43 protein-coding genes and 1 pseudogene (2 of these 44 running past the window's edge) are annotated in these 57,671 nt (G+C 71.6%); 14 read left to right on the top strand and 30 right to left on the bottom strand.

Annotated elements, in window-relative coordinates:
* The 4 genes from V6U88_RS18715 to V6U88_RS18700 form a co-directional block, all read left to right on the top strand.
* A protein-coding gene (locus V6U88_RS18715) for a putative baseplate assembly protein (protein WP_334454680.1) crosses the window boundary here: on the top strand, window positions 1-2,307 show its 3' portion. It extends 222 nt beyond the left edge of the window; 2,307 of the gene's 2,529 nt are visible here — the last part of the coding sequence; its start codon lies beyond the left edge, outside the window; the stop codon is at window positions 2,305-2,307.
* A 122-nt stretch (window positions 2,308-2,429) separates the two neighbouring features.
* Window positions 2,430-4,976 (top strand): baseplate J/gp47 family protein, encoded by a 2,547-nt coding sequence (locus tag V6U88_RS18710; RefSeq protein ID WP_334454679.1) that lies wholly within the window; start codon window positions 2,430-2,432, stop codon window positions 4,974-4,976.
* Window positions 4,973-7,456 carry a hypothetical protein gene (locus V6U88_RS18705; protein WP_334454678.1) on the top strand — a complete coding sequence of 828 codons (2,484 nt, stop codon included), beginning with the start codon at window positions 4,973-4,975 and terminating at the stop codon, window positions 7,454-7,456. Before V6U88_RS18710 ends, V6U88_RS18705 begins: the two co-directional genes overlap by 4 nt.
* Window positions 7,453-10,032 (top strand): DUF6519 domain-containing protein, encoded by a 2,580-nt coding sequence (locus V6U88_RS18700; protein ID WP_334454677.1) that lies wholly within the window; start codon window positions 7,453-7,455, stop codon window positions 10,030-10,032. Before V6U88_RS18705 ends, V6U88_RS18700 begins: the two co-directional genes overlap by 4 nt.
* A gap of 175 nt (window positions 10,033-10,207) precedes the next feature.
* On the opposite strand, the gene V6U88_RS18695 is transcribed toward V6U88_RS18700, so the two are convergent.
* The 5 genes from V6U88_RS18695 to V6U88_RS18675 form a co-directional block, all read right to left on the bottom strand.
* Window positions 10,208-11,731: a glucoamylase family protein gene (locus V6U88_RS18695; RefSeq protein ID WP_334454675.1), complete on the bottom strand. Its 1,524-nt coding sequence runs from the start codon at window positions 11,729-11,731 to the stop codon at window positions 10,208-10,210.
* A 52-nt stretch (window positions 11,732-11,783) separates the two neighbouring features.
* Window positions 11,784-12,671, bottom strand: a complete 888-nt coding sequence (locus V6U88_RS18690) for a carbohydrate ABC transporter permease (protein ID WP_334454674.1) — start codon at window positions 12,669-12,671, stop codon at window positions 11,784-11,786.
* A 10-nt stretch (window positions 12,672-12,681) separates the two neighbouring features.
* On the bottom strand, window positions 12,682-13,614 hold the full coding sequence (locus tag V6U88_RS18685; RefSeq protein ID WP_334454673.1) for a carbohydrate ABC transporter permease: 933 nt from the start codon (window positions 13,612-13,614) through the stop codon (window positions 12,682-12,684).
* A gap of 1 nt (window position 13,615) precedes the next feature.
* The gene (locus tag V6U88_RS18680; RefSeq protein WP_334454671.1) at window positions 13,616-14,887 is read right to left on the bottom strand and encodes a sugar ABC transporter substrate-binding protein; all 1,272 of its coding nucleotides are present in this window, start codon (window positions 14,885-14,887) and stop codon (window positions 13,616-13,618) included.
* An 81-nt stretch (window positions 14,888-14,968) separates the two neighbouring features.
* Entirely contained in the window at window positions 14,969-15,235 is a 267-nt protein-coding gene (locus V6U88_RS18675; RefSeq protein WP_334454669.1) for a hypothetical protein, read from the bottom strand.
* Between the two features lie 646 nt (window positions 15,236-15,881).
* Here V6U88_RS18675 and V6U88_RS18670 point away from each other — a divergent pair.
* The 3 genes from V6U88_RS18670 to V6U88_RS18660 are packed head-to-tail and all read left to right on the top strand — an operon-like array spanning window position 15,882 to window position 21,063.
* On the top strand, window positions 15,882-17,738 hold the full coding sequence (locus V6U88_RS18670; RefSeq protein WP_334454668.1) for a GH39 family glycosyl hydrolase: 1,857 nt from the start codon (window positions 15,882-15,884) through the stop codon (window positions 17,736-17,738).
* A 2-nt stretch (window positions 17,739-17,740) separates the two neighbouring features.
* On the top strand, window positions 17,741-19,528 hold the full coding sequence (locus V6U88_RS18665; protein ID WP_334454666.1) for a GH39 family glycosyl hydrolase: 1,788 nt from the start codon (window positions 17,741-17,743) through the stop codon (window positions 19,526-19,528).
* Complete coding sequence (locus tag V6U88_RS18660) at window positions 19,525-21,063, top strand: alpha-amylase family glycosyl hydrolase (RefSeq protein WP_334454664.1); 1,539 nt, start codon at window positions 19,525-19,527, stop codon at window positions 21,061-21,063. Before V6U88_RS18665 ends, V6U88_RS18660 begins: the two co-directional genes overlap by 4 nt.
* Window positions 21,064-21,185: 122 nt before the next feature.
* Here the strand turns inward: V6U88_RS18660 and V6U88_RS18655 are convergent, their stop codons facing one another.
* The 5 genes from V6U88_RS18655 to V6U88_RS18635 form a co-directional block, all read right to left on the bottom strand.
* Window positions 21,186-23,063, bottom strand: a complete 1,878-nt coding sequence (locus V6U88_RS18655; RefSeq protein ID WP_334454662.1) for an ABC transporter ATP-binding protein — start codon at window positions 23,061-23,063, stop codon at window positions 21,186-21,188.
* Between the two features lies 1 nt (window position 23,064).
* Window positions 23,065-23,994, bottom strand: coding sequence for an ABC transporter permease (locus V6U88_RS18650; protein WP_334454660.1), 930 nt, complete (start codon window positions 23,992-23,994; stop codon window positions 23,065-23,067).
* 22 nt (window positions 23,995-24,016) lie between these two features.
* Window positions 24,017-25,012 carry an ABC transporter permease gene (locus V6U88_RS18645; RefSeq protein ID WP_334454658.1) on the bottom strand — a complete coding sequence of 332 codons (996 nt, stop codon included), beginning with the start codon at window positions 25,010-25,012 and terminating at the stop codon, window positions 24,017-24,019.
* A gap of 66 nt (window positions 25,013-25,078) precedes the next feature.
* On the bottom strand, window positions 25,079-26,752 hold the full coding sequence (locus V6U88_RS18640; RefSeq protein WP_334454656.1) for an ABC transporter substrate-binding protein: 1,674 nt from the start codon (window positions 26,750-26,752) through the stop codon (window positions 25,079-25,081).
* Complete coding sequence (locus V6U88_RS18635; protein ID WP_334454654.1) at window positions 26,749-27,780, bottom strand: LacI family DNA-binding transcriptional regulator; 1,032 nt, start codon at window positions 27,778-27,780, stop codon at window positions 26,749-26,751. Before V6U88_RS18635 ends, V6U88_RS18640 begins: the two co-directional genes overlap by 4 nt.
* A gap of 118 nt (window positions 27,781-27,898) precedes the next feature.
* Between V6U88_RS18635 and V6U88_RS18630 the strand changes: the two genes are divergently transcribed.
* Window positions 27,899-30,307, top strand: a complete 2,409-nt coding sequence (locus V6U88_RS18630) for a beta-galactosidase (RefSeq protein WP_334454652.1) — start codon at window positions 27,899-27,901, stop codon at window positions 30,305-30,307.
* Window positions 30,308-30,502: 195 nt separating this feature from the next.
* Here the strand turns inward: V6U88_RS18630 and V6U88_RS18625 are convergent, their stop codons facing one another.
* Window positions 30,503-30,640, bottom strand: a complete 138-nt coding sequence (locus tag V6U88_RS18625; protein ID WP_334454728.1) for a hypothetical protein — start codon at window positions 30,638-30,640, stop codon at window positions 30,503-30,505.
* 262 nt (window positions 30,641-30,902) lie between these two features.
* Here V6U88_RS18625 and V6U88_RS18620 point away from each other — a divergent pair, with 262 nt between their 5' ends.
* A complete protein-coding gene (locus tag V6U88_RS18620; protein ID WP_334454651.1) occupies window positions 30,903-31,163 on the top strand; it encodes a hypothetical protein in 261 nt (86 codons plus the stop codon).
* 7 nt (window positions 31,164-31,170) lie between these two features.
* Here V6U88_RS18620 and V6U88_RS18615 read toward each other — a convergent pair.
* From V6U88_RS18615 to V6U88_RS18605, 3 genes and pseudogenes are all read right to left on the bottom strand, one after another.
* Window positions 31,171-31,602: pseudogene (locus tag V6U88_RS18615) on the bottom strand (amino acid ABC transporter ATP-binding protein); the annotation flags it as partial.
* Window positions 31,603-31,700: 98 nt separating this feature from the next.
* Window positions 31,701-33,026 (bottom strand): LVIVD repeat-containing protein, encoded by a 1,326-nt coding sequence (locus V6U88_RS18610; protein WP_334454649.1) that lies wholly within the window; start codon window positions 33,024-33,026, stop codon window positions 31,701-31,703.
* Window positions 33,027-33,415: 389 nt separating this feature from the next.
* Entirely contained in the window at window positions 33,416-33,949 is a 534-nt protein-coding gene (locus tag V6U88_RS18605) for a DUF2269 domain-containing protein (protein WP_334454647.1), read from the bottom strand.
* 369 nt (window positions 33,950-34,318) lie between these two features.
* Between V6U88_RS18605 and V6U88_RS18600 the strand changes: the two genes are divergently transcribed.
* Together V6U88_RS18600 and V6U88_RS18595 are read left to right on the top strand one after the other, a co-directional pair.
* A complete protein-coding gene (locus tag V6U88_RS18600) occupies window positions 34,319-34,900 on the top strand; it encodes a TetR/AcrR family transcriptional regulator (RefSeq protein ID WP_334454645.1) in 582 nt (193 codons plus the stop codon).
* 82 nt (window positions 34,901-34,982) lie between these two features.
* Window positions 34,983-35,129 carry a hypothetical protein gene (locus tag V6U88_RS18595; RefSeq protein WP_334454643.1) on the top strand — a complete coding sequence of 49 codons (147 nt, stop codon included), beginning with the start codon at window positions 34,983-34,985 and terminating at the stop codon, window positions 35,127-35,129.
* Between the two features lie 101 nt (window positions 35,130-35,230).
* On the opposite strand, the gene V6U88_RS18590 is transcribed toward V6U88_RS18595, so the two are convergent.
* From V6U88_RS18590 to V6U88_RS18530, 13 genes are all read right to left on the bottom strand, one after another.
* Complete coding sequence (locus V6U88_RS18590; RefSeq protein ID WP_334454724.1) at window positions 35,231-36,070, bottom strand: amino acid ABC transporter ATP-binding protein; 840 nt, start codon at window positions 36,068-36,070, stop codon at window positions 35,231-35,233.
* A gap of 5 nt (window positions 36,071-36,075) precedes the next feature.
* The gene (locus tag V6U88_RS18585; RefSeq protein ID WP_334454641.1) at window positions 36,076-36,870 is read right to left on the bottom strand and encodes an amino acid ABC transporter permease; all 795 of its coding nucleotides are present in this window, start codon (window positions 36,868-36,870) and stop codon (window positions 36,076-36,078) included.
* 82 nt (window positions 36,871-36,952) lie between these two features.
* The gene (locus tag V6U88_RS18580) at window positions 36,953-37,771 is read right to left on the bottom strand and encodes a basic amino acid ABC transporter substrate-binding protein (RefSeq protein ID WP_334454639.1); all 819 of its coding nucleotides are present in this window, start codon (window positions 37,769-37,771) and stop codon (window positions 36,953-36,955) included.
* Between the two features lie 277 nt (window positions 37,772-38,048).
* Window positions 38,049-38,870: an HpcH/HpaI aldolase/citrate lyase family protein gene (locus V6U88_RS18575; protein ID WP_334454638.1), complete on the bottom strand. Its 822-nt coding sequence runs from the start codon at window positions 38,868-38,870 to the stop codon at window positions 38,049-38,051.
* Window positions 38,870-40,057 carry a CaiB/BaiF CoA transferase family protein gene (locus tag V6U88_RS18570; RefSeq protein ID WP_334454636.1) on the bottom strand — a complete coding sequence of 396 codons (1,188 nt, stop codon included), beginning with the start codon at window positions 40,055-40,057 and terminating at the stop codon, window positions 38,870-38,872. Before V6U88_RS18570 ends, V6U88_RS18575 begins: the two co-directional genes overlap by 1 nt.
* Window positions 40,054-42,060, bottom strand: a complete 2,007-nt coding sequence (locus tag V6U88_RS18565; RefSeq protein WP_334454634.1) for an SUMF1/EgtB/PvdO family nonheme iron enzyme — start codon at window positions 42,058-42,060, stop codon at window positions 40,054-40,056. The genes V6U88_RS18570 and V6U88_RS18565 overlap by 4 nt, the downstream gene beginning before the upstream one ends.
* Window positions 42,057-42,995 (bottom strand): ribokinase, encoded by a 939-nt coding sequence (locus tag V6U88_RS18560; protein ID WP_334454632.1) that lies wholly within the window; start codon window positions 42,993-42,995, stop codon window positions 42,057-42,059. The genes V6U88_RS18565 and V6U88_RS18560 overlap by 4 nt, the downstream gene beginning before the upstream one ends.
* Window positions 42,992-44,401 (bottom strand): ADP-ribosylglycohydrolase family protein, encoded by a 1,410-nt coding sequence (locus V6U88_RS18555; protein ID WP_334454631.1) that lies wholly within the window; start codon window positions 44,399-44,401, stop codon window positions 42,992-42,994. Before V6U88_RS18555 ends, V6U88_RS18560 begins: the two co-directional genes overlap by 4 nt.
* Window positions 44,398-45,576: an ADP-ribosylglycohydrolase family protein gene (locus tag V6U88_RS18550; RefSeq protein ID WP_334454630.1), complete on the bottom strand. Its 1,179-nt coding sequence runs from the start codon at window positions 45,574-45,576 to the stop codon at window positions 44,398-44,400. The genes V6U88_RS18555 and V6U88_RS18550 overlap by 4 nt, the downstream gene beginning before the upstream one ends.
* A gap of 2 nt (window positions 45,577-45,578) precedes the next feature.
* Window positions 45,579-46,871: an ABC transporter substrate-binding protein gene (locus tag V6U88_RS18545; RefSeq protein WP_334454629.1), complete on the bottom strand. Its 1,293-nt coding sequence runs from the start codon at window positions 46,869-46,871 to the stop codon at window positions 45,579-45,581.
* A gap of 37 nt (window positions 46,872-46,908) precedes the next feature.
* On the bottom strand, window positions 46,909-47,748 hold the full coding sequence (locus tag V6U88_RS18540; RefSeq protein WP_334454628.1) for a carbohydrate ABC transporter permease: 840 nt from the start codon (window positions 47,746-47,748) through the stop codon (window positions 46,909-46,911).
* Between the two features lies 1 nt (window position 47,749).
* Window positions 47,750-48,685, bottom strand: a complete 936-nt coding sequence (locus tag V6U88_RS18535; RefSeq protein ID WP_334454626.1) for a carbohydrate ABC transporter permease — start codon at window positions 48,683-48,685, stop codon at window positions 47,750-47,752.
* Entirely contained in the window at window positions 48,682-49,749 is a 1,068-nt protein-coding gene (locus V6U88_RS18530) for a LacI family DNA-binding transcriptional regulator (RefSeq protein ID WP_334454624.1), read from the bottom strand. Before V6U88_RS18530 ends, V6U88_RS18535 begins: the two co-directional genes overlap by 4 nt.
* 379 nt (window positions 49,750-50,128) lie before the next feature.
* Between V6U88_RS18530 and V6U88_RS18525 the strand changes: the two genes are divergently transcribed.
* A complete protein-coding gene (locus tag V6U88_RS18525; protein WP_334454622.1) occupies window positions 50,129-52,081 on the top strand; it encodes a hypothetical protein in 1,953 nt (650 codons plus the stop codon).
* A 224-nt stretch (window positions 52,082-52,305) separates the two neighbouring features.
* A complete protein-coding gene (locus V6U88_RS18520; RefSeq protein WP_334454619.1) occupies window positions 52,306-53,952 on the top strand; it encodes a glycoside hydrolase family 27 protein in 1,647 nt (548 codons plus the stop codon).
* Between the two features lie 200 nt (window positions 53,953-54,152).
* Here V6U88_RS18520 and V6U88_RS18515 read toward each other — a convergent pair whose 3' ends face one another.
* Window positions 54,153-54,605: a DoxX family protein gene (locus V6U88_RS18515; protein WP_334454618.1), complete on the bottom strand. Its 453-nt coding sequence runs from the start codon at window positions 54,603-54,605 to the stop codon at window positions 54,153-54,155.
* Window positions 54,606-55,337: 732 nt separating this feature from the next.
* On the opposite strand from V6U88_RS18515, the gene V6U88_RS18510 reads away from it, so the two are divergent.
* Window positions 55,338-55,907, top strand: a complete 570-nt coding sequence (locus tag V6U88_RS18510) for a hypothetical protein (RefSeq protein ID WP_334454616.1) — start codon at window positions 55,338-55,340, stop codon at window positions 55,905-55,907.
* A gap of 87 nt (window positions 55,908-55,994) precedes the next feature.
* Here V6U88_RS18510 and V6U88_RS18505 read toward each other — a convergent pair whose 3' ends face one another.
* Together V6U88_RS18505 and V6U88_RS18500 are read right to left on the bottom strand one after the other, a co-directional pair.
* On the bottom strand, window positions 55,995-56,972 hold the full coding sequence (locus V6U88_RS18505; RefSeq protein WP_334454615.1) for an ATP-binding protein: 978 nt from the start codon (window positions 56,970-56,972) through the stop codon (window positions 55,995-55,997).
* Window positions 56,973-57,066: 94 nt separating this feature from the next.
* Window positions 57,067-57,671 carry the 3' portion of an LLM class flavin-dependent oxidoreductase gene (locus tag V6U88_RS18500; protein ID WP_334454613.1) on the bottom strand. 427 nt of this gene lie beyond the right edge of the window, so the window shows 605 of its 1,032 coding nt (coding positions 428-1,032); the start codon falls outside the window, past its right edge; its stop codon occupies window positions 57,067-57,069.

The raw sequence follows: 57,671 nt of genomic DNA, 5'->3' as shown, positions 1-57,671 counted from the left end.
CCCGCCCCGACCGTGGCGCCCTCGGTGCAGGAGATCCCGGGCGGCGGCACGGTCTCGACGTACCGGGTCACGATCCCGGGCGGGCAGGCCACCGACTTCTCCACCTACCGCCTGGCGATCGTCTCCGGTCCCGGCTCCGACGTCCCGCCACCCTTTCTCGACCCGCGCCTGTCCGCCGTGGACTTCTCGTTCAAGGTCGACTGCGGGTCCGACGGAGACTGCGCCCCCGACTGCCGAAGCATCCCCGAGCCTCCCCCGCCGGAACCCGTGTTCGACTACCGCGCCCGGGACTGGGACGGCTTCCGCCGATTGATGCTGGACCGGATGTCGGCGCTGGTGCCCGGCTTCACGTCCGACGACCCCGTCGACCTGACGACGACGATCGTCGAGGCCCTGGCGTACCGCGCCGACCAGCAGAGCTACCGGCTCGACTGGGTCGGCACCGAGTCGTTCCTCGACACGGCGCGCAGCCGTACCTCCGTGGCGCGGCACGCCCGGCTGGTGGACTACCGACCCGGCGAGGGGGCGAGCGCACGGGCGTACGTCACGTTCGCCTTCACGCCCGACGGCACGTTCGCTGACGGCTTCGTCCTCGCCGCCAACACCCCGGTCCTGCCCCGCTCCGAGGGTCTGCCCCCGGTGGTGTCGGCGACGGAGTACGCGGCCCTGCTCGCGGCCGCGAGGGCCCCGGTCGGGCCGGTGGTCTTCCAGACCATGGCCGATCGTCCATTGTGGCAATGGCAGTCGTCGATCGCCGTGCACACCTGGAGCGACGAGGAGTGCACGCTCGCCCGGGCGGCCACCGCGGTCACCCTGGTCGACGGCAGCTCGGGAGGCCCGGGCGGGCTCGCCGTCGGGGACCTGCTGCTCCTGGCCGAGGTCGCCGCGCCCGACACCGGCGCGGCCGCCGACGCGGACCCGGCCCGGCGCCACGTCGTACGCCTGACCCGGGTGATCCCGACGAGCGACGTGCTGGCCCCCGGACTCGCCCTGGTCGACGTTGAATGGGACGCCTCGGACGCCCTGCCGTTCGACCTCGCCGTCTCGGCCCTGGTGCCGGGACCGGCCGGTCCGGCGCGGCGGGTGGTCTGCGCCGCGGCTCAGGGCAACGTCGTGCTCGCCGAGCACGGGGCCACTCTTCCCCCTGCGGCGCACCTGGGCCTGCCGCCCGCCACGACGGCCGACCTGGCCCCCCGGCTGGACCCGCCCGCCCCCGAGGAGGGAGTCGCCTGGCGGCCGCGGCTGACCGGCGGGATCGGCCCGCTGGCGCGCGTCGCCCCGCACGGTCCCGCGGACACGCCGCCGCTGCCTGCGGGGCGGCTGGCCGCGGTCGACCCAGCCGCCTGCCTGCCCGCCGTGACCCTGCACGACGCGTTCGCGACCTGGCGGGTACGCGCGGACCTGCTGGCGAGCGGACGCTTCGCCCGGGACTTCGTCGTCGAGTCGGACGGCGCGGGAGCGCAGACCCTCCGCTTCGGCGACGGCGTCCACGGGCTGTCCCCCGTGACGGGGGCGACGCTGGGAGTGAGCGGGCGGTTCGGGTCGGGCGCCGTCGGCAACCTCGGCCTCGGCGCCCTGGGCCACGTCGTGGTGGCGGACACCCAACGCCAGGTCCGGATCAGCTCGGTCACCAACCCGCTGGCCGCCACCGGTGGCGCGGAGCCGGAGGGGATCGCCGCCGTCCGCGTGGCCGCCCCCCAGGCGTTCCGCGTGCAGGAGCGAGCGGTGACGGCGAAGGACTACGAGGCCGCCGCGCTGCGCTTCCCGGGGGTGGCCAACGCCGTGGCCGTGCCCCGCTGGACAGGCTCGTGGCAGACCGTGGTGATCCACCTGGACCGCCAGGGCGGCGCGGCCGTCGACGAGGCGTTCCGCGCCGGCCTCCTCGCCCACCTGGAGCGGTACCGCCTGGCCGGCTTCGACGTGGCCGTCCGGGCTGCCCGGGCGGTGCCCCTCGACGTCAAGCTCTCCGTCTGCGCCGCGCCCGACGAGATCCGCAGCCTCGTCGGCTCGCGCGTCCGCGCCGCCCTGTCGCCCTTCGGGTCCGACGGCACGCCCGGGTTCTTCGATCCCGACCGCTTCACCTTCGGCACGCCGCTGTACCTCTCGGCGCTGCTGGCCTCGGTGATGGCCGTGCCGGGGGTGCAGAGCGTGACGCCGGTGGTGTTCCAGCGCTTCGGTCGCACGGCCCAGGACGAGATCGCCCTGGGCGTCATCCGACCCGCCGCGACCGAGGTGCTCGAGCTGCGGGACGACCCGAACCTGCCCGAGCGGGGCCGGCTCAGGATCGCGATGAGAGGCGGACGATGAGCAGCGACGACATTCGGTGCCGGTGCGGGGATGCGACGTCCTGTGGCTGCCTCGACGGTGCCACCGCCGCGCGCGTACCAGGCGACCCGCCCCGTTTCCGGCACTCCGCGATCCTCGGGCGGATGCTCGACCGCATCGCGCGGGCCGAGGCCTTCGGTGCCCGTCCCCTGGCCGGGCTGAGCACGCGATCCACCGACGACCCGGCCATCGCGCTGCTCTCCGCGGCCGCGGGCGCCTTCCACGTGCTCGGCTGGACGCTGCACCGCCTCTACGCCGACGGCACCCTCACCGCCACCGAGGACCGCGCCGCGCTCGCCTCGCTGACGGCCCTGCTCGGGCACGAGCCGCGCCCGGCGATCTCGGCGTCGACTGTGCTGTCGTTCACCCTCGACGACCTCTCGGGCGCCCCGTCGACGGTCACCATCCCGAAGGGCACGAAGGTCGCCTCGATTCCGGCCGACGGGGAGAAGCCGCAGACGTTCGAGACCGACGCCGAGATCGAGGCGCGTACGGCGTGGAACGCCATAGGGCCGCTGCGGGCGCCGGACCCACCCCAGATCACCACCTCGACGGCCGAGATCACGGTGCACGGCGTGGACCTCGGGGCCCGCGTCGGCGACCGGGTGCTCGTGTGGGAAAGCGAGAGCTCCGGAAAGGTCACCTGGCTCCTGGCCCGGGTGATCGCCGTGAAGGTCGACTCCGTCGCCGCTGGCGCGACCGCGACCGGCTCCGCCGCGGCCGGCGCGGCGACGCCGCCGCGTACCGTCCTCGGGATCGCCGGCCAGCGCAAGGTCACCGCGCCCGCTGATCGGACGGCCCCCGCAGCGCAGGGCATCGTGATCGTGCTCGGCGGGCGGGCTCGGGCGTTCGGGGCGATGGCCCCCGACATCACGTTCATGCCCGAATCCGTCCGCAAGACGCGCGGCGAGAAACCACCCGATCCGAAGCCCGGCGAGACACCAACTGGAGACGGCCTGCCGGTCGAATGGAAGGACTTCGTCATGGGCCCGACGGACCAGAAGCCGTGGCCGGTGCACCTCGACGCTGTCCATCCCGAGGCCGCGCCCGGTCGGGCCGTCGTCGTCGAAACCAGCGGCGGCAAGCCGACACCCGCCATCGGCCGGATCGCCTCCGCCGTCGAGACATCCCGCTCCGACTTCGGACTGTCGGCGTCGTGCACGCTGGTCGGCGTCGAAATCGACGAGACAGCCGTCAGCGGCTTCAACAACCTCGTCCGCGAGACGACCATCCACCTGGAGACGGCCAGGACGACCCTCGTCGTCCCGCCCGCCGACCCGCTCCTGCCGCTCACCGACGCCGGGCCGGGAGCGGCCGCTCAGCACCCGGACCTCCCGGCGGCGAACCAACCGGACCGCCTGTACGTCGAGGGCGTCGTCCCCCTGCCCGCCGGCCGGCGCGTCGTGCTCACCGGCCGCGACGCCGACGACACGACGACGGTGGTCGAGGCCGCGACGGTCTCGTCCGCGACGACGGCGACCGGATCGGCGGAATCGGCCCCCACCGCCACCCTCCTCGTCTTCGACGCCCCGCTGACCGGACGGTGGCGTGCCGCCACCTTGACGATCCTCGGCAACTCGGTCGCCGCCTCCCAGGGCGAGACGCCGGTGATGGGAGCGGAGACGCTCGGCTCCGGCAATCCGGCGACGCCGCTGCCGCGCTTCGCCCTGAAGCAGCAGCCGCTGGCCCACGTCCCGGCGACCGGCCCGAGGGGGTACGCGCCGGCGATCGAGGTGCGGGTCGACGACCGGGCGTACGAGCGCGCCGACAGCCTCTTCGGAGCGGGGCCCGACAGCCGCCGCTTCCGCGTCCTGGCCCGCGGGGACGACGGCTCGGACGTGCAGTTCGCCGGCCGCCTGCCCAGCGGAACCGGAAACGTCGTCGCGCTGTACCGCACCGGCGGCGGCTCGGCCGGGAACCTGGCAGAGGGGCGGCTCATCCAGGTGATGACGCCGGTTCTGGGCGTACGGTCGGTCACCAACGCCGTGCTGGCCGAGGGCGGTAGCGACCCCGAGACGCTCGACGAGATCCGAACCGCCGCTCCGAAGGCGATCCGGACCCTGGACCGGGCCGTGTCGCTGGCCGACTACGAGGCCTTCGCCGAGGGGTACCGCGGGGTCGGCAAGGCCGCCGCGGTGGAGCTGCGCTCCGGCATGCGCCGAACCATCTGCGTGACGATCGCGACGACCACCCTGAGCCCGCCGCAGCCGGGGTCGGACCTGGTGAAGGGCCTGCGCGACGCGATCCTCGCGGCCGCGCCCCCCGGGACCCACGTACGGATCAAAGGATTCGACGACCTGCCGATGTCGTTGGAGATCTCGCTGGCGACCGATCCCGCGCTCCGCCGCGGCGATGTGGAGGCCGCGGTCCGGACGGCCCTGGCACGCGACCTCGGCCGGGCCGCCCGTCGCTTCGGCGAGGCGGTGCACCGCTCGCAGGTCCTGGCCACGGTGCAGGGGGTGCCCGGCGTGGTCGCGGCGCTGCTCACGAAGTTCTCGGCCACCGATGTGACGACGGGCGTCGAGGTCATCGAGGACGCCGAGGGTCGGTTGCGCTGCCCGGGCCCACGCCTCACGGACGGGTTATTCGCGAAGGCCGGTCTGCTCTCGGTGTCCGCCGAGGCGATCACGTTCACGGAGCTGACACCATGACCGCTCAGTCCGCCTCCGGGCGCACTCCCCCGGCCGTCCGGGTCGAGGCCGTCGCCGACGCGTTGTACCGGCTCCTGCCCGCCCACGTGCGCCAGGTCGACCTGGTCTCCGGCGGAGCGCTGCGGGCGCTGTTCGGCGTGCTGGCGCTCCCCAGCGCAGAGGTCGACGCGGAGACCGACGCGTTCTACGACGCCCTCTTCGTGGAGACGGCCGGCGAGTCCGCCCTGCCGGCGATCGCCTCCCTGGTCGGGGCCACCCCGCTGCGGCCCATGCCGGAGGGCTCCTCTCTCGGACAGCGGGCCTACCTCGCCAACACCGTCCGCTACCGCCGCGGCAAGGGCACCGCCCGGGTGCTCGAGGCGCTGGCCGGGGACGTGACCGGTCTCAGCGCCGTCGTCGTGGAGCACTTCCAGCGCCTGTCCCGGCTCAGCCACCTCGTCGACGTGCGCCCGGACCGCCCCGGCACGGCCACCCTGGTCGACGGCGAAACCGCGTCACGGGCGGGCAGTGCGTTCGACATGCTGCCGCGGCTGCTCGACGTACGCCCCGTCGGCCGGACGCGTCCCGGCCGACCCGCCGGGCGCCATGGCATCACCGCCGTCGGCATCCACGTCGTACGCCCCGTCGTGCCGCACTTCCCGGCCCCTGTCCCGGGGCCGGCGTCGGCGACCGTGCCGCCCGAGGCCATGTCCGGGGTGCCCGTGGCGCGGCCCTGGGTCGTCGGCGGCACCGCGCACCCGGGCTACTTCCAGGTCGCGCCACAGCCGGGGGCCGCGCTGCGGCTGTTCAGCCCCGACCGGCGCGCCGACGCGGCGGGCGGGCGGCTCCAGGCCCGCGACGTCGCGGACCGGCTGCAGCGGCTGCCCCTGCACCGCGAGACCGACGAACTCCGCCGCGCCGCGCTCGAGGAACGGCCGGCGCGGTTGCCCGCGCGCCGGTGGTTCGACGACCGCGGGCAGCCCTTCACCGTGTTCCTCCGGCCGGCCACCGAGACGGCCTTCCTCCGGGTGCCGCCCGCACAGGTCCGCATCGCGAACCTCGAGAAACCGCCCGCGACACCGGGCGCCAGGCCCGCGGCGACGCTGGAGTACGCCTGGTTCGACCCAGGCCCGACCGCCCCGGTGCCGCGGACGGGCACGCACGCCATCGCGTGCGCCGTCGACCCGGTGACCGGGCGGATCATCGTCGCTGAGCCGGCCTCCGGGAGCAGCGAGGTGGTGGAGGTGCGGGTGGCGTACGGTACCGGTCTCGGCCGCGCCATCGGCGCGGGACCCCAGGACCGCGGGGACGCGGACCAGCCGTTCGAGATCCGGGACTCCGGCGCGACGACCGACCTGGTCTGGGTCGTCGACCCGACGCAGCCGATCGCCGGGTCGGCGGAGACTGGGAGCCGTACCGTGCCCAGCCTGGCGGCCGCGCTCGCCGAGGCGGCCGCCCAGGGGGCGGCGCGGCGGAGTTTCGTCCTGCTGGCGCGCTGCGACCTGGAAGGCGCCACGGGAGCGATAGAGGTGACTCTGCCAGCCGAGTCGGAGATCCACCTCGTGGCGGCCGAGTGGCGCGCGCCGAAGCCTGTGCCCGGCGTGCCGGCCGACGCCGCGCTGCGGGGCTTCATCATCCGGCGCGACCGGCGGTTCACGGTGGACGCCCCGCTTCGCGTGGCGCGCGGATCGGGCGCCGCCACCGCGCAGGCGGGACGTCTCGTGCTCGACGGGCTCGAGCTCACGCAGGGTTTGCGGCTGAAGGCCGGCTCGGTGAGGGCGCTGGACCTCCGGTACGTGACGCTTCGATCGCCGGGTGAGTGCGCGCTGCGAGCCACCGGCGCCCTGAGCCCCGTGCAGATCTCCGTCGACAGTTCGATCTGCGGCCCGATCCGGCTCGGCACGGCCACGATCCAAGGGAGCGGGAAGCTCGACATCCGCGACAGCGTGATCACCGCCGACGGCGCGAAGGGGGACGCCATCGCCGCCCCGGGCCTCGACTGCGCCCTGTGCAACGTGACCGTGCTGGGCCCGTCCGCGATGCGCGCGCTCACGGCCACGAACACGATCTTCAGCGAGCCCGTCGCCGTGACCCGCCGACAGGCGGGCTGCGTACGTTACAGCTTCGTCCCCGCCGGGTCCGCCACCCCGCGTGCGTTCCGCTGCCAGCCCGCCCTCGCCCTGGCGGACGCCACCGCGGCCAAGGGCGCTCCGCTGACGCCGGACGAGGCCGCGACCCTGCGGCTGTCGGTCCAGCCCGTGCTGATGGACTACTCCACCGACGAGCCGACGCTGGCGATGCTGCACCCGCTCTGCCCGGACGCCGTCCGAACAGGCGGCGAGGGCGGATGCGAGATGGGCGCCTTCGCCCGGGCCGCCTCCGGCATCGCCACGGCGAACCTCGCCTCGCTCGTCGACGACTTCCTGCCCGTCGCACTCAAGGCCGGTGTCATCGACGACACCCGGTCCGCCGCCGTCGCAGCCCGGAGGAACCTGCCATGACGATTCGCAACGACGCCACCCGCCTGACGCTGCGGCCGGCGGACCAGCGACGCCCGCGCTCGGTCGTCCCCAGGCAGGGCCAGGTCCTGTTGGACGCCGACATCGACCAGCAGGCCACGCACCTGCTCGACCGGGTCGAGACGGGAGCGGAGGACACCTTCGGCAGCGGCGGCCGGCTCGTCGTGCCCGCCAGGTCCACCGGTTTCCTGATGACGCCCGCGGCAAAACCCTCCGACTGCGAGATCGGCCCCGGGCACGGCTACCTCGGAGGCTGGCTCGTGGAGAACGTGCCCGGCAAGTGCGCCCTCGCGAAGCAGCCCCACCCGCGTGACGACAGCACCCCGGCCGTCCCGTTCATCCTCGCGCTCAAGGCGCTCGTACGGCACGTCGACCCAGTCGAGGAGCCCGCGTTCGCCGACCCTGCCCTCGGCGACGCGCAGGCCTCCGGCCGGGCACTCGTCGACTGGCAGGTCTTCCCGTTCGCCCCGAAAGGCGGGTGGGCCAAGGACCCAGAGACCCCGAGCTGCGCCTCGGTAGCCGCGGAGCCCGAGTGGAAGAAACTGGTGGCCCCGTCGACGGGGACGCTCGCCGTCATCCCGGACAGCACTCCGCCCGAGGCCGACCCGTGCTCGCTGGCCTCCGCCGGCGGGTACTCCCGCTCGGAAAACCTCCTCTACCGCATCGAGGTCCACGGCGGCTCCGCCCGAACCGACTTCCCGACCGCGGAAGGGCCGCGGTACGGGCTCAAGGGCCTGAAGGTCAAGATGTCCCGGCGCAACGCCTCGGTCATGGCCCTGATCACGGGGGTCAGCGGCACCGAGGTCACGGTCGAACCGCCCTCCCTGGACCCGCTGAACTGGTTCGCGCCCGGAGCGTACGCCGAGGTCGTCTCCGTTCACGACGACATCGACCCACGCAGCGCCGATAAGGACGAGCGCCTATTCCGCGTCGCCCTGGCCACCGACACCGTCGTCACGCTGGAGTCCGCGGCCACCGCACTGTTGACGGCCGTCAACTCGAAGGAAGGCTGGTACCTCCGCCTCTGGGACGCCTTCCCTGACGGCGACGGCGTCGCAACCGTAAAGACAGACACCGACCCGAACCGCTCGCAGGCCATCGACCTCGGGGACGGGCTCAAGGTGCAGCTCGGCGCCGGCTCCGGCGGCGCCACCGCGGCGGTCTTCCGTCGCGGCGACTACTGGACCTTCGCGGCCCGCGCCGACGGCACGGTGGACTGGCCGAGTGGCAGTCCGGAGACGCCCCACGGGCCCGTGACGCGCTACGCACCCCTCGCCGTGCTAACCGGGTCCGCCACCGCGCTCCAAGCGGAGGACTGCCGCATCCCGCTCGCCACGCTGACCGACCGCGCGCTGCTGTACCGGGGCGGCGACGGCCAGGGCGTCCCCGCGCCACCGGAGGGCGGGTTCGTGCCGCTGCCCGCCCGACTGCGGGTCGCGGTGATGCGAGGGAAGACGCCGGTCGCGAGGGCCACGGTGCGCTGGAGCGTGCCGGACGCCACCGCCAACCCCGAGTGCCGCATCGACGGGCGACCGGTGGGTGGCAGGACCACCCTCTCCCTCACCACGGGGGCAGACGGGCTGTGCGACGTGAAGTGGGAGATCAACGCGGGGCATCCGTCAGCGCTCCACCAGGTGCAGGCCGAACTCCTCGCGGCGTCCGGCACAACCGAGGGCGAGCCGCTCGTGTTCACGGCGTCCTTCCGCACGGCCGCCGCGACGAGCTACGAGCCCGGAGCCTGCAAGGTCCTGGCAGAGGCCAAGACCGTGCAGGAGGCGCTCGACCAACTGTGCCTCAACCTCGGCGGAAGGGCGGAGCCGGAGACGCTCGAGATCACGTCGATCCGTCTGGTCGACCGTGAGAAGTCAGAAATCGACCTCGTACGCGACGAGTTCATCCTCAACGGGATCGAGGTGCCGTTCGACGCGTTCACGCAGGGAATCGGAATCGGCGTCACCGGCCTGGCGATCAAGGCCAGGCCGCAGGAGCACGACCCGATCGTCGAGGTCGAGCTCGACCTGCCGTACCCGACGACGGACTTCGACCGGCGCTACTGGGCGATGGCCTCGCGATCGGCCGAAGGCGGGCCCGGGATCACCGGCCCGTTCGGCTTCCGACGCGTACGCCTCGACGGGTCCGTGGGGGTCCTCACCAAGGGCCGCAAACCTTTCGAAGCCGGCCTCGTCTGGGCCCCGAGCCCCCCGGCGCGAATCTTCCTGGAGACGATCCCCAGCCATCGCTGCGGCTACACGCTGCTGCACGAGGAGGAGTTGAAGGAGCTGGGCTGGGAGGGCAACCACGAACCTCCCCGGGTCCTGTGTCGTGTGCGCATCCGCTCGGCGCACGTCTGGGCCACGGCGGGGAGGCGGGAGCGCGTCTACCTGAATGCCGAGCACCTCGGCATCGCGGACGGCGCGACTGGTCGCGAGCTGCTGCGCGCCGACCGTGACCCACAACGCGCCGCCGATCTGGACCTGTTCTTCTACCTGGCGATCGGTGACGCTGATGCCCGCAGCTCCTCCGGCCCCAGCCGGGCTGCGCCCCCGCCTCGAAGTTGAATGCGGTGCGCGGCTCGGCGACCTACGGCAACCAGGTGATCGGCTGCCCGTTGCGGTAACGCAGCAGCTACCAGAATGGCTGCTGACCTGCAGTTGTGCTGATTGTTGAATTCGGCCGGGCTGATCCTGCGGTGGAGGGGGCGCGACTCCACCGCAGGATCAGCCGGACCTGGAATCAGTCGTCCGCCGGCTGCGGCACGGAGAACTCTTCCATCCGCATCAGCGGGGCCAGGCGCTGCTTCATGGCACCGCGGCTGAACGGTTCACGAAGCACGTCGTTGGCGAGGGCGTTGCCCAGCGCCGCCATGATCATGCCCTGGTCCAGGGACAGGTAACGCTGCGACGCCTGCCCGGTGGTCACGTTGATGGCGTCATAGAAGCCGCCGGGGCCGTACGCGTCGAAGTCCCGCCGCAGGTTCGCCAGGTTCCGCAGGGCCTCGTCCTCGGCGTAGCGCAGCGCGAGGAACGAGGCGTGCGGGGTCACCACGCCCTGCCCGTACGCGGTGGGCGACGCCTGCGCCGGCCGGCACTCCCCGTACCCGTAGTCGACCGTGGTGCGCTCCTGGTCGGAGGTGTATCCGCCGGCGTCCATCCCGATCGGGTCCACCCCGTACTCCCGGTACCCTCCCGCCGGGTTGTTCGACGGCGAGAACCCCCAGTACCCGTAACCGGCCTCGCGCAGTCCGTGCTCGATCTGCGCCCGCACGTACGTCGGGTGGTTGATCGCCCAGCTGCGGGTGCCCCACTTCTCCTCCGGCACGAACAGCGGCACCATCAACGCCTCGAACATCGACCCGCCCCAGGTCGGCACGAGCTGCATGCCGCGGTAGCGGTAGGCGCCCTCGAACAGCCGCACTCCGAGGTAGGTGCGCCACTCGCCGACGGCCCGCTGCTCGGACCACGCCCAGTCACAGCCCTCCGGCGGGAAGGTCCGCCACGTCCCGAAGTAGTGCTCGCTAGGAATCTGACCTGCGGCGATACCGAGGTAACTGGCGATGCGCGGCTCGGTGTTGAAAGCGCCGTAGTGGTGGCAGGTGTAGTAGACGTCCGGGCCGCCCCGGTAGTTGCCCGCGACCGAGCACCCCGGCGGCGGGTCCACCCAGAAGCCACCGCGGATCTGGCGTTCGGTCGGGTTGTAGTAGTACCCGAAGTCCATCCGGTCCAGCAGCGTCTGGGCCGGCGCCACCAGCTCCGGCACCTTGACCTTGACGATCGTCAGGGCGGTGGCGAGCCATCCGTTGTCGACGCTGGACAGGAACGGGTGGACCGTGCTGCCGTCGGCCGGCCACGTGGTGAGTTTCGCTCCCGTCGACGGGTCGTACCAGTTGTAGTACATGCCCGACGCTTGGTGGATCTCCAGTCGGGCCAGCGTGTCCAGGGTCTTGGCGATGCGGGCGCGGGCCTCGCCGGCGGAGATGAGCCGGGTCTCCCTGGCGACCACGGTGCTCCACAGGTACGCGCCGATGTTGGTCGGCGAGGTGTACGCCGAGCGGCCGGCCTGGTCGAGGTCACCGCCGATGTTGTCGGCGACCAGACCGGTGGCCGGGTCCACCATGGCGACGAAGGATCGCCAGGTGTCGGCGGTGTACCGGTGCAGCTCGGCCTTGCGGCCCGCAGTGGAGTGCGGGGCCGGGCCGGTCGGGGACGGTGGTGCGGCTGTGGCCGAGGGGGCGGAGGCGACGACCAGTCCGAGAGACATGATCATTCCTGCCGCGACCGTGAGACGAGATCTGGATCGCACGGAACACTCCTCACTTGAGGCCGGTCATGGCGATGCCTTGCACGAAGTAGCGCTGCAGCAGCACGAAGATGAGCAGGATCGGCAGGATGGTCGCCACCGAGCCCGCCATCAGCAGGCCGTAGCGGGTGCTGTTCTCCCCGATGGCGTAGAGCGCCAGGGCCACGGGGAGGGTGTACTTCTCCTCGGACTGGGCGACGACCAGCGGCCAGAGGAAGTTGTTCCAGGTGGCGAGGAACTGCAGGATCCCCAGCGTGGCCAGGGCCGGCCCGCACAGCGGCAGGATCACCCTGGTGAAGATTCTGAACTCCCCGGCGCCATCCACCCGGGCCGCGTGGATGAGGTCGTCGGGCAGGCCGAGGATGAACTGGCGCATCAGGAAGACCCCGAACGGCTGGGCCAACCACGGCAGGATGAGTCCGGGATAGCTGTTCACCATGCCGAGCTGGCTGACGAGCATGAACAGCGGGACGAACGTGACCATGCCCGGCACCATCAGCATCCCGAGGACGAGCGCGAACACGACCCGCTTGCCGGGAAACTGGAGCTTCGCCAGGGCGTAGCCGAGCATCGAGCAGAAGACGAGGTTGCCCACGGTGATGGCCAGGGCCACCACGGTGCTGTTGAAGAAGAACTGCGGGAAGTCCAGCTGCGTGAACAGTTGGCGGTAGTTGTCCGTCGTCGGAGACGCGGGCAGCCAGGTGGGCGGTACTTGCCGAAGCTCGGCGTCGGGTTTGAACGAACCGAGCAGCATCCAGAGGAACGGACCGACGAGGAGTACGAGGCCACCGGCGAGGACGGCGTACACCCACAGGTGCCCACGGGCCTCCGGCGCCGAGGTGGCTGGCCGACGGTGTGCGGGGGTCGGCGCGGGCGCCGGCGTCTGTACGGGAGTCGTCATGACGGTCCCCCTACGTCTTCGACCGGAGCAGCCGGAACTGCACCAGCGTCAGGACGAGAATGGCGATGAACAGGACATAGCTGATGGCCGCGGCGTAGCTGTAGTTGCCGAAGCCGAACTGGTTGTAGATGTAGAAGGCCACCGACAGCGTCTTGTCCAGCGGGCCGCCCTGCGTCATCACAAACGGCTCCTCGAAGAACTGCAGGTAGCCGATGCCGGTGATGACGCCGCCGAAGAGCAGCGTGGGCCGCATCATCGGCAGCGTGACGTGGCGGAACCGCGACCATGCATTGCTGCCGTCCATGGCCGCCGCCTCGTACAGATCCCGCGGGATCGCCTGCAGCCCCGCCAGGAAGATGACCATCAGGAACCCCATGTTCCGCCAGGCTGCCATGACGATGAGCGCGGGCATGGCCGTCCTGGTGTCGGTGAGCCAGTTCGGCCCGTCGATGCCGAGGTAGCCGAGCAGCGTGTTGACGATGCCGCTCTCCGGCTCGAGCAGGAGGCGCCAGACGACGGCGATGGCCACGATGCTCGTGACCACCGGCAGGTAGTAGCCGACCCGGAAGAACGTCCGGAACCTGGTGATTCCGGCGTCCAAGCCGACCGCCGCCGCAAGCCCGAGGACCATCGTCAGTGGAATCCCGACCACCACGAAGTACGCCGTGTTGAGGGCGGCCTGCCGGAACGTGTCGTCACCGAACAGCTTGACGTAGTTGTCCAGGCCGATCGGGTTGACCCCGAGGGGGTCGCGCAGATCGGCGCTGCGCAGATCGGTGAAGCTCATGGCGAACGAGGCCAGCACCGGGCCCGCCATGAACACCGCGAAGACGAGCAGGAACGGAAGCGCGAAACCCCAACCCGCGATGCCCTCGCGGCGCCTGACCCGGGCCCCCCGGTTGCCGCCGGTGCGCGCGGGTCGCTGCGCGGTGGCGGAGGCCACCTCAGCTCCCGGTGCCGATGGAGGAAGCCTTGGCCTGCATCTCCTTGGTGGCGGTGGCGGGATCGGAGACGCCGCGGACCACGCGCTCGATGCCGTCGTCGATCACGTCGGCGACCTGTTCCCAGGTGGCGATCGCCGGTGCCGACTTCGCGTCCTTGAGCTGCTCGCCGAACGCCTGGAGGAACGGGTCGTCGGCCAGCTTGCCGGACTGCCAGGACTCCTGCACCGACGGGAGGCTGCCGACCAGGTCGTACAGCTTCTGCTGGGCTGCCGGGGTGGTGAGGAACTGCACGAACTTCCAGGCCGCGTCGCGGTTCTTGGAATCCTTGAAGACCACCAGGTCGGAGCCGCCGATGAAGGACGTGCCAGCCTTCTCGCGCGGCATCTGCGCGACGTCCCACTTGCCCTCGATCGCCGCGCCACCCTGCTCCCGGAGGATGCCCATGTGCCACGGGCCGGAGACGAAGGCGCCGATCTCACCCTTGACGAAGCCGGTCTCCATGGCGCCGGGCGCGAGCTGCGTCGGCGAGAGTCCCTGCTTGAAGAAGGAGGCGTAGTACTCCAGCGCCTTCTGCATCTCCGGGGTGTCGAGGGTGAACTTGCCGTCCTGCATGATGTCGGCGCCGGCCTGCCAGGCGAAGGGCATGAAGGACTGCCACGAGCCGGTCCCGCCCGGCTGCAGGTAGGCGCCCCACTTGGCGCCGCCCTTGTCCTTCATCCCGTTGGCGAACTCGGTGAAGTGCTGCCAGGTGGTCGGCTTCTGCAGGCCCGCCTTCGCGGCGAGGTCCTTGCGATGGAAGATCAGCCGCGTCTCGACGTACCACGGGACACCGTAGGAGGTCCCGTCGACGACGGTGGTGTTCCACGCACCCTCGAAGAACTTGCTCTTGTCGAAGAGCCCGGTGGGGGTGGAATCGATCGCGCCCGTCTTGGCGAACTCGCCCATCCAGGTCGTACCCATCATGCTGACGTCGGGTGTCTGCCGACCCGCGATGGCGGTCGCGATCTTGTCGTGCGCCGCGTCGAACGGGAACGCCGTGACGTTGACCTTGGCCTCCGGGTTCTCCTTGGAGAAATCGGCGGCCAGCTCGGTCAGCTTCTCCCCCTCGGCGCCCATGGCCCAGACGGTGATCTCGCCCTTAGCCTTTCCGGCCGCGATCTCCTTGCCGGCGGGTTGCCCGCCGGAACCCGAGCCGCCCTCGTCCCGGCCACAGCCGGTCACGCCCAGCGCCAGGGCGACCACCAGAGCTGTCGCATACCTCAAGTGCTTCATAGCCCCTCCTTCTCCATGTGGTGCCACCGGGCGCCCGGCTCGCGCCGCTGTGGCGCGACGTGGTCGGGTGGCGACGACCGGTCAAGTGGAATCGGTGCCTGTCGAGCAGCCGCGGCCGCCTCGGATAACGAGATCGGTCGGCAGCACCAGGCCGGTCTCGAGCCGGCGCAACTCGTGGTCGCCGAGCGGATGCCGGGTCAGCGCGGCCGTCGCGGCGGCGTTGTCCACCCGTACGGCCGGCGCCCCGGGGGGCCCGTCGCCGACGAGCACCACGACCGGGAGCCTGGCGGCCAATTCCTCGATCGTGTCGTGGGAGCCCGTGCCGCCGAGGACGGCCAGACCGTCCACCCGGTGCGCCGTCGCGATGACCGCGGCAGCGGAGTCGGCGCGCCAGGTGGGTACACAGGATGTGGACAGTGGTCCGGGCCTCCGACGCCTCGGACTCGAAGCCCTGCGGTTCAGAGAAGTACGGACCGGACAGCCCGGGGAAGGCCAGGCCGACCGCACCGTGCCGGCGCGCCGCCAGTGTCCGGCCGAGATGGTGCGGCCGGTAACCATGCTCCTCGATCGAGCGCAGCACCCGGCGGCGGGTCTCCTCGAACACCTGACCGGTGCCGTCACCCGGGACACCGTCACGACCGGCACCCCGGCTGTGCGACCGATCTCCCGAACCGTCAGCCGACTGTTGCCCATACCTCCACCGACCCGTTACGTTCCGGTTGCTGTAACCGGTTACACCAGACCATAGGTAGGAGTGTCGCAGTACACAACCCCTCGACGACCATGAGCCGTCCTCGATGTCCACAGTCGCGCTGCACCGCCGCCGCATCCTCATCGACCATCGACCGCACCTGCTGCTCGCCGCCGCCCCGAGGACCGGCCCTGATGGACGGTGCGGTACGCGAAAAAGTCACGGCACCGCAGGCGCAACCGCCACAGAAACCGGTTACAGTGCTCGGACCGGACCACACGACACACCCCTGGAGGTGCCCCGGTGACGAGCACCAGCGACCACCAGCCGGCAGACGCCCGATCCGACTGGGAGGCCCGCATCGCGCTGCGCAGCGATGAGGAGGGCACGACGAGCGGGATCCCGCTGCTCGCCCCGCCCGGTGACCTGGCGGCCGACGCCGGGGTCGGCCACGTCCGACTGTCCTGGTCGCCGGTTCCCGGCGCCGTCGGCTACCTGGTGCACCGCGCACCGCTGCGCGACGGCGTACCCACCGGCGAACTCACGCCGATCGACCACCTCGGCGGCGACGTCCTCTCGGTACCCGACACCTGGTACGTTGACACCACCGGCGAGCCCGGCGAGCCGTACGCCTATGCGGTGGCCGCAGTCCCCGAGGTCACCGTGACCGGTCCGCTCAGCGCCCCGATCCACGCCGCCGCGCTGCCGGCCGACGGCAACGCCCCGACCGTCTCCCTACGGGTCGACGCCGCCGACGAGTGCGTGCCACTGCCCCGGCCGTGGCAACCGATGATCGGCAGCGAGCGGCTGTCCCAGCTGCTCTGCACGGACACCTCCGGCGGCCGGGAGATCGGCCGCGAGCTGCTCGCCGCGCTGCGCCGCATCCGACAGGAGATCGGCGTGGAGACGGTCCGCGCGCACTCGATCCTCCACGACGACCTGGCCGTCTACCGCGAGGTGGACGGCGCGCCGGTGATCGACTTCACCGGCGTCGACCGGGTCTACGACCTGGTCCTCTCCATCGGCCTGCGGCCGGTCGTCGAGATCGGCTTCATGCCCCGCGACCTGGCCAGCGACCCCGATCGGACGGTCTTCGAGTACCGCGGCGTCATCTCCCCGCCCAAGGACTGGGACCGCTGGGCCGAGTTGGTCCGGGCACTCGTCGCGCACCTGCTGGAGCGGTACGGCGAGACGGTGCTGAGCTGGGACTTCGAGGTGTGGAACGAGGCCAACCTGGAGGTGTTCTGGTCCGGCACCCGGGACGAGTGGATGCGGCTCTACGACGTCACCGCCAAGGCGGTCAAGGACGTCGACCCGCGGATCCCCGTCGGCGGGCCGTCGTCGGCCGCCGCCGGATGGGTGGACGCGTTGCTGGAGCACGCCAACCGCTCGGGCGCGCCGGTCGACTTCGTCTCCACGCACACCTACGGCAGCCCGCCGCTGGACCTGCGCCCGACCCTGCACCGGCTGGGCTTCCCGGACGCACGGATCCTGTGGACCGAGTGGGGGGTCACGCCCACCCACTTCCACCCGGTCAACGACGGCACCTCGGCGGCGACCTTCCTGCTCAGCGGAATGCGCTCGGCCGCCGGTCGGGTCGAGGCGCTCTCCTACTGGGTGGCCAGCGACCACTTCGAGGAGCTGGGCCGCCCGCCCCGGCTGCTGCACGGCGGCTTCGGTCTCATAACAGTCGGCGGCATCGCCAAGCCCCGCTATCACGCCCTGCGGATGCTCGCCCAGCTGGGCGAGACCGAGCTGAGCGTCCAGGCTTCCGGAGACGGCGCGAACGGGCTGGTGCAGAGCTGGGCCAGCCGGCGCGCCGACGGCGGCCTCGCCATCCTGGTCTGGAACTCCACCCTCGACCAGTCCAAGCGCGACGGTGACCCGGCGCTGGCCCGTCAGATCCGGCTGGCCGTCGAGGGTGCCGCCGGACGGACGGTGACGGTGACCCGGCTCGACCGCGAGCACGGCGACGTCACCACGCTGGCCGAGCAGCTCGGCGTGGCCGACTGGCCCACCGAGGAGCAGTGGGACGCGTTGCGCGCCGCCGACTCGCTGCCGGTCGAGAAGATCGACACCCGCGCTCGGGGCGGGGCCGCCGTGGTGGAGCTGCACCTGCCCCAGCCGGGGGCGGTGCTGATCGAGGTCGCCGGGAGCTGAGCGTGATCTCCCCCTCCGAGGCGACCGCGGGCGACGTGTCGCACGGACCACGGGCATGGGCCGGGCGCGGTCAGGTGAGCGTCGACTGGGACCGGGTGCCCGGCGCCGTGGGCTACCTGGTGCACCGCGCTGACGACGGCGGCCCGTACCAGGTGATCGACCATCGCGGCGGTGACCTGTTGGCGGTGCCCGGTCCGCCGTACGCGGACACCACCGTCGAGCCCGGACGCGCCGTGCGGTACTCGGTGCGCCCGGTGCTCGACGCGGACCGGCCCGGCGAGGCCCCCCTCGGGCCGCCGTCCGCGCCGGTCGCCGCTCTCGCCGACGGCGACGGCCTGGTCGAGGTGACCATCGACGCCGGTCGCCCGCTGGGGCCGGTGCACCGCCCGTGGCGGGACATGATCGGCTCCGAACACCTGAGCCTGCTGCTCAGCACCGACCGGGTCGGCGGCGAGGAGATGGGCGCGGGGCTCGCCGCCGCGCTCGGGCGGGTGCACCGCGAGCTGGGGGTCGAGCGGGTCCGGGCGCACGGCATTCTCGGCGACGACCTCGGCGTCTACCGCGAGGTCGACGGCCGCCCGGTGCACGACTTCACCGGCATCGACGCGGTGCTGGACGCGCTGGCACCTACCGGGCTGCGGCCGGTGCTGGAGCTGTCGTTCACGCCCCGGGCGCTGGCTCGTGACGCGTCACGGGTGGTCACCGCCGCGGGTGTGTCCAGCCCACCGCGGGACTGGGACCGGTGGCCGGCGCTGGTCGGTGACCTGATCCGGCACCTGCGCGCCCGCGTCGGCGACGCCGAGCTGCGCCGCTGGGCGGTCGAGGTGTGGAACGAACCCGACCTGGACTGCTTCTGGACCGGCAGCCGGGAGGACTACCTGCGGATGTACGACGTCACCGCCCGCGCCGTGCGGGAGGCCTGTCCCGGCCTGCCGATCGGCGGGCCAGCGACCGCCGCGACGAAGTGGGTCGAGCCGTTCCTCGATCACATCGACGCCTCCGGCGCCCCGCTGGACTTCCTCTCCACCCACGTCTACGGCAGCCCGCCGCTGGACCTGCGCCCGGCGCTGGCCCGGCACGGCCGGGCCGGCACGCCGCTGCGCTGGACCGAGTGGGGCCCCTCCCCCACCCACTTCGCACCGGTCAACGATTCGGTGCTCTCGGCGGCCTTCGTGGCCACCGGGATGCAGGAGGCGGCCGGCCGGGTGGCGTCGCTCGCCTGCTGGGTGGCCAGCGACCACTTCGAGGAGCTGGGCCGACCGTCCGCGCTGCTGCACGGCGGGTTCGGGCTGCTGTCGGTGGGCAACCTGGCCAAGCCCCGGTTCTGGGCGCTGTGGATGCTGGATCGGCTCGCCCCGGCGCAGCTCGCCGCTCGGCTCACCGGTGACGGCGCGGGTTCTCTGGTGCGGGCGTGGCCGTCGCTCGACCCGGACACCGGCCGGATTGCCATCGTGCTCTGGAACGGCACCCTGGACCAGGGTGTGCTCGACCGCCCCGACCAGCGCGACCGGCTGGAGCGGTCGGTGCGGCTGCGCATCGACGGGCTGCCGCACGGCGCGTACGAGCTCCGGCACCGGCGGCTCGACGAGCAGACGTCCAACCTCTCCGCCACCGCACGGCGGCTCGGCGTCGACCGGTGGCCGACCGGCGAGCAGTGGGCCGCGCTGCGGGCCGCCGACCGCCTCGCCGACGTGACCCCACCGGTGACCCTCACGCCGGACGGCACCATCGGGCTGCCGGTGACCCTGCCCATGCCGTCGATCTCCCTGCTGGAGCTGACCCCGCGATGACCGGCACCGGGCCGTGGTGGCGCGAGGCCGTCACCTACGAGGTCTACCTGCGCTCGTTCGCCGACGCCGACGGGGACGGGCTCGGCGACCTGGCCGGCGCGCGGTCCCGGCTGCCCTACCTGGCCGGCCTCGGCGTCGACGCGGTCTGGCTGACCCCGTTCTATCCGAGCCCGGACCACGACGGCGGCTACGACGTGTCCGACCACCGCGCCGTCGACTCCCGCATGGGTACGCTCGCCGAGCTGGACGGGCTGATCGCCGACGCCCACCGGCTCGGCCTGCGGGTGGTGGTCGACCTGGTCCTCAACCACGTCTCCAGCGCCCATCCGTGGTTCACCGCGGCCCGCGCGGCCGGCCCCGGCTCTCCGGAGCGGGACCGGTTCCACGTCCGGCCCGGCCGGGGCATCGCCGGGGAGCTACCGCCGAACGGTTGGCGGTCCATCTTCGGTGGGCCGGCGTGGGCGCCGTTCGGCGACGGCGACTGGTACCTGCACCTGTTCGACACCGAGCAACCCGATCTGCGGCACGAGCACCCCGAGGTGGCCGCGGACGCGGCGGCCACGCTGCGGTTCTGGCTAAACCGCGGCGTCGACGGGGTGCGCTTCGACGCCGCGGGCTCGCTGGTGAAGGACCCGGCCTACCCGGAGCTGCCCGCCGGCTGGCGCGCCGGTGACCCATCGCCGTACAGCGACCGCGACGAGGTGCACGAGATCTACCGCCGGTGGGCTCGGCAGCTCGCCGCATATCCGGGTGACCGGCTCGGTGTGGCCGAGACCTGGGGAGGGCCGGAGGTCATCGGGCCGTACCTGCGCCCGGACGAGTTGGGGCAGGCCTTCGCGATGGACCCGCTCTACTGGCCGCTGCGGCCCGAGCCCTGGCGGGCGGGGGTGGACGCGCTGCTCGCGGCCACTACCCGGCACGGGCGGCTGCCGGCCTGGGTGCACGGCAGTCACGATGTGAGCCGGGCGGCCCAGCGGTGGGGCCGCGACGGCGCCCGGGCCATGCTGCTGTTGATGCTCGCCCTGCCCGGCGCGGTGTACCTCTACGCCGGCGACGAGCTGGGCCTGCCCGAGGTGGCGCTGGCCGACGACGAGATCCGCGACCCGGTGTTCCGCCGCTCCGGCGGCACGGAGCGGGGCCGCGACGGCGCCCGGGTGCCGCTGCCGTGGACCGACGGGCCCGCGCCGTACGGCTTCGGGCCGGTCGGGTCGACCCCGTGGCTGCCGCAGCCGGCCGGCTGGGGTGGCTTCTCGGTGGCCCGGCAGGCCGACGATCCGACGTCGGCGCTGGCGCTGACCCGGGCGGCGCTGCCGCTGCGCGAAACGTGCTGGCGGGGCCGGCGGGCAGAGCTGTCCTGGTTGGACGCTCCGCCGGGCTGTCTCGCGTTCCGCCGGGGCGCCGACGGCCCCATTTGCCTGGTCAACCTCGGTGACACGGCGGTCGACCGGCGACCGTACGGTGGTCCGGTGCTGCTCGCCAGCGCACCGGTGGACGGCCCGACGCTGCCCGCCCGGTCGGCCGCCTGGCTGGCTTGACCGCCCGGAGCGGCGCCCGCGCTACGGACAGGGATGCGGCCGGAGCCGCCTCGCCCCAGCCGGACGTCGGGTCCGCGGCAACGGCTGCGGCGGGCCCGACGTCGCCTCGTCCTCTGGCGTCGCTACGCGCGGGCTGCCTTGGCGAAGGGGTTGGGGATCGAGTCGAGCAGCAGCCGCGTGTAGGCGTCCTGGGCCGCCCCGATCACCTCCCGGGTCGGGCCGCGCTCCACCAGCACGCCCTGGTTGAGCACCAGCACCTCGTCGGCAAGCAGTCGGGCACTGAGCAGGTCGTGGGTGATGTAGAGCATCGCGAGCCGCCGGTTGCGGACCAGCTCGCCGAGCAGCTCCAGAATCTCGGCGCGGATCGAGACGTCCAGCATGGAGATCGGCTCGTCGGCGATCAGCACCCGCGGGTCGGGGGCGAGGGCTCGGGCGGTCACCACCCGCTGGCGCTGCCCGCCGGAGAGCTGGTGCGGCAGCTTGTCGAGGAACTGTCCGGCCGGGGCGAGTCCGACGCTCTCCAGCAGTTGTGCCGAGCGTTCCCGGATCGCGGCGCCGCGCAGCCCGGCGAAGTTGACCAGCGGGCGGGACAGGGCGTACGCCACCGTCCGGGTCGGGTTGAGGGCGCTGAACGGGTCCTGGAAGACCATCTGCACGTGCCGGCGGTAGTCGACCAACGCCCGTCCGCGCAGCCGGTCCACCCGGACCTCCGCGCCAGTACCCCCGCTGAAGCGCACCTCCCCGGTGCTGGGGCGTTCGATGCCGGTGATGAGGCGGGCGATCGTCGATTTACCGCTGCCGCTCTGCCCGACCAGGGCGGTGACCCGGCCGGAGTGCAGGGTGAGCGACACGTCGCGAACGGCCTCGACGGTGCTGGTGCGCAGCCCGCGCCGGCTGGTGTAGCGCTTGGTGACCCGGTCGACGGAGAGGACGGCCTCGGCCGCCGCGTCGGGGGTGTCGGTCGGGTCGGTCAGGGCGCCGGTGGCCGGGAAGTGGCTCCCGATCGTGGCGGCGGCGTCCGCCGCGCCGAGCTGCACCACCGGCAGCCGGTTCTCCTGGGCCACCAGACAGCGGACCAGCCCGCCGTGGTCGGACAGCAACTCGGGGTGGACCTGGCGGCAGGCGTCCTCGGCGTGCGGGCAGCGTGGGGTGAACAGGCAGCCGCCCTGCGGCCGGGACAGGTCCGGTGGCCGGCCTGGGATGTAGGTGACCTGAACGTCGGGCAGGCGCGGGTCGGCGTACGAGCCGAGCAGGCCCCGGGTGTAGGGATGCCGCGGCTCGTGCAGCATGCCGGCCGCCGGGCGGTTCTCGACGATCTCGCCGCCGTACATCACCATCACCCGGTCGGCCATCTCCAGCACCGTGCCCAGGTCGTGGCTGATGAAGAGCACGGCGAAGCCCAGCTCGCGGCGCAGTTCGGCCAGCCGGGTGAGGATGCTGCGCTGCACGACCACGTCGAGCCCGGTGGTCGGCTCGTCGAGCAGCACCAGCTTGGGGCGCAGGGCGAGCGCCAGGGCCAGCGCCACCCGTTGCTTCATGCCGCCGGAGAGTTCGTGCGGGTACGCCTTGAGCACCCGGGAATCCAGCGAGACCAGGTCGAGCAGCTCGGTGGCCCGCGCGGTGACATCACCGGGGATCTTGTGCGCGGCGAAGGTGTCGGCGAACTGCGCCTGCACCCGGATCACCGGGTTGAGCGAGTTCATGCTGCTCTGGAAGACCGTGGACAGGTCGGTCCAGCGCAGCTTTCGCAACTGGTCCTCGATGGCGGTGGTCAGGTCGACGCCGTCGAAGGTGACCCGGCCGCCGCTGATCCTGGCCGGTGGGGAGAGCAGCCGCAGGACGGCGTTGCCCAGCGTCGACTTGCCGCAGCCGGACTCGCCCAGCAACCCGACGAACTCGCCCTCGTCGATGCCGAACGAGACGTCGTGCACGGCGCGGTTGGCCGGCTGGTCGCGCGGCGTGTAGGTGACGGAGAGGTGCTCCACCTGGAGCAGGGCCATGTCAATCCTCCCGGAGGTGGGGGTTGCTCAGCGCGTCGATGCCGAAGTTGATCAGCGTGAACGAGGTGATCAGCAGCGACAGCGCCAGGCCGGGGGCGATCAGCCAGGCCCACTGGCCGGTGAGCAGGGCGCCGCCGAGGCTGGCCTGGTTGAGCATGGTGCCCCAGCTGACCGTCTGCGGATCGCCGAGCCCCAGGAAGGCCAGGCCCGCCTCGCCGCCGATCGCGCCGAGCGCCGCACCCATGAAGCCGACCACGATCAGGGAGGTCATGTTGGGCACGATCTCGCGGGCGATGATCCGGGCGGTGCCGTCACCGGCGAACCGGGCCGCAGTGATGTAGTCGCGGGTGCGCAGTGTGATGATCTGCGACCGCTTGATCCGGGCGCCGTACGCCCAGCCGGTCACACTGATCACGAAGATGATCAGCCACAGACCACGGACCGGCGCGTACGCGGCCAGCGTCACCATCAGCGGCAGCGCCGGCACCACCAGGCCGAGGTTGATCAGGAAGGAGAGCACCTCGTCGACCCAGCCCTGCAGGTAACCGGCGGTCAGCCCGATGACCAGCCCGATCAGGGTGGAGAGCAGCCCGGCGGCGAGCCCGACGATCAGCGAGGTGCGGGCACCGACGACGAGTTGGCTGAAGACGTCCTCGCCCTGGGCGGTGGTGCCGAGCCAGTGACCGCCGGTGGGGCCGAGCGAGGTGGGGAAGGCGTCGTCGCGCGGGCCGTACGGCGCGATCAGCGGGGCGAAGAGCGCGACCACGATGAAAGCGCCGAGCATCAGCAGGCCGATGCGGCATTTCCGGTTGCGCCACAGGATGACGAACCAGCCGGGCAGCCGGCTGCGCCGGGCCAGCTCGGTGGCGGTGGCCTGGAGGCCCTCGGTGTCCGTGCCCGGTGTCGGTACGGCGGGAGCGGGTGTGCTCATGACAGCTCCTTGGTCCGCTCGGTCATGCCGTCTCCGCCTTTCGCACCCGGGGGTCGAGGAACCCGTACAGCAGATCGGCGAGGAAGTTGGCCACCAGCACGCCGACGGTGGTGAACAGGAAGATCGCCTGCATCAACGGATAGTCCCGGCTGGACACCGATTCCAGCAGCAGCCGACCCATGCCCGGATAGTTGAAGACCGTCTCGACGAGGACGGCGCCGCCCAGGACGCTGCCCAGCGCGATGGCGAAGCCGGTGACGTTGGGCAGGATCGCGATCCGGGCGCCGTAGGTGAGGGCGATGCGCCGCCGGGGCAGGCCGCGGGCGACGGCGAGGCGGGCGTGGTCCTCGCCGAGGCTCTGCACCATGTTGTTGCGCATGCCGATGATCCAGCCGATCGGGCCGGTGATCAGCAGCGCGACGGCGGGCAGCACGCTGTGTTGGAAGGCGTCGGAGATGAAGATCCAGCTCCAGCCGGGACTGCTGCCGCCGCCGTAGCCACCACGCTCGGGGAACCAGCGCAGGGTGATCGCGAAGACGTAGATGAGCAGCAGGGCGAGCCAGAAGAACGGCAGCGTGCCGAGGAACGTCGAGCCGAGGGTGATGACCGAGTCGACGCGGCTGTTGCGGCGGTACGCGGCCCAGGTGCCCAGCAGCGTGCCGACGATGAAGGAGATGATCTGGGTGACCCCGACCAGGATCACCGTCCACGGCAGCGCCTCGCCGATCATGTGGGTGACGCTGTAGGGGAAGTAGGTGTACGACACCCCGAAGTCGCCCTGGACCACCGCACCGAGGTACTGCAGGTACTGGTCGAAGAGGTTGCCGTCGGGGGCGCCGAGCATGATCCGGATGGCCTGCAACTGGGCCGGGTCGACGCTCTCGCTCTGCCCGGCCAGCCGGGAGACGATGGCCTCGGCCGGGTCGCCGGGCTGCAACCGCGGGATCAGGAAGTTCAGCGTGACGGCGGCCCACAGGGTGCCGAGGAAGAAGGCGAAGCGTCGGGCGAAGTAGGCCACCGGGGCCCTCCCTTCCGGGGGACGGGCCGGCCGGCGTGCGGGGGTGCACGCCGGCCGGCCATCGGCTTACTTGGCGTTGGTCCCGGTGGGCTTCAGGTTGGTGATGATGAGCAGGTTGTCGCTGGGCGCGGCGTAGGGGTTCTCCTCGCTGGGCCAGCCGGTGGCCTTCGCGGTGCGGTACTGGAACCACTTGGCGCCGTACCAGAGCGGGATCATCGGCACCTGCTCGGTCATGACCTTGGTCAGGTCGGCGACGGCGGCCTTCTGGGCCGCCTCGTCGGTGGCGGTGCGCAGGGTGTCGATCAGCTGGTCGGTACGGGGGTCGTTCCAGCGGACGAAGTTGCTGACCGCCTTCCTGCCGATCGGCGCCGACTGGTCGCTGGCCAGCGGCTCCTGGAAGTTGCGGAACATGTTGCAGCTTCCACCGTGCACGCCGAGCAGCATGTCGTAGTTGCCGATCGCCCGGTCGTTCTCGTACGCCTCGGGGGTGGGTGTCTCGGCCCGGACGGTGAACCCGAGCGAGGTCAGGTTCGCCACGATGATGCGCTGCGCCTGCACCCAGTCGGTCCAGGCGCCGGGAACCCGGAAGCTGAAGGCGATGGGCTTGCCGTCCTTGCCGACGCGCTTGCCGTCGCCGTTCTTGGAGTAACCGGCGGCGGTCAGGTCGGCGTCGGCCCTGGCCGGGTCGTAGCCGGCCACGCCCTGGTTGGGGATGTCCTTGGGCAGCCACTCGGCCTGCCCCGGGACCACCAGGCCGGTCTGGCTCGCCGGCTTGACGTAGCCGAGCTGCGCCTTGTCGACGATCTCCTGTCGATTGAACGCGGGCACCAGGGCCTTGCGGAAGGCGGTGTCGTTGAACGGCGCCTTGGTCAGGTTCATGTAGACGCTGATCGAGCCGCCGGAGGGGAACCAGTACTTGTTGTGCGCCGGGTCCCGGTCGACGTAGGCCTTCTTGATGTCCGGCACGAACATGGCGTTGCTGTCGTACTCGCCGCGGCTGAGCTTGAGCTGGTCGATCTGCCCGCCGCCGTCGGCCTTGTGGAACCGCAGCTCGTCGACCTTGACCTTGTCGGCCTGCCAGTAGTCGGCGTTGCGGCCGAGCGTGAGCTGCTGCGGGTTGAAGGCCTTGACGGTGAAGGGTCCGGTGCCGACCGGCTTCTCGGCGTTGGGGAAGGTCACCGGGTCGGCCACGGTGGACCAGACGTGCTTGGGCACGATCTTGATCTCGCCGAACAGGGTGAACGCCGCCGCGCCGGGCTGGGTGAACCGCATCGTGACGGTCTGCGGGTCGGTCGCCTCGACCGCGCTCAAGTACCGCCAGATCCCCTTGATGTCGAGCGCCTTGTGCTGCTTGAGCATGTCGTAGGTGAAGGCGACGTCGTCGGCCGAGAACGGCTTGCCGTCGTTCCACTTCACGCCCTGGCGCAGCTTCCAGACCAGCGTCTGCGGGTTGGTCCACGTCCATTCCGTGGCCAGCCAGGGCTTGGCCTGGCAGCCGTAGTTGTCGTAGGCGATCAACTGCTCGAAGACGTACTCGGTGGCGCCGAGCCGGCTGGCGTCCAGGTACGGGTTGTAGTTGGCCTGCGGGTTGCTGCCACCGCCGAAGTCGCCGTAGTCGAGGTAGGCGATCCGGCCGTCGGTGCCGGGGCCGGACATCTGCTCCGTGCCGGTGCAGCCGCTGGCCGCCAAGGCGACGGCCGCGGCGACCGCGGCGATCCGGGTCAGTCTCGATCGTTTCACTTGCCGGTACCTCCAGTGGGGGCTTCCGCCGGGCAGCCGCAACTGCGGCGCACGACGAACTCGGTGGGGAGAACGATGCTCTCGGGTGCCGCCGCGTGGGGGTCGGCGGCGGCGCTGAGGATCTGCCGGGCGGCCTCGGCGGCCAGGTCCCGGATCGGTTGCCGCACGGTGGTCAGCGACGGCGAGACGAGCGCGGCCATGGGCGCGTCGTCGAAGCCGGTGATGACGAGGTCTTCGGGTACGCGCAGCCCCCGGCCGAGGGCCCCGACGAGGACGCCGAGGGCGATCTCGTCGTTGGCGCAGACCACCGCCTGCGGGGCGGTGCCGTCGACGAGCAGCCGCTCGGCCGCTAGTACGCCGTCCGGCTGCTGCATGGCGACCCGGACCGGCTCGGCGGGCGGGGTGAGGTCCAGCTCCCGGTACGCCTGCCGGAAACCGGCCCACCGCTCGCTGACGTCGGGCGACCCGTCCGGGTTGCCGACGAAGGCCAGGCGGCGCAGGCCGTGGTCGACCAGCAGGTGTCGGGTCAGCAAGGTCATGGCCGGGGCATTGTCGACACTGACCGAGGAGACCGTGTCCGGTCCCCGGCCGGCAAGGACGACGACCGGGACCGTCGCGGCGAGCCGGAGCAGCGCCGTTTCGGAGATGGTGCCGCCGATGACGGCGATGCCGTCGACCCGGCGGGCCATCTCCAGCACCTGGTCGTCGGAGTCCTCGCGCAGATGCGTGCAGAGGATGTGCACGCTGGCCCGGGCTGGGACGGCCTCCGACTCGAAGCCCTGGATCAGTTCGGTGAAGTACGGGCCGGACAGGCCTGGGAAGACCAGGCCGAGCGCGCCGTGCCGGCGCGCGGCGAGCGCTCGGCCGAGGTGGTCCGGCCGGTAGCCATGCTCCTCGATGGCCTCCAGGACACGGCGGCGCATCTCCTCCGACACCTGGCCGGTGCCGTTGGAGACCCGGGACACCGTGGCGACCGAGACTCCGGCAAGCCGGGCGATCTCCCGAACCGTGACCCGACTATTGCCCATGACTTCCTCGATCCGTAACGTGCGTGACAGAAACCGGTTTCAGGGCACCATAGGCAGGCGTCCGCCAGATCACAAGAGGGACCGCCTGAAGATCCGCCGAGAGGAAGAGTCACACCGCATGTCGCGAGTTCTTCTCCACGACCGCAGGATCGTCATCGACGGTCGTCCCCGACTGCTGCTCGCCGGGGAGGTGCACTATTTCCGGCTGCCCCGAGCGGAGTGGGCGGACCGTCTCGACCGGCTGCGTGACTGCGGCGGTGACACCGTGGCGACCTACGTGCCCTGGCTCTGGCACGAGTTGCCGGACGGCAGCGTGGACCTGATCGGTCGTACCCACGAGCAGCGCGATCTCGCCGGCTTCCTGGACCTCGCCCACGAGCGGGGCCTGCACGCGCTGGTCCGGCCCGGCCCGTTCATCATGGCCGAGGTCAAGAACGAGGGCATCCCCTACCGGTTGTACGACGAGCACCCCCACCTGCTGCCGACCACCTGGGACGGCCGGACCGTCGAGACCCGGACCATCGACTACCTGGCTCCGGAGTTCTTGGCCGCAGCCGAGGGCTGGTACGCCGAGGTGATGCCGGTCATCGCCGAACGGCTCGCCGACCGCGGCGGGCCGGTGATCGGCGTCCAGCTGGACAACGAGATCGGGATGTTGTCGTGGGTAACCAACTCCCCCGACCTCACCGACGTCGTCTGCGAGGACCTGCGGCGCTGGGCCGTCGACCGGTACGGCAAGGACGTCGCGGCCGAGCGCATCGGCGCCGACCCGGGTGACCCCGACGGTTGGGCGGCGGCGCTGCGCACCCCAGCCGAGGCACGGTCGCTCACGGTCCACGACGATCTGGGCCGCTACATGCGCGACCGGTACCGGCGGTACGTGGCCACGCTGCGCGAGTCCGCCGAACGGCACGGGGTGACCGGCGTGCCGTTCCTGATCAACGTGCACGGCACCGGGGGCGGGCGGGGCCGGACCTTCCCGATCGGCATCAGCCAGCTCTTCGAGGCGTACCAGGGTCAGCCGCAGCTCACCTCCGGCTCGGACTACTACCTCGGCGATCTCACCGTCACCAACGTCGCCGACCTGTACGTCGGCAACGCCTTCCTGGCCGCCATGCACGACGCCCACCAGCCGCCGATGTCGCTGGAGTTCGAGGCGGGCAACGGCGACTACGGCCAGGACCTGGCGACGCTCTACCCACCGGAGGCGATCGAGCTGAAGGCTCGGCTCTGCGTGGCGCAGGGCAACCGGCTGATCAATCTCTACCTCTTCGCGGGCGGATACAACCCGCCGCTGGCCGAGCCGGTGGGCGACGGCAACGACCGGATCGCGTTCACCGGCGAGCGGCACGGATTCGCCGCGCCCGTCGACCCGGAGGGGCGGCTCAACCCGACCTACGCCGCGGCCCGACGCGCACTGCACGCCGTACGTGGGGTAGCCGACCTGCTCGCCGATTCCGACGAGGAGAACGACGGCCTGGCGCTCGGTTTCGTGCCCGACCACTACCTGACCGAGTACCACCACCCTGCCTCGGCGTCACGGGCCGCGCAGGTCGCCGACCTGGAACGATTCCGCGGCATGGGTCCGCGCGACGTGCTCGCCCGGGCGCTGCTGCTCGCCGGCTACTCGTTCCCGGCCGTCGACCTCCAGTCGCCGCTGCCGGCGGACACGCCGCCGGTGATCGCGCTGGCCAGCACCGCCACGCTCGGGCGGGAGGTGCAGCAACGGCTGGTCGAGCACCTGCGCGGCGGCGGTCGACTGCTGCTGCACGGCGTGCTGCCGGAGCGGGACCACGATGGCACCCGGTGCACGCTGCTCGCCGACGCGCTCGGGCTGACCGTCACCGGCCGCGTCGATGACGGGCCGCAGTCCTTCCCGTCGGTGGTCGGGCAAGGCTGGGCGGCGGGCCGAGCCGAGGTCCGGGTCGGCTACGCGCAGCGGTTGGCCGGCACCGCCGCCGAGCCCGTGCTCGTCGAGGTCGGCTCCGGCGAGCCGTGCGCGGTGGAGGTCGCCGTCGGCACCGGGCTGGCGCTGGTGATCGCCGCCGACGTCCCCTGCGACCTCGACTTCTGGCGCGCGGCGGTGGCGCGGCTCGGGGTGCGCCCCCGGCTCGCCGCGAACGCCGACGGGCCCGGTCTCGTGCTCACCTCCACCGTGGACCCGGCTGGGCAGCGGCTGCTGCACCTGGTCAACGTGGCACCGTCCGCGGTGACCCTCGCGCTCGGCTGGCAGGGCGTGCCGGTGCTGGCCGGCCGGCGGCTGCGGGTGCCCGCCCGCACCGGGCTGATCCTGCCGTACGGGATCCGGGTCGGCGCCGCCACGCTGGTGGAGACGACCTGCGAACTGGTCTCCCGTGACGGAGACACAGTGCTGCTGCGCCCTACTCAGGGCGACGACGAGGTGGTGCTGGCTACCGACCGGCCCATCACCGTGAGCCGCGGCAGCGTGCACGTCGCGCAGGGGCGGGTGACCGTGCGGCTTCCCGGCGGGCCCGACGACGACCCGGTGCGGATCAGCGTGGCCTGAGCGGTGGGTCCCGGGGGCGGGTCTGTCGAACGATCGGTGCAACTCCGGTTATCAAGGGTCAACCTGGCCAGCACCTGATCGACCTCGCCTACCTTGCCGGCCTCATCAACGCCCTCGCGCGGACGGCCGGGGCGAGGGTTTCAGCCTCGCCCCGGGCCGTGACCTTCAGGTCAGTTCACCGTCGGAGCGGCACTGTCAGCTGAGTTTGTACGCCGTGATGCAGGAGCCGACGAAGACCACGTCGATCGGGAGTTCGCGCAGTGGCGTACCGGGCCGCAGGTCCATGTACTCCAGGGCCCGGCGGGCGGCGGCCCGCTCGTCCGGACCAACCATGTCATGCCGCTACGGCCTGCACACATGAAGTGACTCGCCTGGACTACCCGGCCGCGGCGACCCTCGGCTGCCGCTTCGCCACGGCGTTCCCGGCCGTGGTCAGTCAGGGGCCCGCCCACGGTAGTGCCCTCACCAGACCGGGCGAGGTGGCCGCAGCCGTTCGGGAGGCGACCGGCGGCGGCGCCACCTGTCGCTCGACGCGTTGGGCAGTCACGCCACCTGCACCGCCTCGATCGAAAGCCTCCGGCGGCGCGGACGTGACGTGCAGGTCGGACGCCTTCCCGCCGTCCAGGGCCGCCCGGCCCTGCCGATGGAGCTCGTGATCGCGTTCGAGCTGGAGCTGCAGGGCAGTGGCGGCATGCCCGCGCACGCCTATCCGGAGCTGCTCCGGCTGGTCACCGCCGGCGTACCAAGCCCCGCCGAGCTGATCACCCGCACCATCGGCCTCGCCGAGGTGCCCCACGCGTTGGCCACGATGGACCGGGACACGCCCGGCGGAATGTGCCTCATCAAGAAGCGATGAGCGGCTGTCACAGGTTGTGGCGGTCGTCCGCCGGCAGGCGGGGTGGCTCCGGTGGCTCGGGGGACTGCTCGGGCTGACCAAGCTGCGCGACCTGCGTCGGGTCGAGGACCCGAGAGAGGAACGAGCGGGTCCGTTCGTGCCGCGGCGCGCCGAGCACCTCGTGCGGCGGCCCCTGCTCGACCACCACGCCGCCGTCCATGAACACGACCCGGTCGGCGACGTCCCGGGCGAACGCCATCTCGTGGGTGACCACCATCATCGTCATGCCGTCCTCGGCCAGCTTGCGCATGACGGTGAGCACGTCGCCGACCAGTTCCGGGTCGAGCGCGGAGGTCGGCTCGTCGAAGAGCATCAGCTTGGGCTCCATCGACAGCGATCGGGCGATCGCCGCCCGCTGCTGCTGCCCGCCCGAGAGCTGCGTCGGGCGCCTGGCAGGCCGCCGGACGGACGGGCCGGCTCACGGACGGATGTGCGGTTCGCTGATACGACACGAGAGCGGGCGGGCGTCGTCGGCACCCGCCCGCTCCCGTAACACCGTCAGCCGAGCAGGAACGTCTGCGTCTGCGGGTTGAGCATCGGCAGACGGCGAGCACCGGCCGTCTGCGAGCCGCTGAGTCGCAGCACGTCCAGCCCACGCGAGATGTCGTTGGCGACGATCAGGCCGTTGTACCAGTAGGTAGACCACTGGTTGGACCGCATGTCGTAGTAGGCGATCTCCTTCGGATTGGCCGGATCGGTCAGGTCGACCACGGAGGTGCCCGAGCCGTACGCCGAGGAGACCAGGATGTTGCGCCCGGCCACCGGCACATAGTTGAAGTTGTGGTACGTGCTCGGCTCGTCGCGTGGGATCCGCAGGTGGCTCAGCGGCGCGGACGGGCTGTCGACGGCGTACGTCCAGATTGCTCCGAAGGGCTCCTGCGGCGCGCCGAAGTACTCGTCGCCGAAGGTCACGTGCTTTCCGTCGTGGGTGAACGCGGCACTGTGCCAGATGTCCACGTCAGGCGTGTCAACGTCGGCGGTGACCCGAGGAGCCAGCGGGTTGCTGATGTCCCACAGCTGCCCCTGGGACAGGCACGCCGCGGCGGCCAGGTCGCGGGGCGTGAGCACCTGGATGTCGTGGCAGGCGAAAAAGTCACCGGAGGCCCCCGCGAAGAGGTCGACGCCCTTGACCGTCGGTTCGGCGACCACCCTCGCGGCGAGACCGGCGGTACGGTCGTCGCCCGGCACGTCGATCACCGAGATCCGCTCGAACGGCGCCTGACAGTCCGGCCCGATGTTGCTCGCGCTGAGCGGGTATGACGCGACATAGATGTAGGTGCCGCCGTCCTTCCTGGGCACCAGCGTGTGCGTGTGCGACCCGCAGTCCGTGCGGATCGCCTGGAGGAACTCCGGCGCCGTTGGGTCGCTGACGTCGAAGACGCGTACGCCCTCCCACGCGCCGGGCGTCGTCGCGGTGACGTTGCGCGAGCCTTCGCAGCCCGGCGTGCTCTGCGGCGTGTCCACCGAGAGGAACAGCAGATCGCCCCAGACGGAGACGTCGCCCTGGGGGCCGTTGCAGTGCACGTCGGCCAGTTCCACCGCTTCGCCCGGCTCCGAGATGTCGATGATCCGGAAGCCGCCATAGTGACCGGCGAACACGAGGTCGCCGGCGAAGGCCAGGTCGGAGTTGACGCCGCCGGCGTGGCTGGCGGTGGAGAGCAGGTGCATGTTCTGGCTGTAGCCGTCGGCCGGGCTGCTCGGCGGGGGCGGTGGGACGGACCCGTCGTCCCACGGCTCGTGGGCCTGCGCCGGAGAAGAGATCACGGCGAGCAGGATCGCCGTGCCCGCGATGGCGAGTGATCGGATTCGGGAAGGTCTACGCATGGCGCCCCCTCGCGTCGGACGTGTCGCCACAGACTGCGAGCACGATCGTGAATGTCACAATCGCAAATGCCTCCAGCTGTCGCTAGCCCCGCGGCAAAAACAAACCTGCACCGGGTCTGGCGACGCCGGGGCGCCAGAAGTCGCGGCTGGCAACAATGTCGGACGATGGCAACGAGCCCGCCGACGACAGCTCCGACCCGCGCAGCTCCACGGACTTACCGCTCGTCGTGCCGTCCGCGCCGGCCGCGTGGCACCAAAGCACATGGCCGACAGCTGTACCGGGGGGGGGAGCTGCGATGACACCCGCACGGGATGCGCTGCCTGCTCGGCCGGCATGACGCCGGGCCACGCTCCCGTCGGCCCGGCCGGAGCCGCCAGAAGCCATGCATCTACCCCAACAGCACCGGGGGCCGGGTGGTCTTGTTCCGCCGTTGCTCGTTCTGTTTTCGCCACCCGTACCGAGTCACGCCCTGCGGCTTGAACACCGAGAGGATCACGGTGAGGATCAGCACCACCAGGCCGCCGACGGAGTGGAGCAGAGTTCCAGGCAACTCGCGCGGGTCGGCGCTGGACGCCGCTGCCTGCGCCAGGTAGCTCACGGTCTGTGTCTCCAACAGCAAGATGGTCGCGGCGAAGACGGTGAGCAGGAGTTTCACCAACACCCAGTAGTGCCGGAACAGGCCCCACGGGGTGCCGAGCGCGTTGACGGTCCCAATGAGCACCGACGCGAGGGCCAGCGGGACGATGGCGTACAGGACAATCACTTCCATTGCCGCGTACGCGCCGCGTACCGTCTGGACGTTTTGGCTGGTCACTGCGGTGATGTCGAGAGCGAGGTAGGCGAGGACCGCGCCCAGCCAGCCGACCGAGGTGGCGACGTGGGTGGTGAGCACGACCTTACGCAGGCGGGGAGACATGGTCATCGATAGCTGCCGTCCCGGGCCTGGTTCGCGCCGGGACCACTGACGGGACTTGCCGGGACATCGACGGCGGCCGTTGACGCGCCAGTTGCACCAGCGTGCCGGCCAGGGCCGTGACCGCCAGTGAGCATCAGGATCACGGCCAGCAGGATCAGGACGCCGACGACGACTGCGGACACCTTCACCCAACGTGGCGCCCGGGGCGGTTCGCTGCGGCGCGACCCACGGTCGGGGTCCACGCCGACGCCCTCACCAGCTTCGTTGGAGCGGGGCGGGTCAGTCATGAAATTCTCCTAAGGTGAACTTTTGCGAGACACTATGCCTTCATCAAATCATAGTGTTCTGGTAGTAGCCATCCCGTATGCTTTGGTGGTGCCGAAGCTGTGGAACACGACGATCGAGGCGCACCGCAGAACGGTGCGCGAAGCGATCCTGGAGACCACCTGGGCGCTGGTCAGCGAGCATGGGCTGATGTCGGTGACGATGACGCAGATCGCCGAGAAGGCCGGCATCGGTCGCGCCACGCTGTACAAGTACTTCCCGGATGTCGAATCGATCCTGGCCGCCCATCATGAACGTCACGTCGCCAGCCACCTTGCGCATCTGACTGAACTCCGCGACCAACCCGGCAACGCGGGCGAGCGGCTCGAAGCGGTTCTCGAGCGCTACGCCCTCATCTGCCACTACCGGCAGCGACACGGAACCGAGGAACTGGCGGCACTCCTGCACCGGGATGAGCATGTCGCGCACGCTCAGCAGCAGCTCATCGACCTGTTCCGAGACCTGCTGACCGAAGCCGCCGCCACCGGCGATCTGCGCGACGACGTCGCGCCGGACGAGCTTGCCAGCTACTGCCTTCACGCCCTCACCGCAGCCGGCAACCTGCCATCCGAAGCCGCAGTCACCCGACTTGTCGCGGTTACGCTGGCCGGGCTGCGTCCTCCACGCTCATAGGCCCAGAACCACCAGCCGGCTGAACAACAGGACCGGGGACCTCGGCAGGCAGCCACAGCGGGGAACTCATCGCCTCGACAGCTTGGCGTCGCCATCACACGCGGCCGCCGGCGTACTACGCCCCGCCGAGCTGATCACCCGCACCGTCGGCCTCGCCGAGGTGCCCCACGCGTTGGCCACGATGGACCGGGACGCGTCCGGCGGAATGTGCCTCATCCACCCCCGGTAAGTCGCGTACCTACGACGGGTCGAGCGGACTGCGACACCTCATCGACGACGACCTGGCCACGCGCTTGCACCGGTGTGCACGAAAGGAGCGATGAGCGGCTGTCACAGGTTGTGGCGGTCGTCCGCCGGCAGGCGGGGTGGCTCCGGTGGCTCGGGGGACTGCTCGGGCTGACCAAGCTGCGCGACCTGCGTCGGGTCGAGGACCCGAGAGAGGAACGAGCGGGTCCGTTCGTGCCGCGGCGCGCCGAGCACCTCGTGCGGCGGCCCCTGCTCGACCACCACGCCGCCGTCCATGAACACGACCCGGTCGGCGACGTCCCGGGCGAACGCCATCTCGTGGGTGACCACCATCATCGTCATGCCGTCCTCGGCCAGCTTGCGCATGACGGTGAGCACGTCGCCGACCAGTTCCGGGTCGAGCGCGGAGGTCGGCTCGTCGAAGAGCATCAGCTTGGGCTCCATCGACAGCGATCGGGCGATCGCCGCCCGCTGCTGCTGCCCGCCCGAGAGCTGCGTCGGGAACGCGTCGGCCTTGTCGGTCAGGCCGACCCGCTCCAGGTTGTCCCGCGCGATCCGCTCGGCCTCGGCCCGGCGACGCCGCAGCACCCTGCGCTGGGCGATGGTGAGGTTGTCCAGCACGGTCAGATGCGGGAAGAGGTTGAACGACTGGAAGACCATGCCGATGCCGCGGCGTACCGAATCGATCTCGACATCCGGGTCGGTCATCTCGATCCCGTTCACCCAGATCTTGCCGGCCGTCGGCTCCTCCAGCAGGTTGACGCACCGCAGCAGCGTCGATTTGCCGGACCCGGACGGCCCGATGACGCAGACCACTTCGCCGTGGCCGACCTCGAAGTCGATGCCCTTGAGCACTTCGAGCGGCCCGAAGGACTTGTGCAGGTCGCGGATCTCGACGGCGGGCCGGGGTGGGGTGGTCGTCATATGGGTCACCGAGCCTTGGCGTAGCGGAGTTCGAGGCGTCGTACCACCTGGGAGAGGGGCAGGGTGATCGCCAGGTAGGTGAGGCCGGCCACCAGCAGCGGGGTGGCGTTCACCCGGTCGTTGAGCGTGTCCCGACCGAATTTGGTGACCTCGATGGTCTGCGCCGTCACGCCGAGAACGTAGGCGAGCGACGAGTCCTTGGTGAGCAGGATGAGTTCGTTCGTCAGTGGCGGGATCACGATCCGGAACGCCTGCGGGACGACGATGGTGCGCATCGCGGTGAAGTGCGACATGCCCAGGGTGCGCGCCGCCTCCATCTGCCCCTTCGGCACGGCCTGGATGCCGGCCCGGATGGTCTCAGCCATGTACGCCGCAGCGGTCAACCCGAGACCGATCGCGATCGAACCGAACACGCCGCCCGGAATCTCCCGCTCCGGGAAGGCGATGGGAATGCCGTACCCGACGAGGAAGAGCACCAGCAGCGCGGGCAGACCCCGGAACAGCTCGATGTACGCCGTCGCCACCCAGCGGTACGGAGCCACCCGGGACAGCCGCATCAGCGCGAGGACGGTGCCGAACACGAGGCCGAAGGCGAACGCACCCAGCGTGTAGAGGATCGTGTTGCGCAGCGCGACGGTGATGATCGTCGGGAACATCGACTCGATGATGTCGACCCGGAAGAAGGCCTCTCTCAGCCTGCCCCAGTCCGCGGCCAAGATCACCACGGCGATGATGGCGATGAAGGCCAGGTACTGGAGCCAGAGAGACAGCCGCTCTCGTTGGCGGCGTCGCAGCTTCACGGTTCGAGACGCTCCTTGCTACGCGAGTATGTCTATTCGTGGAGGGCGCGCGAGGCGCGCGCCCTCCCGTCACGACCTTCGATCAGCTGTTCGGCAGCTTGCCGATCCACTTCTCGTAGATCTTGTCGTAGGTGCCGTCCTGCTTGGCCTTGGCCAGCACCTCGTTGATCTTCTTGAGCAGTTCCGGGTTGCTGTCCTTCTTCACCGAGAACCCGTACTGCTCGCCGGTGTCGAACTCGGCGGTCACCTCGAACCCGCCCGGGTGCTCCTTGATGTACTCGGTCCAGACCGGCAGGTCGTTGACGGCGGCCTCCACCTGGCCGTTGGCGAGGGCCTGCTGCAGGGCGGCGAGATCCTCGAACTCGACGAGTTGCAGGCCCTTCTCCTTCTCGAACTTCCGGGCGTAGTCACGGCCCGTGGTCGCCGCCTGGATGCCGAGCTTCTTGCCCTTGAGGTCGTCGAGCGACTTGTACGCCTTGCCGGTCTTGACCAACAGTGCCTGGGTCGCGTCGAAGTAGGGATCGGAGAAGTTCATCACCTTCTGCCGTTCCTCGGTGATCGTCATGCCGGCCGCGGCCGCGTCGCACTTGCCCGTGTTCAGGTCCTGGCCGGACTTGATCCCCTCGAACGGCGTGTCGACGATCGCCTGCTGGACGCCCAGCTCCTTGGCGACCAGGTCCATCACGTCGACGTCGAACCCGACCACCTTGCCGCCGGCGTCCTTCGACTGGAAGGGCGCGTACGGCAGGTGGGTGCAGACGGTCAGCTTGCCCTTCTCGATGAGCTTGACCCCGTTCGCCTGGACCTCGCTCTGGTCCTTCTTGGCGCATCCCGCGCTCACCGCGAGGGCGGCGATCGCCACGACCAGGCCAGCCTTACGGACTGCACTGTGAAAAGTCACGCTGTGTCCTCCGGATCGGCGCCCGCATGACAGGCAGCCAGTGTTGGTGCAAAGACGATGTGACAGGCGACGGTACCTGATTCGGCAGCCCGCACCTAGATCACGCCGACTCATTGAGTCGATCTTGTGTTCGTCACGGTCAGTAAACCCGGCATTCGGCATGAAACGGGGCGCCAGTGGACCCGGCGCCGTGAACGGCTACCCGCGCGGGCTGGAGATCTTCCACACACCGCAGCATCTGCCTCCGGTCATGCTCGGCCGGCACTTCGCCCCCCGGTCAGGCCGCGTAGCGGTCGGCGAGGTCGACGGTGCGGCGGGCGGCGGCCACCATTGCCCGGTCCGCGAAGCGGCCGTCGGGCAGCACCACCGTCCCCGAGTCCCGCGTCTGCGCCTCGGCGACCGCGGCGAGCAGCTCCGCCGCCCGGGCCACCTCCCGCTCGCTCGGTCGGAACGCCTCGGCGATCACCGGCAGCTGGCGCGGGTGGATGGCGGCCCGGCCGAGGAAGCCGAGCCGGCGACCGAGCGCGCAGGAGGTGGCCAGGCCGTCGGGGTCGGCGACGTTCGGGTACACCGACATGGCCGGTGGTGGCAGGGCGGCCGCGCGGGCCGCGACGACCACCCGGCCGCGCGCCCAGGCCAGGCCCGCCTCGTCGTCGACGCCCAGATCGGAGCGGAGGTCGGCCTCGCCAAGCCCGATCGACGCCACCGCGGGGTGCGCCGCGGCGATGGCGTACGCGGCCTCCAGGCCGAGGGCCGATTCGATCAACGGGTGCAACGGGGTGTCCAGCCGGCCGGCCAGGGCGATCACGCTCTGCGCAGACTCCACCTTCGGCAGCCGCAGCCCGGCCAGCCCGGGCCGGCCGGCGACCGCGGCCAGGTCGGTGTCGACGTCCGGGCCGGTCAGCTCGTTGACCCGGACGAAGACCGGGACCGGGTGCGGGTCGCCGAGGAACTCGGCCACGGCCTGGCGGGCGTACGCCTTGCGGCCGGCGACGACGGCGTCCTCCAGGTCGAGGATCACCGCGTCGGCGCCCGAGGCGACCGCCTTGGCGAACCGGTCCGGCCGGTCGCCGGGCACGTAGAGCCAGGTGAGCAGCATCAGATCACCCCCTTCTCGCGCAGCGCGGCCAGCTCGGCCTCGTCCAGGCCCAGGGAGCTGAACACCGCGTCCGTGTCCTGACCGTGGCCGCGGCCGGCGTGCCGGATCTCGCCCGGGGTGTCGGCGAGCCGGAACGGCACGTTCTGCATCCGCACCTCGCCCAGCTCCTCGTCGGGGACGGTGCGGACGGTGCCGAGCGCCGCGTACTGGGGGTCGGCCAGGATGTCCCGCACGTCGTAGACCGGGGCGACCGCGGCCTGGGCCGCCTCGAACGCGGCGACCACCTCGTCGCGGTCGCGCTGCGCTACCCACGCGCCGACCGCGGCGTCCAGTTCGTCGGCGTGCGCCGCCCGGCCGCTGCCGCTGGCGAACCACGGCTCGTCGACCAGCTCGGGGCGGCCCACCAGCCGCAGCACCCGCTCGGCGATGCTCTGCGCGCTGGTGGACACCGCCACCCAGCGACCGTCGGCGCACCGGTACGTGTTGCGTGGCGCGTTGTTGTTGGACCGGTTGCCCAGCCGGGGCTGGACGTAGCCGAGCTGGTCGTACCAGGTGATCTGCGGGCCGAGCATCGCCATGATCGGCTCGATGATGGCCAGGTCGACGACCTGACCGGCGCCGGTCAGGTCCCGGGCGCGCAGGGCCAGCATGACCGCGTACGCGGCGGCGAGCGCGGTGACCGAGTCGGCCAGCCCGAATGGAGGCAGTGTGGGCGGACCGTCCGGCTCGCCGGTGGCGGCGGCGAAGCCGCTCATCGCTTCAGCCAGGGTGCCGAAGCCGGGCCGGCGGGCGTACGGGCCGACCTGGCCGAAACCGCTGATCCGGGCGACCACCAGCCGGGGATTGACCGCGTGCAGCTCCGCCGGGCCGAGGCCCCAGCGTTCCAGGGTGCCGGGGCGGAAGTTCTCCACCAGCACGTCCGCGTCGGCGAGCAGCCGGCGCAGCAGCTCCGCTCCCTGCGGGTCGGACAGGTTGAGGGTGACCGTGCGCTTGTTGCGCCCGAGCACCTTCCACCACAGCCCCACGCCGTCCTTCGCCGGGCCGTGCCCACGCGACGGGTCCGGCTTGGCCGGGTGCTCCACCTTGACCACGTCGGCGCCGAAGTCGCCGAGGAACGCCGCCGCGAGCGGCCCGGCGAACAGGGTGGCCAGGTCGACAACCTTCACCCCGTCCAGTGGCGCGGTCACCGGGCCTCCTCCGCGGCGTCCCCGGCGCGGCCATCGGACCCGTCGGTCGGCGCGGTGGGAACCTCGCCCAGGTCGGCGGCGCACCGGAAGCCGACCTGGTCGGAGCGGGTCAGCCCGGCGCCGAGCAGGAGCAGCTTCACGGACACGTCCGGTGGCTGTGGACCGCCGTCGAGGTACCAGTCCGAGCCCTCCGCCCGGTACGCGGCACCGCCCTTGAGGATGACGAACCGGGTCCGCCCGTCGGAGTGCTCGCTCTCGGTGAGGTTCCACACCAGCGGTTCCCGGCGGCGCAGCAGTCCCGCCTCGGCGGCCACCTGCCATTCGTCCTCGGTGGGCAGCCGCAGCCCGGCCCACGCGGCGTACGCCCGGGCGTCGGCGAGGTCGACGCCGGTGACCGGGGCGTCGGCGGGCCCCTGCCCGGCGGTGAACCGCTCCGGGCGCACCGGTCGGTAGCCGGTGGCGCGCAGGAACTCAGCGTACTGGCCGTGGGTGACCTCATCAGGGTCTATGGCGAACCGGCCGAGCGCAACCGCGCGGCGCAGCGTGCCCGTGTGGTGCAGCCGGGGCGGCAGCGGTTTCCACTCGTCGACGTACGGCGTCTCTCCGTACAGCCCGGTCTCCCGGACACGGTGGTGGACGCGCAGCTCGTGTCGGCCGCCGTCGACCGCGACCATGCCGGTCGGCAACTCGGTGCGGGGTGCCCACGGGGTGCGCAGGCGCACGGCAGCGCGGGCCGGGAAGGCCGGGTCGCCGACCGGTGCGGGGTGCGCCGGCACGGTGGCGTCCGTGGTGACGACCACCGCGGCGATCGCGCCGGCCGGCAGCGGCCCGCCCACGGTGACCGTGCCGTCCGGGTCGGCGGTGACGGTCAGCTGGGCGCCGGTGACCAGGTCGACGAAGCGCCGGCCGGGACGCGGCGCGGTACGCAGCCAGGGCCCGTCGTGGTCGTCGCCCCGGTTCACCACCGTCCACAGTGGTTCGCCGTCGTGCGTCCAGCGGGACGCGTACACGTGCCCGGAGCCGGGGTGGTCGGCGAGCGGCACCCAGTCCTCGGCGCGCAACCACGCGGCGTGACTGGCCTGCACCCGGCGCATCGCGCGCAGCACTGCCCGGTCCCGTTCGTTCCAGCCGACCCAGACGCCGAACACGCTCTCCCAGACCAGCACGCCGCAGCCGTTGAGCCAGGCGGAGTGCAGCTCGTCGAGGTGGTTGCGGTGCCACCGGCGGGTGTGGTGCAGGATGTGCCGGCGCTCGAACCACTTGGCGCGCAGCACCCCTGGCACGTCAGAGTCGGCGAACCACTGCGCCCAGGACATCGCGTGGTCGCCGATGCGGGCCAGCGGGACCCGGCTCTCCCCTTCCAGGACGATGCCGGGACGCACGGCATCCAGCTCGCGGCGCAGCTCGTCGGCGCCCTCCTTCAGGGTGTCGAGGAAGACGCCGTCCACACCGAGCTTCCCGGCGAGCGCCGCGACCTCCTGCGCGTCGGTGCCGGTCTCCCGCCGGGTGCCGGTGTCCCACGGGTTGTAGTCGACGAACACCCGCACGCCGCGCTCCTGGAAGGCGCGTACCACCTCGGGCAGCTCGGGGACGTCGCGGTAGTAGTCGAACTGGTTGCGATCGTCGAGCCCGATGACCGGGTACGCGTGCCAGAGCACCACCCCGTCGAAGCCGCCGAAGTCCCGCTCGGCCGCCTCCAGGAACGCGTCGACGGTGAAGACGCCCTGCTCGTGGTCGTAGAGCGTCTCGTCCCACAGCCAGACCAGGCAGACGCTGAAGCAGTCACCGGGGACCTGGTCGTAGTGTGCGCCGGTGTAGCCGGTCCGGGCCCGGGCGTCGGCCCGCCAGGCGGTGAGCCGTTCGCGCCAGGCTGGCCAGTCGGCCGGGTCGGTGGGGGCGGCAAAAATCTTCGCCTCGTCCAGCGCGCTCAGGTCGGCGTGCGCGCCGAGCGGCACCTCGGTCGGCCGGTCGATCGGGCGCGGCACGTAGGGGTTGATGCTCACGGTGCACCTCGGTAGGTCGCGGCGTACAGGGCCTCGATGGCGGCCCGTTCGGGCAGCGCGGTCGACGCGCCGGGGCGTTGCGCGCAGGCGGCCCCGGCGGCGCACGCCCAGCGCAAGGCGTCGGTGACGGCGTCGGCGTCGAGCGCGCCCCCACGTTCGGCCCAGCCCACGGCCAGCGCGCCGGTGAACGCATCCCCGGCGGCGGTGGTGTCCACGGCGTCGATGCGCGGCGCGGGGACCTCGCGACGCAGCCCGCGCCGGTCGGCGTACGCGGCGCCGCGCGCCCCGAGGGTCAGCACCACCCGGGGCACCAGCTTGAGCAGGGCATCGAGCAGGACGGCCGGGTCGTCGGAGCTGACCCCGGCGACGACGGCGGCCTCGTGCTCGTTGACCACGAGCACGTCGACCAGGTCGAGCAGCTCCGCCGGCAGCGGTCCGGCCGGGGCGGCGTTGAGCACCACCGTGGTGCCCTCGGCGCGGGCCTGGTCGGCGGCAGCGACCACCGTCGGCACTGGCACCTCCAGCTGGAGCAGCAGCACATCGGCCGCGCCGATGGCAGCCCGGTCGGTGGCGTCGAGGTCGGTCAGCGCGGCGTTGGCGCCGGGGGCGACGACGATGAAGTTCTCCGCCGCCCCGTCCACGGCGATCAGGGCCACCCCGGAGGAGCCGGCCACGGTGCGCAGGCCGCGGACGTCGACGCCGGCCGCAACCAGGCTCTCCCGCAGCTGCTGCCCGAACTGGTCGGTGCCGACCGCGCCGACGAAGGCGCAGTGGGCGCCGGCCCGGGACGCCGCGACGGCCTGGTTGGCGCCCTTGCCACCGGGCACCGTGCGGAAGTCCTGACCGAGCACCGTCTCGCCGGGGCGGGGCAGTTGCGGCGTGGTGACCACCAGGTCCAGGTTGGCGCTGCCCACCACGATGACCCGCGCGCTCATGCCGTCCTCCCCTGCGCCGCCGCGACACCGCCCCGCGACCCGCGAGCCGCCGCGTCGGTGCCCGCCGGTTGGGCCAGGGCCAGGGTGCGGCGGGCCAGCTCGTCGAAGCCGATGCCGTCGAACCCGGCGATGCTGCTGGCCAGCCGGCCACGCAGCGGGGCGACCCACCGTGCGGGCAGGGCCGAGGCGCCGGTCAGCGCCCCGGTCACGGCGCCGACGGTCGCCCCGGTCGAGTCGGTGTCCCAGCCCCCGCTGACCACCGCGCAGATCGACCGCTCCAACTCCCCCCGCCCGTACGCCAGCGCGGCCGCCACCAGGGCGGCGTTGTTGCGCACGTGCACCCAGTGCAGGTGGCCGTGCCGCGCGTACAGCTCGTCGACCACGGTCTCCCAGTCGTCGTGGCGCGCGCCGAGGGCCCGCGCCTCCCGCACGGTCGCGGCGAACCGGCTGCCCGGTGGCAGCACCGACTCACCGGCGTCGAGCACCTCGTCCACCTCGGAGGCGACGGTCGCGGCGGCCGCCATGGCCGCCACCCAGATCGCTCCGTACACGCCGCCGCGGACGTGGCTGACCGTGGCGTCGCGCCAGGCCAGCTCTGCGGCGAGGTCCGGGCGACCCGGGTTGACCCAGCCGTACACGTCGGTGCGGATCTGCGCGCCGATCCACTCCCGGAACGGGTTGTGCCGCCGCGCGGTCGCCGGCGGGGCCAGCCCGAGCAGCAGGTTGCGGTAGGCCACCCGTTCGGCGGTGAAGACCCGCCCGCCGGGCAGCCAGTCCAGCCACGCCTGCGCCACGTCGGCGCTGGTGAAGTCCCGCCCGTGCGTCTCGAGCACCCGCAGGGCGAGCAGCGCGAAGTTCAGGTCGTCGTCCTCCGGCATGCCGTGGATGTTCTCGGCCAGGCTGGTCGGCGCGCTGCGCCGGTTCCACGGCCAGCGGGCGGCCACGTCGGCGGGCAGCCCCTGCGCCGTGAACCAGTCGCGCAGCGGCCACCGGCCGGTGGCGGTGAGGATCTCCCGGATGCCGTGGCGGGGGATCTTCTCCACCGGCTTGCCGAGCAGGCAGCCGACCGCCCGGCCGAGCCATGCGCCGTGCACCCGGTCGTAGGCCGCCGGACCGGCCGGCAGGGACCAGGTGGTGGGCCAGGTGGACCGGACGTCAGCCAGTTCTTCCGGCTCGTCGGTCGAGCCGGCGGCCGGCAGCGCGTCGGCCTCGTCGAGCAGCCGGGTGGCGAGGGCGCGCAGCTGCGGCGACGCGGGTGTGGCCGACGCCCCGCTCACCGGTGCGGTGAGGTCCCCACCGGCCGCGCTCCACTTCTCGGCGATCGCGTCGACGTCGCGTCCCTCGTCCCGGCTGGCCGCGATCTCGTGCGGCAGCAGGTCCTCGGGCTGCACCCAGGTGAGCCTCACCGCGTCCGCTCCTGCGTCGGCGCGGTCGGGCGGAGCGACGCGTCGGCCAGGGTGGTGAAGCGCTCGGCGCGGCGGGCGAACCGCTCCCGGTCGGCGTCGAAGACCGCGGTGGCCACCTCGGCGAGGGTCCGGCCGGGCGCGATCAGGTCGGTGCGGGAGGCGGTGGCGACCGCCTCGGACCACTCCACGGGCACGGCCGCCGCCCCGCCGAGCGCCCCGGCGATGGCGCCCGCCATGGTCGCGGTCGAGTCCGCGTCCCTGCCGTAGTTCACCGCGCCGAGCACCGAGGCCCGGAAGTCGCCGCCGGCCACCACCAGCATGCCGATCGCCACCGGCAACTCCTCGATGGCGTGCAGCCGGCTCGGCCGCCGAGCGCCCAGCCCCGGGCTGCGGTACTCCTCCCCCACCGTGTCGTAGGGGGCCACCGCGGCGCGCAGCGGCGCGATCGCGGCACGCCAGTCGTCGTACCCCCGGGCCTCCTTGACCACCGCGTCGATGGCCGCCCGGGTGCCGTCGCGGGCCACGTCGAGTGTGGCGGCGACCACGTCCTCCACGTCCGCTCCGGGGGTCGCCGCGGCGGCGACCGCGGCGGCGAAGACCGCCGCGGCCTCCCGCCCGTAGCTGTGCTGGTGCGCCCCGGCGATCTCCACCGCCTCGGCGTACGCCCCGGCCGGATCGCCGGCGTTGACGATGCCGACCGGGGCCATGTACATGGCCGCGCCGCAGTTGACGATGTTGCCCACTCCCGCCTCGCGGGGATCGACGTGCGCGTGGTGCAGGCGGGTGACCAACCACCGTTCGGCGGCGGCGAGCCGGTGGAAGGTCACCCCCTCGCGCTCCAGGTCCGGGATGTACACCACCCGCTCGATCAGATCGGGGACGAGCAGCTCCACCACGTCGTACGCGTCGAGGTGGTCGCGCTTGGCCGCGTACGCCCGGACCAGGGCGTGGGTCATCAACGTGTCGTCGGTGATGTGCCCGTCGCCCTTGTGGTACGGCGCGAGTGGCCGCGCGGTGGCCCAGTCGGCGTGGTACGGGGGCACGATGCCCTCGACCCAACCGCCGAAGCGGGCGCGGATCTGCTCCGGAAGTGCCGTTTCGGTGGCCCCGCCGAGGGCGTCGCCCACGGCCGCGCCGACCAGGCATCCGACCGATGTGTCGAGAAGGAGAGACATGATTACCTCAGAACCTGCTTGCCACCGTCGACCAGCTGCGAGCCGAGCTGGTCCAAGGTGATCTTGTTGGCGAAGTACTGCTGGAGGGCCGGGGTGGCGTACTTGGTCTTCCACTCCGGGTAGCCCTCGGCCTTCTGGAACGGCGCGACCGTCAGGTCGGCGGCGCTGTCCGCGGCGACGTCCCAGCCCTGCTTGCCGCCGGTGAGCTTGACCAGCTCCTCGTTGGCCTGCTTGCCGGTGGGGACCAGCCAGTCACCCTTGGCCAGCGCGGCCATGTTGGTCGGGTTGAGGAAGAACTCCAGGAACTGCGCGGCCTGCTTCTTGTGCTTCGAGTCCTCGGCGATCGACAGGGTCTGCGGGTTGGCCGCCTGCTTGCTGGACAGCCCCTTGACCGGCGGCAGGGTGACCCACTCGAAACCGGCGGGCGCCTGCTCGACCATCTGCTGGCGCAGCGACACCGAGCCGGGCAGCATCGCGTACTTGCCGCCGAAGAAGCCGGGCAGGGTGTCCGCGCCGCTCATCCCGAGCGCCTCCGGGGAGGCGGACTTCGAGACGTAGATCATGTCGTGGATCCGCTTCGGGATCTCCTTCTCCGCGTCGCCGACCTTGACCTCGGTCCTGCCGCCGTCGGTGTAGAAGAACTTGCCGTCGTAGTTGAGGGCCAGGTTCAGCACCCGGTTGGTCGGCGACTTCAGCGCCCAGGCCGCGCCGTACTGGCCGGGCTTGGTGAGCTTCTGCGCGTTGGCCTGGAACTCGTCCCAGGTCCAGCCGCCGTCGGCCGGCGGCACCGCGACGCCGGCGGCGTCGAGCAGCTTCTTGTTGGCGATGACGACCTGCGACTCCAGCAGGAACGGCACCCCGGTGACCTTGCCGTCGTAGGTGACGGTGTCCCAGATGCCCTGGTCGATCTGGCCCTTGAGGTCCTCGGAGACCAGCTTCGACACGTCGGCCAGGTAGCCCTGCTTGCTGAACTCGCCGATCGCGGAGGCCTCGTAGTGCACGATGTCCGCCGCGTCGCCGCCCTCGAAGGAGGTGAGCAGCTGGTCGTGGATCGAGTTCCAGTCACCCTGGACGTACTCGACCTGGATGTCCGGGTGCTCGGCGTTCCACTTGGCGACCAGGTCCTTGTTGGCCTGCAGCGACTCCTTCTGCCAGGCCAGGCTGAGGAAGCGCAGCTTGACCGGGCCGGACGAGGCCTGGTCGTCGCCGCCGTCACCGCACGCGGTGAGCGCGCCGAGGCCGACGACCGCGACCGCGGCGGCCGCGGCGAGTCGGCGGAATCTGGTACGGAGCATGGGGGGTTACCTCCTTGGTGGTGATGGGGGGAAGGGGTCAGCCCTTGACCGCGCCGGCGAGCGACCCGGACGAGAGCCGGCGTTGCATGAACGCGAAGAAGATCAGGCTGGGCAGGGTGGCCAGCAGCGAACCGGCGGCCAGCGGCCCGAGTCGAGCGGTGCCCTCGATGCCGACGAAGCGGGCCAGCGCGACCGGCAGGGTCGCCAGCTCGGGCGTCTTGATCAGGACGAGGGCGAAGAAGAACTCGTTCCAGGCCGAGATGAACGAGAACAGGGCGGTGGCCACCAGACCGGGGGCGAGCAGCGGGAACACCACCCGACGCAGGATGTGCAGCCGGCTGGCGCCGTCGACGGAGGCGGCCTCCTCCAGGTCGCGGGGGATGTTGCGGACGAAGCCCTGCAGCATCCACAGCGCGAACGGCAGCGCCCACACCACGTAGATCAGCACCAGGCCGGCGTGGGTGTTGGCCAGGCCGACCTTCCGCAGTACCAGGAAGATCGGGATGATCAGCAGCACGAACGGGAACAGCTGGGACAGCAGCACCCAGCCCAGGGCCGCGGTGCCGAGCTTGGAACGGAACCGGGCCAGGGCGTACGACGCGGGCAGCGCGACCAGCACGGTGAGCACCGCCGAGGCGAGCGAGACCTGGAGGCTGTTCAGCGCGGCCCGGCCCAGCTCCTGCTCGGTGAAGGCCTGCACGAAGTTCTGCACGGTCGGGTTGGTGGGGATCAGCGTCGGGTGCAGCTGCACCAGTTCCCGCGGCGGCTTGAACGCCGTGGAGACCAGCCAGACCAACGGGAACCCGAGAAAGATGAGGTAGCCGGTCAGCGCGACGTACTGCAACGCCCGCCCGGTACGGCTCGGTTTTCCGAACATGTCAGTTCGCCTCCCTCAGTCGGCGACGCAGGTACACGGCGAGCAGCGCGACGATGATCACGACCATCACGTTGCCGAGCGCGGCGGCGTAGCCGTAGTTGCCGTAGCGGAACGCCTCCTCGTAGGCGAAGAGCATCGGCAGCATCGTCTTGCCGCCCGGTCCGCCGGCGGTGAGCACGTAGACCAGCCCGAACGAGTTGAAGTTCCAGATGAAGTCCAGCGAGGTGATCGCCACGATCACCGGCGCGAGCGCGGGAAGCGTGATGTGCCGGAACCGGTGCCAGGTGCCGGCGCCGTCCACCGCGGCCGCCTCGTGCAGCTCACGGGCCACGCCCTGCAGACCCGCCAGGAGTACGACGGTGGTCTGCGGCATGCCCGCCCACACCCCGACGATGATCACCGCGGGCAGGGCGGTGCCGAAGTCGCCGAGCCAGTTGGTCCGCAGCCCGTCGGCACCGATCCGGTGGAAGAACTCGTTCAGCAGGCCGGCGTCCGGATGGTAGACCAGCTTCCAGAGGATGCCGACCACCACCGGCGGCATGGCCCATGGGACCACGGCGAGCACCCGCGCCAGGCCGCGGAAGCGCAACCGCTGGTTGAGCAGCAGCGCCAGTCCGAGGGCGAGCACGAACTGCAGGACGGTCACCCCGAACGCCCAGAGCAGGCCAACCTTGAACGAGTTCCAGAACAGTTCGTCGCCCAGGAGTTCGCGGTAGTTCTCCAACCCGGTGAACGTCACCTCGGCGTTGCGCCCGGCCCGGGCGTCGGTGAAGCCCAGGTACATGCCGCGTACCAGGGGGAAGACCGACAGCGCCACGATCGGCAGCAACGACGGCAGCAACAGCAGGTAGATGGTCGTCCGGTCGGAGCGGGACCGGTTACGGCGCCGGGCCGACCCGGCCCGGTCGACGTCCGGCCGCTCGGCCACTGTCGTCATGACGGCACCTCTTCGGTCCGGGGGCGGGGGGTGGGCACGGCCGCGCCGCTGGAGGCGCGGACGGCGAGGCTCGGCGGCACCTGCTCACGGCGAGGCGGCAGGGCCGGGTCGGCGATTCGCTGCAGCAGCAACTCGGCGGCACGGCGACCGCGCTCGGCCGAGCCGAGGGAGACGCTGGACAGCTGCGGGAACATCATCTGGGCCAGCTCGGTGTCGTCCATGCCGACCACGGCCACGTCCTCGGGCACCCGGCGGCCGGCCGCCAGCAGCGCGTGCAGCGCGCCGACCGCGATCAGGTCGTTGGCGCAGACCAGGGCGTCCGGGCGGGCCCGGGCGAGCAACCGCTCGGCGGCGGCACGGCCGGCCGAGTACTGGAAGTCGCCGACCTCGACCAGCCGCTCGTCGAGGACGATGCCGTGGCCGGCGAGGGCGCTGCGGAATCCGGCGTCGCGGGCGGCGCCGGGGACGGTGTCGAGCGGCCCGTTGACGAAGCCGATCCGGCGTCGGCCGGTGGCGACCAGGTGGTCCACCGCCAACGCCACCCCCTGCCGGGAGTCGGTCCGTACGTTGTCGACCGGCGCGTCCGCACCGAGCTGACCGACCACGACCACCGGCACCGGGCTCTGCACCACCGCGGCGAGGTGGTCGTCGGTGACCCGGATCGGCGAGACGATCATCCCGTCGACATAGCGGTTGGCCAGCCGCCGCAGCAGGCTGGTCTCGTTGGCGATCTGCCCGCCGGTGGCGTGCACCAGCAGCTGCCGCCCGGACGCGGCCACCACCGCCTCGATGGCCCGCATCATCGACACGTACACCGGGTTGCCGATGTCCTCGACGGCGAGCGCGACCAGTCCGGTGCGCTGGGACTGCAGCGAGCGGGCGATGGCGTTGGGGACGTACCCGACCTCGGCCGCCGCCGCACGTACCTTGCGGATGGTCTCCTCGCTGCCGCCGATGCCGTTGAGCACGCGGGAGGCGGAGGCGATGGAGACACCGGCGCGAGCGGCGACGGTGTGGACGGTGGGTCGACCGTCGGTCGACTCATGTAAACGTTTACGACCCACGCCCGCACCTCCACCTGATTTCTTGTAAACGTTTCCGGGAGTCTGCGCCGTGATCGGCGGGGAGGTCAAGGGGTCGTTACGGAAACGTTTCCATCCGCGTCGCCGAATCCCCCACCGCAGGTCGGCGGCGGGTCGTCGCGGCCGGCGTCAGCGTCGGCGGTCGCGCTCCTGGCGCAGCCGCTCGTCGAGCCAGCCGGAGGGCCGCATCGCCGCCGCCGGTCGGCGGCGGCACGGCCGACCGATTCTTCGGAGCGGGCGGAGGCAACATTCAAGCATTGACGTACGTCTCTATCGGGTGTCTCATGGCGGATACCTACCGGTAACCCCGCACCCGGAGGTTCCCATGCGCCCCCGTCCCCCGCGTCGCCTCGCTCGGCTGATGCCCCTGGTGCTGCTGCTCGCCGCCGGCGTCATCGCCGCCCCACCCGCCCACGCGGCCGGACCGGCCGGCTGTGACCCGGCCGGCTGCCTGCTGCCCTTCCCCAGCGACGTGCACACCGTCGCCGACCCCCGCACCGACACCGGCATCCGGCTCAACCTCGACCGGGCCGACATGCCGGCGAACATCCTCGGCACCCGGATCAACCCCTGGGAGTGGAACCGCAGCGACGGCTTCTCCCCCGGATCCGCCCTGCTCGCCCACGTCCCGGGGCTCGACGCCGCGTCGACCGGCCTTGCCCCGGCCACCGACATCGGCCGCTCGCTCGCCGCCGACGCCCCGATCGTGCTGATCGACACCCGGACCGGGGCGCGGCAGCCGTACTGGGCCGAGCTGGACGCCACCGCCGCCGACCGCCCCGACCGGCAAGCACTGATCATCCGGCCCGCCCGGAACCTCAACGAGAACACCCGGTACGCCGTCGGGCTGCGCCGGCTGCGCACCGCCACCGGCGCCCCGGTCGCCGCGTCGGAGACCTTCACGGTCCTGCGCGCCCCCACGCCCCCGGCCGACCCGGCCCTGCATCGCCGCTGGGAGTACGCGCAACGCGCCCTCGGCTCCCTCGCGTCGGCCGGCGTCGACATCAGCGAGCTGCACCTCGCCTGGGACTTCACCGTCGCCAGCCGACGCGGGCTGACCGGGCGGATCACCCACATGCGCGACGAGGCGTTCCGCCGGCTCGGCATCTTCGCTCCGGCGGTCACCATCGACGCGGTCACCGACCGGCCCGCCGAGACCGACCCGTACATCCGGCGGCAGATCGAGGGAACCGTGCTGGTGCCCAGCTACCTGAACAACCCGCTCGGCCCGCCCGGCTCCTGGCTGAACACCGGCGACGACGGACTGCCCGAGCAGGAGGGCGTGAACACCCAGTTGGCGAAGTTCCACTGCAACATCCCCCGCTCTGCGAGCGCCGCGACGCCGGCCAGGCCGGCGCTCTACGGGCACGGCCTGCTCGGCTCGCCGCTCGAGATCGACCAGTCCCGGCTCAAGCAGTACGCGAACGAGTCGAACACCATGCTCTGCGCCACCGCCTGGATCGGCATGGCCACCGAGGACGTCCCCAACGTCATCTACTCGCTCGGTGACTTCTCGCAGTTCCCGTCGATCCCGGACCGCACCCAGCAGGGCTTCCTGAACTTCCTGTTCCTCGGCCGGGCGCTCACCCACTCCTGGGGCGGGCTCAGCACCCGCTCCGCGTTCCGCGACGGTGGCTCGCTGTTCCGCGCCGGCTCCGGTCAGCTCGTCTACCTCGGCAACAGCCAGGGCGGCATCCTGGGCGGGGCACTCTGCGCCGTCGCCACCGACCTCACCCGCTGCTCCCTGGGCGTACCCGGGGCCAACTACTCCACCCTGCTGAACCGCAGCGTGGACTTCGACCAGTTCCTTCCGGTCTTCGGCACCGCGTACCCCGACCCGCTGGATCGGCAGCTCATCCTCGGGCTCGCACAGCTGCTCTGGGATCGGGGGGAGGCGAACGGCTACCTCGCCCACCTGACCCGTGACCCGCTGCCCAACACTCCGGCGAAGCGGGTGATCCTCGTCGAGGCGTTCGGCGACCACCAGGTGGCCAACGTCGCGACGGAGGTGATGGCGCGCAGCATCGGCGCGCGGTTGCGTACCCCGGCACTGGCCGCCGGACGCAGCGCGGACGCCGTGCCGTTCTGGGACATCCCGGCCGCACCCACCCTGCCCTACGCCGGCAGCGCGCTGGTGGTGGTGGACAGCGGTTCGCCGGCGCCGCCGGCGGGCAACGTCCCGCCCCGCGCCGGCCTCGACCCGCACGGCCATCCGGCCAACTCGCCGGCGATCCGGGCCATGATCGCCCGGTTCCTCGCCACCGGGGAACTCGTGGACACCTGCGCGGGGCTGCCCTGCACCGCAGCGCCATAGTCAGCTTCTCTAGTCGGTCAGGGATGAGGGGGTAGTCGCCTCGAAGGCCGGGCTTCGGCAGGCGGGTCTCGTGGTCGACATCAGGGACCGGCCCCCTCCTTCCCGGCCGGCTGGGCATGAATTGTTGACCGTCGATGTGCATTTCTGATACAAAATGTTCATCCGTGTGGCAGAACTCCCCGGTCGGCGTCCGAGGTGCTGCCCCTCTCCTTTAGGAGATGGCAATGCATCGATCCCGCTGCCGGCGCCTGCTCGCGTCCGCGCTGACCGTCCTGACCACCGCGGCGCTCGTCGTCGCCCTGCCCGCCACGCCCGCCTCGGCGGCGCCCGGCAGCCCCGCCCAGACCCCGCCGATGGGCTGGAACTCCTGGAACACGTTCGGCTGCGACATCGACGAGGGCCTGATTCGCGGCATGGCCGACGCCCTTGTCTCGTCCGGCATGCGCGACGCCGGCTACTCGTACGTCGTGATCGACGACTGCTGGTTCGACCCGCAGCGCGACGCCCAGGGCAACCTCCGTGCGAACCCCGACCGCTTCCCCAGCGGGATGAAGGCGCTGGGTGACTACCTGCACGGCAAGGGCCTGAAGTTCGGCATCTACCAGGTGCCCACCGCCCGTACGTGCGCCCAGCGCGGCGGCAGCTATCCCGGCTCCACCGGCAGCCTCGGCCACGAGCGTCAGGACGCCGCCACGTTCGCAGCGTGGGGCGTGGACTACCTGAAGTACGACTGGTGCTCTCCCGACGGCAGCCGCGACGAGCAGGTGGCCGCCTTCAGCCTGATGCGGGACGCGCTGCGGGCCACCGGGCGCGACATCGTCTACAGCATCAATCCCAACAGCTACCACGCGGTGACCGGCACCACCTACAACTGGGGTGCGGTGGCGGACCTGTGGCGCACGACGGAGGACATCAAGCCGTACTGGGACACCGGCAACGTCAACTCGTACCCCATGGGCGTCGTCAACATCGTCGACGAGACGCTGCCGCTGGCCAGCCAGGCCGGCCCCGGCCATTGGAACGACCCGGACATGCTCGAGGTCGGCGTCGGTGGCCTGACCCCGACCGAGTACCGGGCGCACTTCGCGCTCTGGGCGATGATGGCCGCGCCACTGATGGCCGGCAACGACATCCGGTCGATGTCGGCCGACGTCAGCGCCGTCCTGCGCAACAGCGACCTGATCGCTGTCAACCAGGACCCGGCCGGCAACGGCGGGCGCCGGGTACGCGACGACGGCGCGACGGAGGTGATCGCCAAGGCGCTGGCCGACGGGTCGGTTGCCGTGGCCCTGTTCAACCGGGGCGGTGCGAGCACCCGGATCTCCACCACGACCACCGAGGTCGGCCTGCTCGGCGCCGGCCCGTTCACCGTCCGGAACCTGTGGACCGGCGCGACGTCGTCGAGCACCGGGACGCTCGCCGCCGACGTGCCCGCGCACGGCGTGGCGGTCTTCCGGGTCCGGGGCGGGACCCCGGCCACCCTGACCACCTCGACCATCGTCGGTGCCGGCTCGGCGCGCTGCCTCGACGTCAACGGCGCCGCGCGGACCAACGGCACCGCCACGATCATTTACGACTGCCAGCGGTCGGCCAACCAGCTGTGGACCAGCACCCCCGCCGGGGAGCTGCGGGTCTACGGCGACAAGTGTCTCGACGCGTACGACCAGGGGGTCACGGCCGGCACGGCGGTCATCATCTGGCCGTGCAACGGGCAGCGCAACCAGCGGTGGACCTGGCGGGCCGACGGCACGGTGGTCGGCGAGCAGTCCGGGCTCTGCCTTGACGTCGCCGGGGCGGCGACGGCCAACACCGCCCGGGTGCTGCTCTGGACCTGCCATGGCGCCGCCAACCAACGGTGGTCGCGCGGCTGACGCACGCCGGGGGCGTCCCGCTCGCCGTGGTCGCGGCGAGCGGACGCTCACCCCCGGCGCTGATTCGAGCGGCAGCCGCGGAGCACATGCTCCGCGGCTGCCGCTCGAATCCTGAATCTGCCGCCCAGAACGAGAGGCGATGTCGTGGGTGGGGCCGCGGAGCAGTCGCGGCTGTCATCCACCCAAAAGGTCGTTCCCGCTCAGACCGCAGCGGGCTCGGGCACCCGTCGGTCCGCGCCGCGGGACAGCCGGGGCGCGATGAACCGGTCCAGGCTGAAACGTCCTGCCCCGACCGCGGCGAGCAGGAGAGCCGTTACGCCGAGCGCGAGCACAAGCTCGAACCCGTTGGCGGCCACGAAGACCCCGTTGCTGATGTGGACGAGCAGGAAGGCACCGAGCATGTTGAGCGCGAGGAGCATTCCGGCCACGGGTACCGCGAGGCCGAGCACCAGGGCGAGACCACCAACGAGTTCCACAAGCGCCGCAAACCAGGCGCTCGCCGTCGGGAGCGGGACACCCAGCTGGTCGAATCCCGCAGCGGTGCCGTCGAGGCCCCATTCGGTGAGCTTCTGCCATCCATGAGCGATGAAGATGACACCGACGGCGACCCGTGCGAAGAGCACGGCCAGGTCACGCAGCGGGACGTTGTTCATGAAGAAACCCTTCTCGACGGGAGGAATCGCGTATCGGCCCAGCGCCCGGACCGGGGCGTGGTGGCGGTGGAGACCCGCGGCACAGCCACAGGCGGGCTAGTGACGCTTCGGCGGGCAATCCTGCCCGGGCCTGCAGCGGCCGGCGTCTGACCAGGCCCCGCTCACCCAAAGTTACCGGGAGTAATTTGACGCGTCAAAATTTGTGTTCTCAATCAACTTTGTCCGCACGACCGGCTCGCCGCTCTCGCCCGGCCGGCACCCCGCCCTTCGAGCGGCGAACCTCCACCCAGATCCATCAGGGCACTACCGTTGCGCGCCCGGCCGCGATCGCGCCGGCAGGTTCGCCAGCCTGTCCCCCACCATCTGGACCCACGTCACCGCGCCGAGGGCCTCCTTTACCTTCGTCCTCCATGACCAGATCTGGGTCAGCCCGGACCTCACCGTCACCGCCGCGCAGGTCATGCGCCGCAGCCAGGTCAGCGGCGACGGATCAGGCCACGAACTCACAACCCCTTTTGCACCGACCGTCGAAAGTTCCGAGATATCTGGACGAAGAATCGACGAACAAGGATGAACTAGATACGCTGCAGGCCAAAGTCACATCGACGACGTACCTGAGGAGATGCCTTGACCCGTCGCACCGGCAGGCCCTCCTACCTACTTCCCCGTTCAGGAGTGCCACGCTCCTCGAAGCGCCGCTTGCCGGGGGTTGTGGCGGCGGTCGGACTGGCGGTGGCCGTGCTCGCCGGCGCTGTCGGCTACAACGCCGGCCAACCCAACGACAGCACCAGAGCTGTTGGCGAGATGCGGGCCGCCGAGGCACGCAGAGACACCCAGCAAATCACGGAGCTGACAGCGATGGCGCGCCGCCTGCGCGACGAGATCTCCCCGATGCTGACCTCCATCAGGACGAAACCTGCGCCCGGTCGTCAGCCGGACGTCGCTCAGGCGCGCCAGTGGCAGCAGGTCGCACGCCGCGCCGCCGGAACCTTTACCGACACACCGTCGGGCACTACCGCCACGAATGTGGCACGTGCAGGTCTTCGCGCTGCTGTCGACCAAGCCGCGCTGGCCGCCGACACCTACCTACTCGCCCTTACCGCTCCTTCTGCTCAACAGGGCGCCCTCACCGAACTCGCCCGCCGTCAGGCCGAGCAGGCCGCCGCGACGTGGTCGGTCGCCGCCACCCAGCTTGACCAGATCAACATCGACGCCGGCCACGGCCACCAGCACGTCTACCTTGACACTGATGCGGGCAGTGGCGCCTTCACCCCTGACGGCTCACCTGAGGGCAACGGCTGATCAATCGAACACGAACACTCGCCCGCCACCGCGGTCGCTGACGCTGTGCTGGCCACGAAAACCTCCCACCGGACGCGCCACCTCCGGTCAGGCGGTGACGGCGGTCGGCACGTTGCGGATGTGCGGACTCATCCGGAAGTCGGGGTCGATCTGCTTGGTGAGGTCGACTCCGGCGCGTTCGTTGGCCCAGGCCGCGGCGTTGCGTCGGTGGAACTCGTGGGCCCACCGGGTGAAGGCCTCCCAGTCCTGGACGGTGCGATCGACGGCATCCGCCAGCTGTCCCAGCACAGCCCGGTTGGCCGCTTCGAGGTCGTCCAGCGGCCCCACCGTGCCCCGTTCGGCCCGTCGCACGTACGTCGAGCGGCTCACCCAGGTGAGAAGGTCCTGGCCGACGTGCTCGCGGAGGAACTCGACATCGGTGACGTCCTCAACCTTGTTACCGACGACGGACAGCGCCACGCCGTAGTCGCGCGCGTATCCGGCGTACTGGCGGTAGACGCCGACGCTGCGCACGGTCGGTTCACAGACCAGGAAGGTACGGTCGAAACGGGTGAACAGCCCTGAGGCGAACGAGTCTGCGCCGGCGGTCATGTCCACCACCACGTACTCGCCCGGCCCGTCGAGCATGTGGTTGAGCAGCAGCTCGACCGCCCCGACCTTGGAGTGGTAGCAGGCGACGCCGAGGTCCTCGGCGGTGAACTCGCCGGTCACCGCCAGCCGCACGCCATTCACGGTCCGGACGCACGACGTGTAGATCGGGTTGTCCTCGACCACACGCAGCAGGCGCGAGCCGGTTCCCGGCGGGGTGGTCTTCACCATCTCGGCGGCGCAGCCGATGCCGGGATTGCCGCCCCGGAGGTATTCCTTAATCAGAGGCAGGTGCTCGCCGAGCGGGCTCGTCGTCGCGGCGGTACCCGCCGGTCCGCCGAGGGCCGCTGCGAGGTGTTGGTTGATGTCGGCGTCGATGGTCAGCACCGGCCGCCCCTGCTCGGCGAGGTGGCGGGCGAACAGTGCGGCCAGGGTGGTTTTTCCGCTGCCGCCCTTGCCGACGAACGCGACCTTCACCGCACCAACCTCGCAACGTTAACGGTAATCGTTTCCATGTACGGCACTGTAACCCGTCGTGCTGTCGTCCGGACGCCAAATCGCCGTCGTGTCGTCAGTCGAGCACGTCTGCGGCGATGCGGTGAATCGTGTCGAGCGTACGATCGCGCCCGCCTGCGCCTTCCACCATCAGCAGCAGGTGCCGCACGCCGGGCAGGGCGGCTGCCTCGTCCAACCTGTCCTTGCAGCGGCGGGGCGAGCCGACCGGGTGGATGGTGATGAGTCGTTCCACATAGGCGGCCAGGTCTCGTCGTCCCGCCGGTGCACCGTCCAGGCGTACGTACTCACCGGTGCCGGCCAGCAGAGCCGGGAGTCCGGCACGGACGGCGTCGGCCGCGCGTCCGTCGTCGTCCTCGACGTGTGCCAGGTGGGCGCTGGCGTGGCCGACACGGTGGGCGTCGTGGCCGTGCGCGGCGGCCACCCGCGCGTAACGGTCGAGCAGGCTCGCTTTCTCGGCGAGGTCGGCGTGCAGGCCGAGCAGCAGCGGCATGCCGTGCCGCGCCGCGAGGTCCACCGTCGGCGGCGAGGTCGCCGCGACCCACACCGGTATCCGCCGGGTGGGCCGCGGCACCACCGGCACCGGCCGGAAGGGGAATCGATGGTTGCCGGCCACGGTCGGTGCGCCGGACAGCCACCGGCCCAGAAGCTCCAGTGCGTCGT

It is taken from the genome of Micromonospora sp. CPCC 205739, assembly GCF_036906795.1.
In the GTDB taxonomy this organism is placed as follows: domain Bacteria; phylum Actinomycetota; class Actinomycetes; order Mycobacteriales; family Micromonosporaceae; genus Micromonospora.
Note: the sequence above shows the minus strand (reverse complement) of the source record. Positions and strands in the feature narration are given on the sequence as shown.

What these genes read in the sequence shown, in the direction of transcription:
- V6U88_RS18710 (WP_334454679.1), top strand. Translation starts at nt 2,430, where the DNA reads ATGCTCGACCGCATCGCGCGGGCCGAGGCCTTCGGTGCCCGTCCCCTG.
- V6U88_RS18540 (WP_334454628.1), bottom strand. Translation starts at nt 47,748, where the DNA reads ATGTTCGGAAAACCGAGCCGTACCGGGCGGGCGTTGCAGTACGTCGCG.
- V6U88_RS18515 (WP_334454618.1), bottom strand. Translation starts at nt 54,605, where the DNA reads ATGAACAACGTCCCGCTGCGTGACCTGGCCGTGCTCTTCGCACGGGTC.
- V6U88_RS18635 (WP_334454654.1), bottom strand. Translation starts at nt 27,780, where the DNA reads ATGGGCAATAGTCGGGTCACGGTTCGGGAGATCGCCCGGCTTGCCGGA.
- V6U88_RS18705 (WP_334454678.1), top strand. Translation starts at nt 4,973, where the DNA reads ATGACCGCTCAGTCCGCCTCCGGGCGCACTCCCCCGGCCGTCCGGGTC.
- V6U88_RS18625 (WP_334454728.1), bottom strand. Translation starts at nt 30,640, where the DNA reads ATGGTTGGTCCGGACGAGCGGGCCGCCGCCCGCCGGGCCCTGGAGTAC.
- V6U88_RS18535 (WP_334454626.1), bottom strand. Translation starts at nt 48,685, where the DNA reads ATGACGACAGTGGCCGAGCGGCCGGACGTCGACCGGGCCGGGTCGGCC.
- V6U88_RS18690 (WP_334454674.1), bottom strand. Translation starts at nt 12,671, where the DNA reads ATGACGACTCCCGTACAGACGCCGGCGCCCGCGCCGACCCCCGCACAC.
- V6U88_RS18700 (WP_334454677.1), top strand. Translation starts at nt 7,453, where the DNA reads ATGACGATTCGCAACGACGCCACCCGCCTGACGCTGCGGCCGGCGGAC.
- V6U88_RS18605 (WP_334454647.1), bottom strand. Translation starts at nt 33,949, where the DNA reads ATGACCATGTCTCCCCGCCTGCGTAAGGTCGTGCTCACCACCCACGTC.
- V6U88_RS18655 (WP_334454662.1), bottom strand. Translation starts at nt 23,063, where the DNA reads ATGGCCCTGCTCCAGGTGGAGCACCTCTCCGTCACCTACACGCCGCGC.
- V6U88_RS18660 (WP_334454664.1), top strand. Translation starts at nt 19,525, where the DNA reads ATGACCGGCACCGGGCCGTGGTGGCGCGAGGCCGTCACCTACGAGGTC.
- V6U88_RS18650 (WP_334454660.1), bottom strand. Translation starts at nt 23,994, where the DNA reads ATGAGCACACCCGCTCCCGCCGTACCGACACCGGGCACGGACACCGAG.
- V6U88_RS18575 (WP_334454638.1), bottom strand. Translation starts at nt 38,870, where the DNA reads ATGCTGCTCACCTGGCTCTACGTGCCCGGCGACCGGCCGGACCGGTTC.
- V6U88_RS18560 (WP_334454632.1), bottom strand. Translation starts at nt 42,995, where the DNA reads ATGAGCGCGCGGGTCATCGTGGTGGGCAGCGCCAACCTGGACCTGGTG.
- V6U88_RS18610 (WP_334454649.1), bottom strand. Translation starts at nt 33,026, where the DNA reads ATGCGTAGACCTTCCCGAATCCGATCACTCGCCATCGCGGGCACGGCG.
- V6U88_RS18695 (WP_334454675.1), bottom strand. Translation starts at nt 11,731, where the DNA reads ATGTCTCTCGGACTGGTCGTCGCCTCCGCCCCCTCGGCCACAGCCGCA.
- V6U88_RS18590 (WP_334454724.1), bottom strand. Translation starts at nt 36,070, where the DNA reads ATGACGACCACCCCACCCCGGCCCGCCGTCGAGATCCGCGACCTGCAC.
- V6U88_RS18550 (WP_334454630.1), bottom strand. Translation starts at nt 45,576, where the DNA reads ATGTCTCTCCTTCTCGACACATCGGTCGGATGCCTGGTCGGCGCGGCC.
- V6U88_RS18520 (WP_334454619.1), top strand. Translation starts at nt 52,306, where the DNA reads ATGCATCGATCCCGCTGCCGGCGCCTGCTCGCGTCCGCGCTGACCGTC.
- V6U88_RS18680 (WP_334454671.1), bottom strand. Translation starts at nt 14,887, where the DNA reads ATGAAGCACTTGAGGTATGCGACAGCTCTGGTGGTCGCCCTGGCGCTG.
- V6U88_RS18630 (WP_334454652.1), top strand. Translation starts at nt 27,899, where the DNA reads ATGTCGCGAGTTCTTCTCCACGACCGCAGGATCGTCATCGACGGTCGT.
- V6U88_RS18545 (WP_334454629.1), bottom strand. Translation starts at nt 46,871, where the DNA reads ATGCTCCGTACCAGATTCCGCCGACTCGCCGCGGCCGCCGCGGTCGCG.
- V6U88_RS18525 (WP_334454622.1), top strand. Translation starts at nt 50,129, where the DNA reads ATGCCCCTGGTGCTGCTGCTCGCCGCCGGCGTCATCGCCGCCCCACCC.